Source organism: Parabacteroides sp. AF18-52 (genome assembly GCF_003479145.1).
Lineage (GTDB): Bacteria > Bacteroidota > Bacteroidia > Bacteroidales > Tannerellaceae > Parabacteroides > Parabacteroides faecis.
This window is the reverse complement of sequence record NZ_QUGR01000027.1, coordinates 1-57,671: the sequence shown is the minus strand read 5'-3', so window position 1 is coordinate 57,671 and position 57,671 is coordinate 1. Positions and strand designations below refer to the sequence as shown.

The window sequence follows — 57,671 nt, the reverse complement described above, 5'->3', positions numbered from 1 at the left end:
CATTCCAACCCTCTAGGGGCAATACTATCTGGATCAGCATCCGCTTTACGTTGATAATACTCATATAATGCTTGTAAAATCATCGGCGTACCTCCTCACTGTTTATTGCAGGAACCTCTAAAACTCCTTGTTTCAAAATTGCACGAAAGAACATTGGTTTGGGATTCTTTTCATTTGTGAAATCCATATCATATAACATATATCCTAAATCGCGATCTTCCTGTATACCATTTCCTTTTATCGGATTATCTATATATGTGAAGTTGGCGGAAAACTCTCTACAGCCTAAATAGGGTTGATTGAAGCATTGTCCTTTTTTAGCTCGGCGTTCAAACATGGCGTTATACTTACCCGGGTTTTCATCGGCTTGCACTGAGGTTTTTTTCTCTTTTTCTTCTGTATTCCTTTTTCTTGGTGGAATAAATTCTAGCTCTGCATATATCCTATAGCGAACATCTTTCAATAGTAAACTGGACTTTTGTTGTCGGTTGTCTTCTATGAATAAGTCGGAAGTACGTGGACTCATCAAACTCCCTACTTCATTTCTTTTAAAAGAAATCCATTTTATTGGTTTCAAAACTTCTATCCGTGTTATATTCCATCGAATGGCTGGTTTCCAGAATATGGCTTCAAAGATAGCACGTGCAGCAGAAGGTGTAATAACATCATAACTGACTCGCTCGATCTTCATTTCAGGACGGGTAAAACAGGCAAGCTTACCTTCAACATCTAAACAATATTCTTTATTATGATATTTCATAATTGTCAGATTAATAGTTGGTTAATTGAAATATGGGTGTCTGTGCTTTGAAAAACAGCACTTTATTAATTCCCCTATAAGTACAAAGCTACATTTTATTTTTCAATAAATAGTTATTTCCAGCCCTTAATTTTAAAAGTATGCTGGATTATTCATGCACCCGAAAGAGTTCAACATTCCGGCTTAATCTATTCAAACTATTATCTTAGTGTTTCAATCCACGCACCCGTAAAGGATGCGACTCACTGGATCAGTTGTAGCAACAGGGTATGTAGGGTTTCAATTCACGTACCTATATAAGGTACGACCCATCCGGTACTTGGCAAAATCTTGTCTCTCTTGAGTTTCAACCCACGTACCTATATAAGGTACGACTTGCCATATCGATCTCACGGGTGTCCCACTGTACGTTTCAACCCACGTACCTACATAAGGTACGACCCGGTATTAACCAGGGCATCATCGTATGAGTCCGTTTCAACTCACGTACCTACATAAGGTACGACCGTAAGTTAAAGTCCCCACCTGGTCAGTAGTTAAGTTTCAACTCACGTACCCGTAAAGGATACGACTGTAACCGGGGCCTTGTCCCTTTTTGCTTCCGAGTTTCAATTCACGTACCCGTAAAGGATACGACGGCTCATCATCATCCAATCCATCGCTATCCTCAGTTTCAATCCACGTACCCGTAAAGGATACGACAAGCTTTTTTGTTAAGACACCAGCTAAATTGGATGTTTCAATCCACGTACCCGTAAAGGATACGACCAATCCCACTCGCTGTTTGTATTTGCCTTGATTAGTTTCAATCCACGTACCCGTAAAGGATACGACCAAATCTATTCGTCTTTCTTTCAGTTCTTCTGATGTTTCAATCCACGTACCCGTAAAGGATACGACATACGGCTGACTTATTTTCCTGTACGTCTTATGAGTTTCAATCCACGTACCCGTAAAGGATACGACACAAACAGTACGCTTAACCAACTCCGGTGTTTCAATCCACGTACCCGTAAAGGATACGACGCTTTCGGAGACTTAAAGCTGCTTAACTCATCCAGTTTCAATCCACGTACCCGTAAAGGATACGACTTCTAAAGGACATTTATGTAGGTTCAATCTTCCGGTTTCAATCCACGTACCCGTAAAGGATACGACTTGGTTATTGATCGTTGGTAGATCCTCATTAGCTGGTTTCAATCCACGTACCCGTAAAGGATACGACAAGAAAATCAAGGTTTAATTATTTGTCGATAGTAGTTTCAATCCACGTACCCGTAAAGGATACGACATCGTTGTACCATTCCTCCCCTTCCTTCTAAGCTGTTTCAATCCACGTACCCGTAAAGGATACGACTTGAATTTATCTGCACCTTGCTGCAATTTAAGAAGGTTTCAATCCACGTACCCGTAAAGGATACGACGGTTCTTCTTTTAACAATCCTTCCAACCCTATTTTGTTTCAATCCACGTACCCGTAAAGGATACGACCGCCGCTCGGTTAATTTGATAATGCAAATATACGGTTTCAATCCACGTACCCGTAAAGGATACGACTCTTTACAAATGTTTTTCAATATCTTTAACTGGGTTTCAATCCACGTACCCGTAAAGGATACGACTAAAGGTTAAGCAACAAAACCAACTGATAACCAAGTTTCAATCCACGTACCCGTAAAGGATACGACTGCATGTTTATTAAAAGCTTTATTTATAACATTTTCGGCGAATGATTCTGCGAATAATGATATAAGACAATAAATAATGTCTGTATTATTATTAATAAAAATGTAAACATCTGTATTACAGGGAGTGCGAATGTCCTGTGTTTTTGATATCACTTATGGTTCGCGTTTTATCTGTTATTGGTACATTGTTGCATTATAATGTTATATATAAAGTAATACGTAACTTTGCTCACAAATTTAAGAATAAACTTTTGGATATAATAACATGAACAAAAAAATCCTGCAACTAGCAATACCTTCTATCGTTTCAAATATAACCGTTCCTCTATTGGGATTGATCGATGTCGCCATTGTGGGGCATTTGGGATCGGCTTCCTATATCGGAGCGATCGCAGTGGGAGGGATGCTGTTTAATATAATCTATTGGTTGTTTGGTTTCCTGCGGATGGGGACGAGTGGGATGACTTCGCAGGCTTTTGGTAAACGTGATCTGAACGAGGTGACCCGTGTTTTGTTGAGGGCGGTGGGAGTAGGACTTTTTATCGCTTTATGCCTGTTACTGCTTCAGTATCCGATTCGGAAAGTCGCTTTTCTTTTGATAGATGCTACTGCCGAGGTTCGCGAGTTGGCTACGGTTTATTTTAGTATCTGTGTATGGGGAGCACCCGCTGTACTGGGGTTGTATGGTTTTGCCGGGTGGTTTATCGGCATGCAGAATTCCCGTTTCCCGATGTTTATCGCGATTACACAAAATATAGTGAATATCGTGGCGAGTCTGGCTTTTGTCTATCTGTTGGATATGAAGATCGAAGGTGTGGCATTGGGTACGCTGATTGCCCAATATGCCGGACTATTTATGGCTTTACTGCTTTGGCTACGTTATTACGGAAGATTGAAAATTCCTTTTCGCTGGCGGGAGATCCTGGGCTGGACAGCTATGCATCGTTTCTTCCAGGTAAATAGCGATATCTTTTTCCGTACGTTGTGCCTGGTGGCTGTCACAACCTTTTTCACGTCGACAGGGGCGCGGCAGGGAGATGTCGTATTGGCTGTCAATACCTTATTAATGCAGTTATTCACCTTGTTTTCTTATATTATGGATGGCTTTGCCTATGCCGGCGAAGCGATGACAGGGCGTTATGTCGGTGCACAGAACCGGAATGGATTACAAAGGATGATCCGGCTATTATTCCGTTGGGGATGGGGTTTATCATTATCCTTTACAATTCTGTATATGATAGGCGGTCAAGGCTTTCTGGGCTTATTGACCAACGACACGACAGTCATAGAGGCTGCCGGAACTTATTATTACTGGGTGCTGGCTATCCCATTGGCCGGTTTTGCTGCTTTCCTTTGGGATGGCATCCTGATCGGGGCTACGGCTACCCGCCTGATGCTTTATTCGATGCTGGTGGCTTCAGGTACATTCTTCGTTGTCTATTATCTGTTTTACGGAATAATGGGAAACCATGCATTATGGATGGCATTCCTGATTTATTTATCGTTACGAGGATTTATGCAATGGATGTTATGGCATTACCATCGATAACACCTGCCTTTTTTGAAATAAAAAATCCGAATATCAAACGATACCCGGATTTTCTTTTTTATGAGATGGTTGTATTATGCTTGTCTGTAATACGCCAGATCTTCGCGGTTGAAGTTGTTGATGAAAGATTCGATCTTGTCAACTTCTGCCTGGCCGTAGTTGATATATACTTCGGCTGAACGGCGGTAACTGTCGTCTTTGTTGGCATCCTGCAGTAGCAGGTAACCGAAGACACAATGAGCGGCAGCTTCTACCATACGGCGTGCCTGGAAGTCGATGTATTCGTTGTCTTTGGTTTCTGTAACCGCGGCAACTACTTTTTCGTACTTGTCAGTCATTGCTTTCAGCTTGTTCTTCAGACCTTCCAGTTCCGGTTTGTATTCGATGGCTTCGTATTCACGGATCTGAGCCAGGTAAGTACCTGTGGTGACGTGGCGGATCGCTGCAACCACCTGCAACTGGGTAGTACCTTCGTAGATGTTTGTGATACGGGCATCACGGTAGATACGTTCGCAGGCATAGTCTTTCATAAAACCTGAACCACCGTGGATCTGGATCGCGTCATATGCATTCTGGTTGGCATATTCGGTGGTCATACCTTTACCCATGGGTGTATATGCGTCAGCCAGTTTGCTGTATTTCTTCATTTCCTGACGTTCTTCCGGAGTCAGCTTACGTTCTTTGGATATATCGTCCAACGCCTTATAAACGTCTACGAAACGAGCTGTTTCGTAAAGCATGGAACGGGAAGCGTCCGCTTTGGCACGCATCAGGGCTACCATTTCATATACAGCCGGGAATTCGATGATCGCTTTGCCGAACTGTTTACGTTCCGTTGCATAGGTATAACCTTCGCGGTAAGCCGCTTCGCTCAAACCTACGGCCTGTGCCATGATACCCAGACGGGCACCGTTCATCAATGCCATTACATATTTGATCAAACCTAGTTTGCGGTCACCGCAAAGTTCGGCTTTGGCATTCTTGAATACCAATTCGCAAGTAGGGGATCCTTTGATACCCATCTTGTTCTCGATACGGCGAACATTCACACCACCGTTGCGTTTGTCGTAGATGAACATGGACAAACCACGACCGTCGCGTGTGCCTTCTTCGGAACGTGCCAGTACCAGGTGAATATCGGCATCACCGTTGGTAATGAAACGTTTTACTCCGTTCAGATACCAACAATCGTCCTTTTCGCAGTAAGTAGCTTTCAGCATAACAGACTGCAGATCGGAACCTGCATCCGGCTCTGTCAGGTCCATCGACATCGTTTCTCCGGCACAAACGCGCGGGATATAACGCTGACGCTGGTCGTCGTTACCGAATTCGTATAATGTTTCCGCACAGTCCTGCAATCCCCAAAGGTTTTCAAAACCTGCATCGGCACGCGATACCATATCGGCTGCCATGATGTAAGGAACGATCGGGAAGTTCAGACCGTCGTAGCGGCGGGGCATTGCGATACCCATCAGGCCGGCTTTGCGTACGGCATCCAGGTTTTCCTGGGTACCTTTGGCATACGTCACACGTCCGTTGGCAACAGACGGGCCTTCATGGTCTACGCCCTCTGCATTGGGAGCGATGATCTCACCACAGATTTCACCTACAATTTCCAGTACCTTTTCGTAGCTGTCCATTGCATCTTCGAAATCCTGAGGAGCATAGTCATATTTATCCTTGTCGGCATAGCCGCGTTCTTTCAGCTCTACGATCCGCTGCATCAACGGGTGATGCAGGTGATGTTTCATGCTGGGATTATCTAAATAAAAGTTAGCCATATCTTATTTACTGTTCTGTTTGTAATACTTGATCATCTTCGGGATCACTTCTTCAACCGGACCGTTGATCACATAGTCAGCGATGGTGTTGATCGGAGCGTTCTCGTCGTTGTTGATAGAGATGATAATACCTGCGTCCTGCATACCGGCAATGTGCTGGATCTGTCCGGAAATACCGCAAGCGATATAGAGTTTCGGGCGAACGGTCAGACCGGTCTGTCCGATCTGGCGGTCGTGGTCACAGAAACCGGCGTCGACAGCAGCACGGCTGGCACCTACTTCTGCATGAAGTTCTTTAGCTAATTCGAACAGCAGGTTGAAGTTTTCTTTCGACCCTACGCCATAACCTCCGGCAACTACGATAGGAGCACCTTTCAGGTTGTGTTTCGCTTTTTCTACGTGACGGTCGATCACTTTTACTACATAATCAGCATCGGATACATATTTTGCTACGTCGTGTTTTACCACTTCGCCTTTATAATTGGCATCCAGGATCTCTTTCTTCATCACACCTTCGCGAACGGTAGCCATCTGAGGACGGTGTTCCGGGTTGATGATGGTTGCTACGATGTTACCACCGAAAGCTGGACGGATCTGATACAACAGGTTTTCATATGTGATACCTGCCCGTTTATCTTCGTGAGGACCGATCTCCAATGAAGTACAGTCTGCAGTCAGACCGCTGGTCAGTGCAGAAGATACACGAGGGCCCAGGTCGCGACCGATAACGGTAGCACCCATCAGGCAGATCTGAGGTTTTTCTTCCTTGAACAGGTTGATCAGGACAGAAGAGTGGGGTAGTGAAGTGTAGGGGAACAGGCCCGGAGCATCGAACACGTGTACTTTGTCGACGCCGTAAGGCAGTACCTGGCTTTCTATACCTTCGAGGCCGCTACCGGCAACAACTGCTTCCAGCTGGCAACCTAACTGATTCGCTAACTTACGACCTTTGGTCAGAAGTTCGAGACTTACATCGGCAATGGTTGTGCCTTCAATCTCACAATATACAAATACGTTATTCATAATCTTATCCGATGGTATGGTTAGCTAACAGTTCAACAATCATCTCTTCTATATCCTTATCCGCGCTGGTCAGCGTTTTACTTTCCTTTGCCTGGAACACGATATTCTGTATAGTCTTTACCTTTGTAGGTGAACCGGACAGACCGCACTGTGTCAGATCTCCGTTTACATCGTTCACGCTCCATTCCTGGATATTCAGATACGGACGTTTCTCGTAAAGGTCTGCATACGGCAGTTCGCTCGGAACGTCCGGATGGCAGGCTGTCGGGTGGACTGCTTTTTCCTGTGCACCCATGGCACGTTTGTATTTCTGTACCAGTCGGGCATTGCGCGGACGGCAGGGAGCTGCCGAGCCGTTTACTGTGATGACGATAGGCAGCGGACCTTCTACGGTTTCCACACCTCCGTCGATATGACGTTTAACGGTGATACGGCGTGCTGCTTCATCCACATTCAGGATTTCTTCAGCGTACGTGATCTGTGTCAATCCCAGCTTTTCTGCTACCTGGGGACCAACCTGTGCTGTATCTCCGTCGATAGCCTGACGGCCACCGATGATGATGTCATAATCATTAATTTTTTTGATAGCCGTAGCCAAAGCGTATGAAGTAGCCAGTGTATCGGCTCCGGCAAAGGCGCGGTCGGTTAACAAAAAGCCGCCGTCTGCTCCGCGGTATAAACCTTCACGGATAATTTCGGCGGCACGTCCCGGGCCCATAGTCAGTAATGTAACAGTTGATCCGGGGTAGGCATCTTTCAGGCGCAGAGCCTGTTCCAATGCGTTCAGGTCTTCCGGGTTAAAGATGGCGGGAAGTGCGGCACGGTTTACCGTTCCGTCTTCTTTCATCGCATCCTTTCCCACGTTGCGTGTGTCCGGAACCTGCTTCGCTAAAACAATAATTCTTAAACTCATATTAAATAGGAATATTAGATTTCTATTGTCTGAAAATTATTCGGTAATTAGTAAAAAAATTACCGATTGCAAAAGTAGTCAAACATTCTTTATATCAAACAACTTTAACCTGAAATGTGCACACTTTAGGGTTTTTTGAGCACTCTGACAGGTGCTTTTCCCCATGTTTAATTGGCTTTTGCTGCATCCAGTCGTTTTACCACCTGACCATAAATAATCAGGGCAAATGCCGATACTAAAGCGATTGCTCCAAAGTAGTACCAGATATAATGGGCGTTGGCACTGGCTGCTACCCATTCTTCATGCGTAGCGAACAGGGTTGGTTCCGGACAATATTTGCTTAGTAAGAAACCGGATAATCCGAATCCGAGAATGGACGACAGGAACGAGTGGAGATGACTGAAGCCTAGATATAACCCTTCTTCTCCTTTGGGGGCTTGTAATGAGAAATATTCGAGGAAACGGGGAGATATAAATGTCTCAGCCAATCCTTGGAAAACGATACCGACTACCATCATAAAGGCAACCGGATGCATACCCAGAATCGTTGTATTTCCATCGAGCATATTTCCCGAAGCCATACAAAGTGCGGATATCGGCATAATGAACATGCCGAATGTCATAGAGGTCAGTGCTGTCTTTTTACGCATTAACTGGGTGACCAGATTAACGGTCAGCACAACCACCAACGGGTTTACGTTGGCATACCAGGAGGGAGAAGCCCCTTCACCTGCCAGACGTAAAACATACTTAGGCATGGTTGCATACAACTGGTGCTGAACCATCCAGAATCCGGAGATGATGATGATTAGCGTGATCAGGCGTCCGTTTGTACATACTTTGATCAATGCTTTCCATATCTGTCCGAATGTCTTTCCTTCTCCCGAGTGCTGGCTGCTTTTATAGAAGAACCAGATCGCAAGTAAGGCGAGAAAAGTCATCGAAGCGGAGAAATAGTTGAGGGTGATCAATCCTTCGTTTCCTAATGCTTCGCGCAATGGTTTTACAATCGTTTTGCCGGAGAAAGCTCCGATATTTACCATTGCATAGAATATGGAGAAACCTTTGGCACGGGTTTCGGGAGTCGTTTCTTTGGCTACCGTTCCGGAGATCACACTCTTGATGAATGAGCCGCCGATAACGATCAGTATCATGATCGGGATAATCCCATAACGAAGATTACTTTCAAGCAATCCGGTAAATGTAGTCGTAGTCCCGTATTCGACCAGTCCGGCAGACTGAAGCCAGGTAGGATAAAGTCCTAAACCGGCATAACCGATAGTCAGTAAAGAAAAAGCCAGCAGCATGGAATTACGGAATCCGATCTTATCGGCCAATGCACCGGCAAAAGTTGGAAGAAAATAAAGAAATGCAGAGAATGTTCCGGCGATAGTTGCTGCCTGTATGTCGTTGAATCCGAGGATGCGGCTGAGATAAAGGGTTATTACGATAAATACGCCATAGTAGGCGGCACGCTCAAATAGTTCGACGGTATTGGCTACCCAAAACGCTTTACTGAATTTGATTTTCTCTTTCTTTGTCGTTGTGTTCATGTGATAGTTATTTGTTTTTAGAATATAGAATATAAAACGTAAAACGCAGGTATAGGCAGATGAGAAAATTAGAGCTGCGTATACCTGCGTGTATTTACATTTCGTGTAAGTCTTTTTTATTTCTTTACGGTGTAAGTTTGATGAATAGCCTTGTCGAAAGCCTTCCAGTGTTCGTCAGTCATGTTTCCCGGCGTGAACAGAGCTACACCGGCTGCACCGGCTTCCATCGATCCGCGAACGGCTTCTTCGATCTCCGACGGGATCAATCCGTGTCCTTCCGGGTCTTTGATGTTGGCTTTGTTTTGCCAGTCACGACAGATGAACAGACCGCTGTAAACAGGTTTTTCTCCCTTGACAGAGTTTACTTCTTCTTTGGTCACTTCGCCTACCCAGGCAGCATCTTCCAGATAGAAATCGTTGTAGTTCATCGGGAAGAATGCATCGATATTCCATTTGTTCCATTCCTGGCGAACCATCCATTTGGCATGAGAGTCAGGACCGGGGAATACGGCAGCACTAACCTTCTTACCTTTTGCGTGAACAGTATCGGCAATGCGGTCGACCAGTTTCGTGATCAGGTCGCAGCGGAATTGTGCCCATTCTTTGCATTTGGAAGGATCTTCAACCGATTTGATGTCAATGCCGGTAGCAGCTTTGAAGTCGGCTACACATTTATCGCAATAGCAATAGTCGGCAGTCGGATATTCTTCATCCATCACTAAGCCGTATTTTTCCCAAAGACCTTTTGCCAGGATCACGTCTACATAGCGGATGTAGTCCAGGTGGACATAATCCACTTCCGGGATATCAGCCACTTTGCCATACAGGTCAGTCAGGAATTCTGCCGTACCTTCATGGTTCGGGCAAAGACATTTGTAATAAGGAACATATGCCTGTACTTCGTAAGCAGGTTCACCTTTACGGTTTACGGCATAAAGGGTTGAATCCATATCCCCTTGCAGCATGGCAGGGATCCAGGCATGATACTCCATGCCGTTTGCATGAGCGACTTTCGCTGCACGCTGAATTTTCTGTAAGTCGTGTCCGGCATTATAGCACATACCGTCCAGGCCATGAGATTTCCATTTACTAAAATCGGCTTGTAAGGTTTCTTCGGTCGTGTTACCACCTTCGCCTTGCCAGCCGTACACTTTGATTTTTGATTCCGGTGCTTTTGTGCAAGCCGTTGCCAGAAGGGCAACGGCTGCTAAAGCGATAAATACTTTTTTCATTCAGATTTGTTTGTTATTAAATTTCACAAGCACAGAGAGTCGGGATCAGGTTACGGTCACCGTATGCATTGTCTACGCGTGCCACATTGATCCAGAATTTACTGTCATGCAACCATTCCAGCGGGAAAGCTGCTTTACTACGAGGGTATTCATGCTTCCATTCATCGGCTGTTACTTCGTATTCAGGATGCGGAGCATTTTTGAGCACATTATCTTCTTTGGATGCCTTACCTTCTTCTATTTCTTTGATCTCTTTCCAGATGCAGTCCATTACTTCGGCAAAGCGGTCGAGTTCGGCTTTGCTTTCGCTTTCGGTCGGTTCGACCATCAGGGTACCGTGTACCGGGAATGAGAGCGTAGGAGCATGGTAGCCGAAGTCCATCAGACGTTTGGCGATATCGCCTTCGTCGATACCGGATGCTTCTTTTACTCCGCGGCATTCGAGGATCAACTCATGGCCGACACGTCCTGTGGCACCTGTATAAACGATACCGTAAGTATCTTTGAATTTAGAAGCCAGATAGTTCGCATTCAAGATGGCTGTTTTTGTAACGGTTTCCAATCCTTCTGTGCCCAGCATGCGGATATAAGCGTATGTGATCGGCAGGATACCGGCACTTCCGTAGGGAGCGGCAGAAACCGTATTCAGATCGCTGCCCCAGACCACCGGATGAGAAGGCAGGAACGGAACCAGATGTTCGGCTACGCAGATCGGACCGACACCCGGGCCGCCACCACCGTGAGGCGATGCAAATGTCTTGTGCAGGTTGAGGTGACAAACGTCTGCGCCGATGGTTCCCGGATTTGTCAATCCTACCTGGGCGTTCATGTTGGCACCGTCCATATATAACTGACCGCCGCAAGCGTGAACGATGTCGCACATTTCTTTAATGTCGGCTTCAAAAATACCGTGTGTAGACGGATAAGTGATCATGCTGGCAGCCAGATTCTCCTTGTTAGCTTCCGCTTTGGCACGGAAGTCTTCCATGTCGATATTGCCGTTCTCGTCGCATTTAACGGTAACAGTCGTATAACCGCACTGGATGGCACTCGCTGGGTTTGTACCGTGAGCCGAAGCAGGCAGCAATACGATATTGCGATGTCCCTGTCCGATGCTTTCCAGGTAAGCGCGGATAACACGGAGACCTGTATATTCGCCGGCAGCACCTGAGTTCGGTTGTAAGGTAACACCTTTGAATCCGGTGATCTCAGCCAGGTAGCAGCATAGGTTCTCGATCAGCTCTTTGTAACCTTCTACCTGTTCTTCCGGGGCATATGGGTGAATATTCATAAACTCTGCACGGCTTAACGGAAGCATTTCAGAAGCAGCATTCAGCTTCATCGTACATGATCCCAGAGAGATCATTGACTGAGCCAGCGACACGTCTTTGCGTCCCAGGCGGGTGATGTAACGCATCAACTCGGTTTCCGTACGATATTTCTTGAATACATCTTCTTGTAGGAAGTCCGAAGTACGGGCGAATTTCGGATCAAAATAAGTCTTTTCCGGGATCGCTTCTTCCAGCATATAATCTTTTCCGGCAGCACCGGCGAAGATATACAACAATACGCCTATATCGGTAGGCTGTGTTGTTTCGTCGATACTGATGCCTACCTGACCGCCTTCGAAGTAGCGAAGGTTCACCTTGCATTCCAATGCGATCTCGCGGAGCGCGTTGATGGATACGTTGGCAGGTAATTCGATCTTCAAGGTATCGAAATAATCTTTATTCAGCTGTTTGTAGCCTAACTTTTCCAATTCGGCAGCCAGGAATCCGGCAGAAGCATGGATACGTCCGGCGATGTTGCGCAAACCATCTGCTCCATGATATACAGCGTAGAATCCGGCCATTGTTGCCAGTAAAGCCTGTGCGGTACAGATGTTGGAGGTCGCCTTTTCGCGTTTGATATGCTGTTCGCGTGTCTGTAAAGCCAGACGGTAAGCCGGGTGTCCGTAAGCATCTTTCGAGATACCGATGATACGTCCCGGGATAGCACGCTTGTATTCATCTTTCGTAGCGAAGAATGCAGCAGAAGGACCGCCGTAGAACATCGGTACACCGAAACGCTGGCTGCTACCGAATACGACATCGGCACCCCATTCTCCCGGAGGAGTCAGCAATACCAGGCTCATCAGGTCGGCAGCCACGGCAACACGGGTTTCGTTCGCATTGGCTTTCGCAATGAATTCTTTATAATCTTCAACCGAACCGTCTGCATTCGGGAACTGTACAATCGCACCGAATACTTCAGGAGTGAATGTAAATGTCTTGTAATTGCCGACCACAACATTGATTCCCTGCGGAACCATACGTGTTCGGATCACGGCCAATGTAGATTCAAAAACATTTTCATCTACAAATAAAGTGTTAGCTCCTGCCTTTGCCTGTGCGCGGCTGCGAGTTCCGTAAAACATCGTGGCAGCCTCTGCAGCTGCGGTAGCTTCGTCCAACAGAGAACAGTTGGTCAGGGGCAGAGCTGTCAGTTCACTGATGACAGTCTGGAAGTTCAGCAACGCTTCGAGGCGTCCCTGAGAAACTTCCGCCTGATACGGGGTATATGAAGTGTACCATACCGGATTTTCAAAAACATTGCGCTGGATAGGAGCAGGACAAACTGTGTCATACCATCCCATTCCGATGTAAGATGTGAAGACTTCGTTTTTGGAGGCAAGTTCTGCGATATGTTCTGCAAACTCCCTTTCAGTCATTGGCTCCGGAAGGTTCAGAGGTTCTTTCAGACGAATATTGGCCGGGATTGTCTGGTCAATCAGTTCGTCAACCGATTTAACACCGATAGCTTCAAGCATAGCCGGAATATCTTCCTTTGCAATGCCGACGTGGCGGTTTACAAATTTATTTGTGTCCATAGTATTTAATGTGTTTTATAAATAAGGATTGTTTAATTTTTCATCGATAACTCTCGTTTCCGGGCCATGTCCGGGGTAAATGACCGTTTCGTCCGGCAGTGACAACAACTTGTCGTTGATGGCAGCGATCAATACTTCCTGATTGCCGCCCCACAAGTCCGTACGCCCGATGCTTCCGGCAAATAAGGCATCTCCCACGATGGCGAAACCGTTCTTCTTATTATAGAAGGCAACGCTTCCGGGAGAATGACCGGGAACAGTCAGTACCAGCAGCTCTGAATGGCCGAACTTGACCACTTCATTGCCGACCAACAGTTTCTGGACCGGAATATGCTGATAATGTCCCGGCAATCCGAAAGCCTGCGCCTGCTTGTCGGGAGGTGGAAGCTGTTCCACATCGAGCCTGTGTGCCTGCGGCGACAGCCCATATGTTTTGAATACGAACGGATTACCAAAGATATGATCCAGATGTAAGTGAGTACATAACAGGTGCTTTACCGTCAGTTTGTTCTCTGCAATGAAATCACTTAATTCTTTTTCTTCCGACGGACGAAGGCATCCGCAATCGATAATAACCGCCTCTTTGGTATCATCATACAACACGAATGTGTTTTCCTGGAAGTAATTGAACTCAAACGCTTTTATTGTGATCATAATGGTACGTAAACTACTTTTTTAGTACTAAAAAATTCTTCTTTGAAATGGTCGCCTAACTCGACAACAATCGCTTGTTTCCGAAAAGCCTGTATTTCGTGTTCCAACTCACCACCTTTCAGACATATTAAACCATTCGGCAGTGCGTTCTGTTGTTCCTTCCGTATGTTTTTACGGGAAATTTTAACCAGATCGCCCAGCGGCATAACAGCCCGGCTGACAACAAAATCGAACAGTTGCTTTTCTTCTTCGGCGCGGCAATGGCGGAAAGTGACATTTTTCAAACCGATCGCTTCGGCAACGGCTTGCCCGACCTTGATCTTTTTTCCGATACTGTCTACCAGATGGAATTGTACTTCAGGAAAGAAGATAGCCAGCGGAATACCCGGAAATCCGCCTCCCGTACCGATATCCATTACGGTAGAACCGTTTTTGAATTTCATCATTTTGGTTAGCCCCAGCGAATGGAGCACATGATGCGGATAAAGATTCTCGATATCTTTGCGCGATATGACGTTAATCTTTGCATTCCAGTCTGTATATAAGTCGTACAGAGCTTCGTATTGTGCAAGTTGCGTTTCGTATAGCTCCGGAAAATAAGTTTTTATCAGTTCCATAAATTGTATTTAAAATGCCAGATGTGCGATCGGACTCTCTTTCTTGAGCAGGTACTGTATCTCTTCATAAGGGAGATGTACACTCGTTGCGCCGACCACATAGGCTGCTATCTCATATTCATTAAATGTATAGGTAATCCCATTCTCGTCGATCAGGAAGTTGTTGTTCGGGAAAATCTCGTCGATGCTGAAGAAACCGATGTTTTCCAGATCCTTGGCATTCTCCACACTGTTCTGTTTGGCGATCCGGTCTACAAGGATCTGCGCCAGGTCGTCCTGGAAATCTTCGATGAAAATATCGGATTCCGTAACCGGAGTACCGGTTTTCATGTTGATGACATGGTTGGCGGTCGCATGCGAGCCATGCGCCCCTCCGGTATAGTTTTCTACGTAGATTGAGTAACTGAGGATATCGTTCTGGTTATAGGCGATATCGTTGGTAGACATTTCGTAATAAGAGAACCAGGCTCCGACTGGCGTTTCGTCGGCTTTTGCCACTTCTTCTTTGTATTCGCCCTCCAGGTCCTTATAATTATTCAGATAATCCTCCGTGTACTTGGCTACCGCTTCTTCAGGAGATAGCTTTTCGTAACTGTCCCCGAAGTATGCAGACACAAATTGCTGCTGTATCTTTTTCAGGATCTCTTTGTCGTCGTATTTGGCCGGATAGGTAAAGTTTATCTGAAGGTTACAATTCGGATTCTCCGGGTTTTCCAGAAGATGATAGGTCTTGTCCACACTGATCGAATCAAATGTAATATCATTATCCGCCGTTTTTTTTGTCCCGGTGTTACAACCGCTGACAATTATACTTATGAGAAAAAGAGCTACAAGCTTTTGGCATAATTGCGTCTTCATTGTGATACAGATTTAATTGAATACTTTAAAATGCAAATGTACATGTTTATCTCCGAATTACCGAATAGATAAACGAAATTAGTTCGCGCTAAATCAGTTTTCAGCATCCTGAAAAACAGAAACGAGGGAGGCATAAAAAATTTCAATGTACCGCCAGACAAATCCCTTTGGGGATAACTAAATGAGGAGTAGGCATGAAGCCTGGTGCAGGATGGAAGATATGTATATATTTTTTAGCGAAAAATTGATTATTTGAATCTTCTGTGTATCTTTGTTCCGCACATGAAATGCAAGGTGTTGCAACATGGGCGATTTGTTAGTTAGACATAAGCGTTTTTAAATATTATTTGACATTGAAATCTCGACAATTTCATCCCAACAAATAATAGTACTGTAAATGCAAATGTTCTTTTCTATTTATACACACCGAGAGAATTGTAGAAATTGATTCGTGTATATGGATAAGAGCGTGGTACTGTTATATATATTGTTGGGGGGCCTGTCGAGAGCCTCAATGTCTATATATCAACAGTTTCCACGCTTCTTTTGTTTAGCAGGCAACCGATAGGTTTCCTGAATATGATTGGTTATCACCTTTCGTCAGGTACGAATTTATTCACGTAATTTCATTCAAAAATAAGATAATTCTTTATTTCCTGAAACTAAGCCTATCGGATGCTTCCATCAGCATTAACTTCCTGATATAAATGAACAAATTCAAGGCTTACTTGTTATATAAACGAAAGAGTAAAATTTTCGTCTACCATTAAGGTATAAAAATTAGCAGATAAATTTACGATTAAAAAGTCATTCCGGATTCACTGCGTGCGTCCGGAAGAGGAACTTTGCTTATCCGGCCAATATGAACCGGAGCACGACCCCTTGTATCATAAACCTAAATAATAATCGAGATATGGCAAAAATAGAAATAAAAAACTTATCCATCCTTTTCGGTCCCGAGAAGAGTCGGGCGAAAAAGATGATCCTGAAAGGAAAAAGCAAACAGGAAATACTAAAAGAAACAGGCTGTACCGTTGCCGTGCGTAACGCGAACCTGGAAATAGAAGAAGGCGAGATGTTCGTCATTATGGGCCTCTCCGGCAGCGGTAAATCGACTTTATTACGCTGTATCAACCGGCTGAACGAGCCGACAATGGGAGAGATCCGGGTGAACGGGATAGATATAACCCGTTCGTCGGACAAGGAACTGTTGCAGATCCGGCGAAAAGAGCTGGCGATGGTTTTCCAACACTTCGGGCTGCTACCTCACCGCACCGTTCTGAATAACGTATCCTTCGGCCTCGAACTGCAAGGCGTCCCTAAACAGGAGCGCGAAAAGAAAGCCCTGGAGAGTATCCTTCAGGTCGGTCTGAAAGGGTATGAAAACCAGCGGGTCGATGAATTATCAGGCGGAATGCAGCAGCGTGTCGGACTGGCACGTGCCCTAGCAAACAATCCCGAGGTCCTTTTGATGGATGAAGCCTTCTCTGCACTCGACCCGCTGATCCGCGAACAGATGCAGGACGAGTTGCTGCTCCTGCAGGAGAAGATGAAAAGGACGATCGTCTTTATCACCCACGACCTGGACGAGGCGATCAAGCTAGGCGACCGTATCGCCATTATGAAAGACGGCGTCATCGTGCAGGTGGGAACGCCGGAAGAGATACTGACCGACCCCGCCAATGATTACGTCACCCGTTTTACGGAAAGCGTGGACCGCGGCCGAATCGTAACAGCCTCGTCGATCATGCTCAGGCAACCCATCGTTGTCAGAGTCAAAAGAGACGGTCCGGAAACCATTCTCCGGAAGATGCGTGAAAGACGCCTCTACGCACTGCCCGTCATCGGCAATGACGACCAATTCATCGGAGAGATACACTATAAAGATGTACTGAACCTGCGGAAAGAAGGCGGGAAGGATATCGGTCCCATTATCAAAAAGGAAGTCCCGTCCGTCCTCGAAAACACCATTGTGGAAGATATGCTCCCTCTGCTGTCCAAAGTACGGCAGGCATTGCCGGTAGTCGATGAGAACAACCGCTTACTGGGCGTTATCCCCCCATCCGCCATTATCATTGAAATGACAGGAAAGGATGAAAAAGAAATAGAAGAAATAATTCAAAACGCAATAGATTTATGATCAATATCGGAAAATATATAGAAATCGCCATCAACTGGATGACGGAACACTGGGCGCATTTTTTTGATGTCGTCAACAATATAATCGGAGGCTTTATCGACGCCTTCCAGAACGGCCTGCTATGGATACCCTTTTATATAATGATCGCGGCCCTGACCGTATTGGCTTGGTATAAAGCCGGAAAAGGAACAGCCGCTCTGACACTGCTGGGTTTGTTCCTTATCTATGGAATGGGCTTCTGGGAACAGACTATGCAGACCGTCGCATTGGTCCTGTCCTCTACCGTGATTGCCCTGATCCTCGGCGTACCGCTGGGAATATGGACGGCGCGTAACCGGGTTGCTGCCAAGATAATCCGCCCCGTCATGGACCTGATGCAGACCATGCCCGCCTTCGTTTACCTGATCCCCGCAGTCTTGTTCTTCGGACTGGGTCCCGTCCCGGGCGCATTCGCGACCGTTATTTTTGCCATGCCGCCCGTCGTTCGTCTGACGGACCTCGGTATCCGGCAGGTTCCGGAAGATATCGTCGAGGCGACCCGTTCTTTTGGCGCCACCTCCGGACAGCTGCTATTCAAAGTACAGCTTCCTCTGGCATTGCCGACGATCATGACCGGCGTGAACCAGACAATCATGATGGCGCTCTCGATGGTAGTCATCGCCGCAATGATCTCGGCAGGCGGTTTGGGCGAGATAGTCCTCAAAGGAATCACACAGATGAAGATCGGCCTCGGTTTTGAAGGCGGTATTGCCGTTGTGATCCTTGCAATCATCCTCGACCGTATCACCCAGGGATTTGTCCGCAAGAAATAAGCGGAACTCAGTTATTCACTCCATAAAAGAATTTACATGAAAAGATTATTTATACTTATCAACCTGATCCTGCTGCTGGCTGTCCTGATGTTTCTGGTCAGCTGCAACCGTGCCAAAGACCCGAAAGAGATTTCGATCGGCTATGTGAACTGGTCGGAAGGCATCGCCATGAGTTATTTGGCCAAGGCGATGCTGGAGGAGCAGGGTTACAAAGTAACATTGAAAAATGCCGACATCGCCCCGATCTTCACCTCGGTAGCTTCCGGGAAAGTCGACCTCTTTCTGGATGCCTGGCTTCCGGATACTCACGTCGACTACATGAAGAAATACGGCGACCGCCTGGAAACGATCGGCATCCCTTTTGAGAACGCCCGTTTAGGTCTGGCCGTCCCGTCCTACGTGACGATCAATACGATCGAAGAACTGAATGCCAATAAGGAACGCTTCAAAGGCGAAATTATCGGTATCGATATCGGTGCCAGCCTGATGAACCTGACGGAAGACGCCGTAAACGATTACGGCCTGCAACTCAAATTAATGCCTTCCAGCGGCCCGACCATGACCGCCTTCCTCCAGAAGTCCGTGGAGCATAACGACTGGATCGTCGTCACAGGCTGGACCCCCCACTGGATGTTCGCCCGTTATGACCTCAAGTTCCTCGACGACGACAAAGGTGTTTATGGCGATACCGAGCATATTGCAGCCGTTGCCACCAAAGGCTTCTCCGAGACGCACCCATTTGTGGCGGCCTTCTTCAAAAACTTCAGATTCACCAACGAGCAGTTGAGTGAACTGATGAACATCATGGAAGACTATCCCTTACGCGAATTGGAAGGCGCAAAAGTTTGGTTGAAAAAGCACCCCGAAATAGTGGATTTATTTTTACCTTCGCAGGCAAATAATCTAACTCAACTGAACGGATATGAAACAGATCGCGAAAATAGCCTGCCTGCTGCTGGGACTGGCAATCAGTAACCCTTTTATGAAGGCGGAAAATAAAAAGAGTATGAACATCGTATTTATAGGAAACAGCATTACTGCCGGTGCATTGATCGCAGACCCTGCGCACGATGCCCCTCCGGTGAAAGCTGCCTTATACCTGACCAAACAACCCTCCGTCACCTCGGTCAAATACTCCAACCAGGGAGTAAGCGGCTGCACGACCACGGATTATCTTCCGGCTACGGAAACCCTGTTCCCGAAAGCGAGAGCCGCCGCCGACAAGTTTGCCGATGAAACCTGGGCGACCCTGATCTTCTCCATTATGCTGGGAACGAACGACAGCGCCATCACCGGTCCGAACGGTGCACCCGCTTCGCCGGAGAAATATGAGGAAAACATGAAAGCCATCATCAACCAGTTGCTCGCCTTGTACCCGAATTGCAAGATCGTCCTGAATCGTCCGGTATGGTACAGTCCGAACACGTACAACGGAGCGATGTATCTGAAGGAGGGGCTGAACCGTTTGCAGAGTTACTACCCGGTACTGCAATCACTCGTGGAAGAATATGCCAAACGTTTCCCCGGACAAGTGTTCATGGGCGACACGGAGGCATTCGATTATTTCAAGGAAAACTACCTGACAGACCTTTTCCCTGAAGACGGGAATGCCGGAACCTTCTATCTCCATCCCAACGAGAAAGGTGCAGCAGTGTTGGGCGAGTTCTGGGGAAAAGCTATCCTGAAGGCTGTCGAATAAACCGGATACTTATTGATAACAAAATAAAAACCCTCCCGGCTGAAATCATCTTTCACGTCCGGAAGGGTTTCTTATTTTTCCCGAATGCAGCTTAATGGCAGAAAAGCCGCATCCGGTCATTCAATGTAAAAGTCTGTTGTAAGTAATAGGACATTCTTTTATCTTTTGGCGAGATGGTGATCCATGATGGCCACATGATGTTCGCCGTATAATTTCAGTTTTTCGACAAGATTCTTGGCAGTCGCTTCTTCTTCCACCTGTTCGCGGACGAATCCCCAAAGGAAATCCTGCGTAGCCTTGTCGTTTTCAGCATGGGCGATGTCGACCAATTTGTCGATCAGTTCCGACACATGCACTTCATGCTGGTAGACATGCTCGAACACCTCCAGCGGCGTACCGAAAGCCGTCGGCACCACATTGATCTGCTCCAACTTCACCTGTCCGCCACGCTGAACGGAATAGTCGATCATTTTATATGCATGTTCCAGTTCTTCCTGCGATTGCTTCTTCATCCAGTGCGCACAGCCGTCGAGGCCGATCTGTGTAAAGTGGATATACATTGATAAATAGAGATTGGAAGACCACATCTCTGCCAATATCTGCTCGTTGAGAGCATCGGATAATTTTCTACTTAGTGTCATAGCTGTATTTTATGTTATGTTTATTAATAAAACAAACAGCTATCTGATTTGTTCCAAAAATAAGAAGTTCTTATCTTCGTTTCACGCTAATAAATAGAAGCTCATATGAAAAAGAAAATAAAAGCCCTCGTGAACCGCCTGCGTTCGGCAGTCAGGCAACATCCGGTAGAGGTCGCGATGTCCGTCGTTTTCAGTCTGGCAGGATGCGTCCACTACGAGAGCGGGTATGAATATAGTTTCCTCGTAGGCCCGCTAATCTATTTTCCGATGCTGTTCCTGGCGACCTATACGCTGAACGGGCTGATGCGGCAGGAGGGTACGAAGGGAGCTGTCGGGTTGCGGGTACTGTATTATCTTTCCGCATTCTTCTTCATACCGTTCCTCTGGATGGACGACAAGGCTATCTGGACACCTACCTATCTCGTTTCGCTGGTCGTGGTGCAACTCGTCTACCTGATAAGCGGATGGAAACGCGACAATGACGATTTTGTCCGTGTTGCCCTGCGCTATCTCAAAGCAGTGTTGTCGGCGGGGCTGCTTGCCGGGATCGCCTATCTGCTGGCGATATCCGTCAATGCATCCGTACGGTATATCTTTGAGATATGGGAAGACAGCTACAGATGGTTCTACACAGAGGCTGCCTATCTGATATTTATATGCGGGATGTCTTTGCTGTTCCTGATGTTCAACCAGGAGAAAGAGGAGAGGGACGAAGGAAGCAACCGGCTGTTTGAAGTCTTACTGAACTACGTGCTTTCGCCGGTGCTGCTGATCTATGCGGTGATATTGTACCTTTATTTTATAAAAGTAGCCGTACTATGGTCGCTGCCGAAAGGGGCGGTGGCTTATATCGTGGTCAGCTTTATATCCGCCACGTTCGTCTTGAAAGGGTGCCAGGTGTTCCTTTCCAAAAGGTATTACGACTGGTTTTATAAACAGGCGAGCTGGGTAGTATTGCCTGCGCTGGCGATGTATTGGATCGGGACTTATTACCGCATCAACCAGTACGGGTTCACGGAACCGCGTGTTTATCTGGTAGCCGTGGGAGGAATATTGACGGGACTGGTCGTGCTGTTCCTGACGAAGCGGTGGGGAAGGTATTTGTATGCGGCCTGCCTGGCGGTCGTCCTGCTGTCGGTGGTTACTTATATTCCGGGTATCACGGCGAAAGATATCGAAAGGATCTCTCAGGAAGGAAGGGAGAATGAGCCGGGGAACGAAAGAGGATACGACCGGAATTCGTATATGCAGATAGATAACAAATATCCGCTCGATTTGTCCGGCTACCGGACGTTGGTGCCTGTGACGGGATATAAGAATGACGATTGTATGTATGCGGTCAATAACAATGATACGTTGCAGCTATTCGGTAAAAACGACGAAGTTTTATATACCAAAGATATTCCATCCTTCTGGGAGGGGCAATTGAAGAATGCGGGAGTGAATCCGTCGGATACGATCCCCGAATCCGCCTATCCCGACCTGCTCGTGCTGGATATGGATTCGGCAAAGCTGGTCTTCCAGAGTATCCATCTGTATCGCCCTTCTGCCGATTCAGCCTATACCGTTTCTTATATGATACCGGCGTTCTATCTGGAGAAGAAAAAATAAATATAATTCGTGCAAATATATGTGGCAAATGTTTGATAATAATAAGAATGAGTCTACAAGACGATCTGCCAATGCATCAATTTAAAAAGATTTAAGCCTATTCGAACATAAGCCATCAGTCATAAATAAGACATGCTTAGTTGCAGGTTTATTTGCCGTCTGCTTCAGCTGACGGATTACAAGTTTTTTCTCTTTTTGGCTTTAGCCACATTTCTCTTAGCATAGAGAGTACGTTTAAAATGGGACTAAAGTTCAAAGAAGTAGATCATTTACCAAACCGTCAGCTGAAGCAGACGGCAAATGAACCTGTAATGGCGAAGTCTCTTTGATAAGGGAATAGCTCAAACTGACAATCTTTGAAACATTCAAATCTGATAATTTCCGCACCGGTTAATTTTAATTCGATAGCACTGCAACCGGATATTACAATCATCCTTCTTCCCAATCCCTTCATTTGTTAAATGAAAAACTTACCTTTGCAACCATTAAAATAAAAAGGTGAAAAAAACAATATCAAAATAATCCAATGGAAAAGAAAACTAAACAAAGCCTGTTCGCCGCTCCGAACGGCAAGTCGTATCTTGTCCCCTTCATCCTTATTACGAGCCTCTTCCTTTTATGGGGATTCGCTCACGGACTGCTGGACGTCCTCAACAAACATTTCCAGGGTGCTTTCACCATGACGAAAGCCGAGAGCGGCCTGGTGCAATTCTCCACCTATATCGCCTATTTCCTCATGGCACTGCCTGCAGGCATGTTCATGAAGCGCTACGGCTACAAAAAAGGAATCATCCTCGGCCTGCTACTTTTTGCAGCGGGCGCATTTGCTTTTATACCTGCCGCTTTCCTGCATTCGGCAACCCCTTTTCTGGTGGCATTGTTCGTCATCGCTTGCGGGTTATGCATTCTCGAGACGGCGGCAAATCCTTATTCGACCATCCTCGGCCCTGCGGAGTCGGGTGCACAGCGGTTGAACCTCTCGCAGTCGTTCAACGGGTTGGGATGGATATTAGGCCCGCTGGTAGGTGGCGCCCTGATATTCGGCGGTGCACAGGATGACCCGTTCACGTTGACCAAGCCTTATATTCTGGTCGGCGGAGTCGTGTTGCTGGTGGCTGTCCTGTTCTTTTTCACCCGTCTGCCGGAGGTGAAGGTAGAGGATCAGGAAGAAACAACCGCGTCTGCTGCCCTTCCTGCCACTTCCATGTGGCGGCACGGTCAGTTTGTGCGGGCAGTGCTGGCGCAGTTCTGTTATTGCGCGGCGCAGACGGGAATTTTCAGCTTCTTCATAAATTACGTGACCGAGGCTGATCCGCAAATGACAAACATCGAGGCTTCGCGGATACTGGCGTTCGGTGGGATGGCTTTGTTTATGATCGGCCGTCTTTCCGGCAGTTTCACAATGAAATGGATGTCGCCCGGAAAACTGTTGACATGGTTTGCACTGGCAGATGCGGTTTGTATGGCGTTGGTGATCGTTTCGGCCGGAGCGGTATCGTTGTATGCGTTGTATATTTCTTTCTTCTTCATGTCGATCATGTTCCCGACAATCTTTGCACTGGGACTGGAAGGGATGGGAGGTTATACCAAAAAGGCCTCTTCCTATATTGTGATGGGCGTTGCCGGAGGTGCTTTCAGTCCGATGCTGATGGGATATATCGGCGAGAACAATATGGCAATCGGGTTTGTCGTGCCGCTGGTAGCATTCCTATACATATTATATTTTGCAATTAAATGCAGGAAATAAAAATAAACAGACGGTTTCGTCCGTAGGGGCAGGTTTTAAACCTGCCCTTTTTTGTTTTATATATTGCTGCAAGGGTAGAGTTGAACCTGTTCCTACCGGTTGTAATGACTCAACTCCAGAGAGGATCTGGCAATTATAGAAGGAATATAAGACAAAATCAGCCAGGTTGTAAGAACATAACAACCTGGCTGATAAATTATTTATAGTCAATAGCGAAACTACAATTCGTCAATCTCTTTTACCGACAAACCGGTACAGAGGGCAATCGTTTCGATATCTACTCCCTGTTTCTTAAAATTCGCAGCAATAAGACGCTGTTCTTCCGCTTTACCTTCCTTCACGCCTTTTTTCAACCCTTTCTCTTCAGCCTCTTCCACTGCATACTCCAACGTATTGCGCCAATCGCGATAAATTTTCAGGTTTTCATCGTAGACGGCACGTTCGTGCGCTGTCATCGCTTCCAGATTCGCCACATCGAGCAGGCGTTTGAAGGCATCGTTTTTCTCCTTGAACGGAGACATATCAAATAAATTCATATTCTTCAATATATAAACCATATTCTCAAGAGGCGTCTTACATTCCTCTTCACTCAAATTGAACAGGTCGAACGACAGATAAATCTGCTTCAGTTTGACCTCGCCGAAAGTTTTTCCTGTCGCCTCGTTGGCCAACACCACGTCGGTACGCCAACTCTGAAGCTCTGGCAAACAGAAATTTAACAGATAGATGCCATATACCGGAAGCAAGCTGTACTTCCAGTTATCGCCGGTTTCTCCCTGACGGGAAACCATCCGACAAATGTAATAAAATCCGCGATTAAAGAAATAACGTTGCGGGCAATTCTGCATTTCGAGGATAAATTTACTTCCATCCACGTCTTCACACAGGAGATCGAAGATCACCGTTCGTTGTTCTATTACCTCAGGTTGGATTTCTTTATCGAGATAGGTCAGATCCTTGACCCGGTGCTCGCCTTCGAGGGTGGCATTGATAAAGTCGATTGCTACTTGCTTTTCACCGAAAACGGTTTTAAAAGCCCGGTCTAACATAATGTTAACGTACTTTTCCATATGTCAATGGTTTTAATGGTCTGCTGCCTACTAGCAGGCAACGGGACAAAGATAGTTGTTTTTCATTTACTTCAAAGGCAGAAGACGTTTTTTTTCATGGCTTCTGTGAGAAAAAGAACTTCAAACATAAGCGTTGCTAAACGGATATAGAAATAATTGAACTATCCGAGCAAGCGATCAGTCATACATAAAACATGCTTAGTTACAGGTTCATTTGCCGCTGGTTTTAACCAACGGATTAGTAAATGCTCTCTCTCTTTGGACTTTAGTCCCATTTAAGCAGTCTCTCTATTGAAGAGAAATCTGGCTGAAGCCAAAAAAGAGAGAAAACTTGTAAACCGTCAGTTAAAACTGACGGCAAATAGACCTGTAATAGCTAAGTCACTTTGATAAGGGGGATAGCTCGAAATTGATAATAATTGAAATAAATGAATTCTACCAGCAGGTTAATACATTATTATATCTTTTGCAGCTGATCTGCTCTATATCATTCAAAAGACTTTGTCTAATTGCTTTTTTTGTACTTTGCTTGTTAACTTTATGTATCTGAATTGTTTATGATGGGATTTTGATATTAACAATAGTCTGTATAGAGATAAAAAACTATTTCTACAAAGAAGGGGAAAGATATGTTAACAAAGGGTGTATTAATGGTATCTTGAAGTATGAAAAACAAGAGAATGAAACGTTAATTCCTATGACGAAAATAATCGGTCGTTTTTTCTAGTCATGGTTTTCATCAAATCCATTTTTTTAACTAACACGAAAAATCAACAAGTAAAAATCTGAATTTCAATGATATTTTTTTCAAAAAAGCCTTTGTTTATTAAAGATATTGACTAGCTTTGTAGTGACTAGAAAAAACGACCGTTTTAGCTAGTCATTCTTTTAACAGAATAATATTGATATATTAACAATCTGCTCTTTAGGAGTAACCTACATGGTCGATTTAAGAAAAACACAACAACCAATATTCCTTGCACTTGACGATTTAATCGCAATACAAAGAAACTTTCCGCCGCGGCACTACGACGAAAAACAATCGATTGGGGAAATTTCACCGACCAGATACGAAACGACAAAAACGATAAGAAAACAATCTCCGACCATGTACGGAGAAATAAAAATCACACTTTTATTCGTTCTTACGCACATTAATACTATCGCTAAGAATGTATTGTACTTCAAATGGCATATGAAACATGTTGAGAAACACTTTTTGCTGTTCCGTACATGGTCGGTAGATGTTTTCCTATTGTTTTCGTCATTCTGTAGTACTACGGAAAAACAAAACGATCCATTTTTATTAAACTTAAAAAGAATACCATTATGGCAAAGATTCAAACTTTCCCAAAATCGCGGTTAAGAAACGGTGAATTATTAGATGCTACAAAAGCAATCATCCAAAAAATGAATAGTCTTGACGGTGTCATTACTTCTGTCAAGTCTTGTTACGATGTTTTCTCAGATAACGTCGACAAATATGAATATAGTATTGTAAAACGTTCTAAAAACGAATTTGTCCTTGAGGTGAATCAGGTAAAAAATGAAAACCTTAATAACCGGAGTACGATTTTCAAAATTGTCGATGGATATAAAAAATCGCGGATCAAAGAAAAAAGATTGGCAGCGATTTCTTTGGTAGCCGCTATCAGCGGATTTAGGAAAGTCCGTAACCTGTCACTGGAAAACTTGATACAGGATACGGTCCAATTTATCAAATTGTTGGAATCCGATCTTTACAAAGACAAAATAACAACCCTCGGACTCACCGAACAGGTAGCTTCCATTAAAACGATCAATAACGAATGTATAGAATTGATCAATAAAAAACTGTCTGTCTATGTCAGCCGTAAACGCCCGGTGAATACAGAAAATGCACGTATATGGGTAAACAAGTCGTACGACGAACTGGTGGACGAACTGAACGCCTACACTCGCTACAACGGTAACGACAAGTACTTTGAATTATTCACCTGGTGGAACGCCATGATCGACGAATATCGCTCCAAGATTTCCGACCGTTATGGCAGCAAGGCTGGCGGTAAGTTGGATAACGGTGTCAGCAACACGCCCTTCCCGGATAGTGGCAGCGGCGGCGACCGTCCTGAAATTGAATAATAACCCGCAAAAACAGTGGGTATAATAACAAATAACAACTACTCTATGGATGACGAATTTTTACAACCCAGGATAGACCTTGAGTATAACATGCTTACAAAGCTTATGGGGGTCAGTATCAGCAAGCATTTGCTGGACGAACATTTAACGCTTCTTTGGGCAAACGATGCTTATTATGAACTGATCGAATATGAAAAAGAAGAATACGAGGCTCTTTTTCATAATCGACCGGATTTATATATGGCCTCCTGTCCTGAATCTGCACAAATGATAAATAATAAAATATATGAAGCTCTCGAAAATCAGCAGAACGGTTATGAGATAGTAGTCCAGATGCCTGTGAAAAGCGGTTTGAAATGGGTTAAGTTGGCGACTACATTTACCGACCAGCTGGTAGATGGGAGAAGTATCGCTTATACTGTTATGACCAATGTCGATGAAAGCATGCAGGAACAACTCGTTAAAAAGATTACCTATAAGCATTTTCCCGGCTTTGTCACGAAACAAAAGATCTGCCGGGACGGAAATTTCATCCTGTTGGAAGCCAATAAGAAATTTATAGAATTTACAGGTATCGATGAGAAGTCGTTTGTCAGCGGCTTGCAGTTTTTTTATCTGGATGAGGAAAACGAGGTCTTGTTCGATAAATACCTTCCTGCCATGCAGAAAGGTGATCCGATCCATTTAACTTTCCACACGAACGACAAGGATGGTAACGATACCTATATGCAGTTGAACGGTACGTGCATCAAATGGGAAAATGATGAACCGATCTATCTCTTTGTCTATATTGACATTACTGAACAATATGAATTACAGAAGCAACTGAAAAAGCAATCTGTCGAATTGCAGAAGGCTTTGCAATTAGCTGAAAAGGCAAATAATGCGAAATCTGATTTTCTTGCCAGTATGAGCCACGATATCCGTACGCCTATGAATGCGATCATAGGTATGAGTTTTCTCGCCAAAGCGAATATAGGTAATGACGAGAAGGTGCTCGATTGCATAAATAAAATCGAAAGCTCGTCAAATATGCTTCTGGGGTTGATCAACGAAGTTCTGGACATGTCGAAGATCGAAAGCGGCAAGCTGCTTTTATCGAAAGACGAGATCAACATAGGTGTCTTGCTGGAAGAACTGGTCTTGATGATGCAACCCGAAATAAAAAAGAAAAAGCATACTTTACATATTCATATCACGAAAATGCAACATGAGAATGTTGTAGGAGACGCACAACGTATCAAACAGGTTTTTATGAATCTGTTGTCCAATGCCATTAAATATACACCCGAAAAGGGTCAGATCAATGTCACGATAGAAGAAAAAGACATCCAGAACAATACAGGAATGTACAAGTTTGTATTTGAAGATAACGGGCGGGGTATGAAACCTGAATTTCTTGAAAAAATATTTCTCCCTTTTGAACGCGCCAAAGATACAGCAGTTTCAACGATTCAGGGAACCGGACTCGGCATGTCGATCAGTTACAAAATAATCGAAATGATGGGCGGTACGATCCGTGTGGAAAGCGAATACGGCAAGGGGTCGTGCTTCACGGTCATACTCCCGATGATATACAGGGAACAGGCTCCCGTTGAAGATATAGACACCAACGAACGTCCGATCCTGGTGGTAGATAACGATGAGCTTTCCTGCCTGAGCGTCTGCCATCATCTAACGGAACTGGGTATCGCCAATAAACATGTCCCTTCGGGGTATGAAGCCTTGAGGGAGGTACAAAAATACAAGAAGGAAGATAAATATTATTTTGCCATCATACTTGATTTGAAAATGCCGGGTATAGATGGATTAAGAACTGCCGACGGAATAAGAATGATCGTGGGCGAGGATATACCGATCATTATCTTATCGGCTTACGACATCGAAGAATATGAGGAAGAAGCCCGGAAAGCGAAAGTCGATGCTTGCATGACCAAGCCGGTGTACCGATCGAAACTGGTCAATACCCTGAAATCTTTTGTGAAAACGGAAGAAAAAGAGGTGAAGAAAGAGGTTCGGCCTAGTTTTTTTAACAACGATTATTCCGGCAAGCGCATCCTGGTGGTCGAAGACAACGAACTGAACCGTGAGATAGCCATCAGTATCCTAAGCATGAGCGGAGTTAGCGTAGAAGCTGCCGTTGATGGGCAGGATGCGATAAATATTGTGTCATGTTCGGAGGAAGGTTATTATGATTTGATCCTGATGGATGTTCAGATGCCTGTGCTGAACGGGTATGATGCGACGCGAAGGATCAGGTTGCTCCCGCGTTTGGATGTGTTGCGAATGCCGATTATTGCGATGACGGCAAATGCTTTTACAGAAGATATAAAGCTTGCGCTTCAGTCGGGGATGAACGCGCATCTGGCTAAACCGATCGATATTAAGGCATTGTCCGGTGTTTTAAATAAATATTTACGTCAATAGATCGGTATCGGGGGTGTACCGTCAGTCCGTTTTGTCATGTCGGACGCGGTGCACCCTTTTGCGTTTTCTGCAAGCCTTGTTCCGTGGTGGGTTGGGGCGTTATTGAAGAAACTGATCCGTTAGTTGTAAATATTGCTCATTATCAGCACTTTTAAGTATAAATATATTAAGATGGCGCCTTATTTATTAATGTATGCCAACGAATGAAAATCGTATTGTTAAGTTTCTTATATTTGTATCATATTTAACGCTGATTAATAGCGGATAATCGTTTTAATTACACAAAAAAATAATGATATGAATACACTCCAATTCCAACAAAAATTAGTAGGCTTGCAAGAGAACATGCTGAACTTTGCACTTATGCTTACTGCCGACCGGGACGATGCCCAGGATTTGTTGCAGGATACAACACTGAAAGTGTTGAATAATCAGGAAAAGTTCGTTGATAACGTCAACTTCAAGGGGTGGGTTTTAACTGTAATGCGCAATATTTTCATCAATAACTACCACAAAGTTGTACGTACGCAGACAATCGTCGATTCGAGTGCCGACCTGTATAATTTGAATGTAACAAGCGATTCAGGTTTCGACTCTCCCGATTCTTCCTACCAGATACAGGAAATATCCAAGGCGATCGAGCAACTGAACGATGATTTAAGAGTTCCGTTCTCTATGTTCGTAAGCGGTTACAAGTACCACGAAATAGCTGAAAAACTGAATCTCCCGTTAGGCACTATCAAGAGCCGTATCTTTTTTGCCCGCCAGGAGTTACAGAAGGTTCTGAAAGATTTCAGATTTATGTAAACGACTGTCTCTTCCATGACAATAAAGCCGTCGCAGGCTTCCGTAACAGGAAACGCAGACGGCGCAAAGTACGCAGGGTCTTACAGATTTATTCTTTTAATGAGTAATATGGTCTGGATTTCCCTGCGTATTTTGTGTTGTCTGCGTTCTTTTTTGCAGACTTTCGCGGCTGCCTTATTTTTTTATATTTATATATATTATTGTAACATCTGGTACAGCTTGTCCAGCTTCGGAGCCATGATGATTTCCGTACGGCGGTTCTTGCTGCGTCCTTCGGCCGATTCGTTGTCGGCTACCGGCATATATTCGCCGCGTCCGCTGGGCTGGATCTGCAACGGGTTCACGCCATAATCTTTGGTCAGGATGCGGACTACCGATGTAGCACGTATCACGCTCAAATCCCAGTTGTCCTTGAACTGTGCCGTATTGATCGGCTTGCTGTCGGTGTGCCCTTCGATATATACGTCTATATCCGACTGTTTGTTGAGGACTTCCGCCAGCTTTGCCAACGCTTCTTTTCCTCGTTTGTCCACGCGCGCGCTGCCCGATTCGAATAACAGCTTGTCGGACATGGCGACATACACTTTGCCGTCTTTTTCAGTCACCGTCAGTTCGTCGCTGCTGAAGCCCAGCAGGGCATCCTTCACGCTGTTCAGCAGGTTGCGGACTTTCTCGTTCTGGGCGTTGATCATGTCCTGCAGTTCGTTGATCGTCCGTTCACGTTCGTTCAGCTCTTCCATCTTCTGGCTGAGGAGGCTGTTCAGTTTCTCCTGTTGTGTCATGTTCGAACTGAGCATCGTCTGGTAATTGCGGATATTGCTGCCCATGCGTGTCGTGTCGCGCTGGAGGGCGGCGAGGCGCTCGTTCAGCTTGTCGCCGGTATCCCGGCAATCTACCAGTTGTTCCTGTAGCGCGTTGCCACGGCCGATGGCTTCGAGACGCCCGTTTTCAGCTTCCAGGTATTTCTTTTTCGTTACACATGAAGTGCACATCAGCAGTGCGGAGACTGCTATGAATAAAACTTTTCTCATTTCTTCTATAATTTTCGTGCAATGTAATATTTATTACATTTTACTTGTATCCGAATTAAGATATTTGTAATCAATTAAACTTTAATTAAGGCTGTATGAAGATAAAAGAGATCATAAACACGATTCTGCCTACCCGGCGCAGCAAGTTATTTGCGCTTGTGGCGAGTGGGGCGATCTGTGGTCTGGGCTTTTATACATTTTATGTATCGAGGGCCTGGAGTTACTTGTCGGATGAGCCGTCGACCTGTGTGAACTGCCATATCATGGGGCCTTATTATGCCACCTGGAAACATAGTTCGCACAGCAGGAACGCCACCTGCAACGACTGCCATGTGCCACACGAAAACGCCGCGAAGAAATGGTTCTTCAAAGGAATGGACGGCATGCGTCATGCCACTGTATTTATGATGCGCGGGGAGCCGCAGGTGATCCAGGCTATCGACGAGAGTGCCGAAGTCATTATGAACAACTGTATCCGCTGCCATACGCAATTGAATACGGAATTTGTCAATGCGGGCCGGATCGACCACGAAATGGCTATGGCAGGAGAGGGGAAGGCCTGCTGGGACTGCCATCGCGAAGTGCCTCACGGAGGATCGAACAGCCTTTCGTCGACACCGTCGGCCATCGTTCCTTACCCGAAAACCAATACGCCTGATTGGCTGAAAGAGATGCTTAAGTAAAACGAATAAAATAAAAATCAACGAATATGGAAAAGAAACTTAAATCATGGCAGGGCTGGTTGTTGTTTATCGGAACAATGGCTGTCGTTTTTGTACTGGGTGTACTGGCCGCTTCTATCAACGAGAGACGGGCTGAAATTGCCAGCGTTATGAATAACAAGAAGGTCGAAATCAAAGGGATTGAAGCGGTGAACGAAAAGTTCGCCCCGAACTATCCGCGCGAATATGAAACATGGACGCAGACTGCCGATACCAGCTTCCGGAGCCAGTTCAACGGCAACCAGATGGTCGATGTACTCGAAGCGCGTCCCGAAATGGTGATCCTTTGGGCGGGATATGCTTTCTCGAAAGATTATTCAACTCCGCGTGGTCACATGCATGCGATCGAGGATATGCGCCATACCTTGCGTGTCGGTTCCCCGATGACACCGGACGAAGGCCCGCAACCGGCAACTTGCTGGACTTGTAAAAGTCCGGATGTCCCGCGTATGATGCAGGCTATCGGTGTCGATAATTTCTATAAAGGAAAATGGGCTTCTATGGGCACGGAGATCGTGAACCCCATCGGTTGTGCCGATTGCCATGAGTCGGAGAATATGAATCTTCATATCAGCCGTCCGGCTTTGATAGAAGCCTTCCAGCGCCAGGGACGCGATATCAATAAAGCGACCCAACAGGAGATGCGCTCGCTGGTCTGCGCACAATGCCATGTGGAATACTATTTCAAAGGGGACGGCAAATATCTGACTTTCCCCTGGGATAAAGGTTTTACGGTTGAGGATATGGAGGCTTACTACGATGAGGAAGGTTTTGCAGATTATACGCATAAATTAAGCCGCACACCGATACTGAAAGCGCAGCATCCGGACTATGAACTCTCCATGATGGGTATCCACGCACAGCGCGGTGTTTCGTGTGCCGACTGCCACATGCCTTACAAGAGCGAAGGCGGTGTGAAATATAGCGACCATCATATTATGAGTCCGCTGGCTATGATCGACCGTACCTGCCAGGTTTGCCACCGCGAAAGCGAAGAGACGCTCCGCAACAACGTTTATGAACGCCAGAATAAGGCGAACGAAATGCGTAACCGCCTCGAAACGGAACTGGCAAAGGCTCATATAGAAGCTAAATTTGCCTGGGATAAGGGCGCTACGGAAGATCAGATGGCTCCGATATTGAAACTGCTTCGTCAGGCACAATGGCGCTGGGACTTCGGTGTTGCTTCCCACGGCGGTGCATTCCATGCTCCCCAGGAGATACAGCGTATTTTGGGCAATGGTCTGGATAAGACTATGCAGGCTCGCCTGGCGGTATCGAAGGTGTTGTCGAAATTAGGTTACACGGACGATGTGCCGATGCCGGATATCTCTACAAAAGACAAAGCACAACAATATATCGGCCTGGATATGGCTGCCGAACGTCAGGCTAAGGAAAAGTTCATGAACACGATCGTTCCGGAATGGATCAAAGAGGCGAAGGCAAACAAACGTCTGGCTGATAAGATTTAAAGATATGTGGAGACAACCCTGGGGATATAAGGAAGGATGGGCAATCTGTATCGGCCTGTTCATTACCGGAGCGGTTCTGCAACTGACGGCCGGAAAGGTTGATCCGACGCTTTTCCGGTATCCCCTGAATGCTATAACGGGAGGTTTGTTCCTGTTTTTCTTGATAATGGTATATATCGCGAGCCGTAAAGCTGCTGCTTTGCAGTGGTTTTACAGCCTCACGGCGAGTATTACGTCTTTAACTGCATGGATGGTTTTGGTTATCATCATGGGACTGACCCGACAGGTGGCTCCCTCCGTAACGGTTACTCACGGAGGACTACTGTCTGGGTTGGGTTTCATGCAGATGACGCTCTCGTGGCCTTTTATGTTGTTGTTCCTTTACTTTCTTTCGGTATTAGGATTAGTGACTATTCGTAAAGTAGCTCATTTCAGAAAAAAAGATATCCCTTTTATCCTGAATCATGCAGGATTGTTCATCACTCTGCTGGCGGCTATCCTGGGAAACGGCGATTTGCAGCGCATGCGTATGACGGTTCCTTTAGAGCAACCCGAATGGCGGGCGACGGATGAGACCGGGGAAATGAAAGAACTACCTTTGGCGATTGAATTGAAATCTTTTACGATTGATGAATATCCTCCGAAACTGCTGGTTATCGATAACACGACTGGAAATGCGTTACCGGAAAATAATCCTGAAAACATGTTGGTGGAAGAGACGCCTTTATCAGGTTCTTTATTGGATTGGGAGGTGGAAGTGATCCGCTCGCTTCCGATGGCTGCCTGTGTTCATGGGAAAGATACGGTAAACTTTGTCGAGTTTCATTCCGAAGGTGCCACTTCCGCTGTCTTTGTCAGGGTACGCAATAAGAAAGATGGTGTGGAGAAGAGCGGTTGGGTGAGTTGCGGCAGTTTCATGTTCCCGTACGTCTCCTTGCAACTGAACGACGAGATCAGCCTGGTGATGCCGGGTCGGGAGCCGAAACGCTTTGCTTCTGAAGTTTCCGTCTATACGCAGGACAAGAAGCAGGCCGATGCGCTTATCGAAGTCAACAAGCCTTTCAGCATAGCCGGATGGAAAATTTATCAGCTGAGCTATGACGAGACGAAGGGGAAGTGGAGCACTGTCAGCGTCTTTGAATTGGTTCGCGATCCGTGGCTTCCGGTGGTATACGCCGGCATCCTGATGCTGTTGCTCGGCTCTGTATGCCTGTTCATTCAGGCTCCGGGAAATAAGGAGGAGGAAGCGGCCGCTAACGACACAAAAACAGAATAATATGGATTGGAGTCATTTTATATATTTCGCTTTGCCGTCCGTTATCTGCTGGACGATAGGTGCGGCGATGGCCTACCGGACGAATAAGCCGGGGCAGGTCATCGGGTGGACGGTTGCCGGACTGGCGATATTCATGGCTTTCATTGTGGGCATGTGGATGTCGTTGGAACGTCCGCCGCTCCGGACGATGGGCGAGACGCGCTTGTGGTACTCGTTCTTCCTGCCGGTTGCGGGGATCATTACTTATATCCGCTGGCGGTATAAATGGATATTGTCGTTCAGTACGGTGCTGTCTTTTGTCTTTATCTGCATTAATCTGTTCAAGCCGGAGATACATAATAAAACGCTGATGCCTGCCTTGCAGAGTCCGTGGTTTGCACCGCATGTGATAGTATATATGTTTGCTTACGCGATGCTGGGAGCGGCGGCGATCGTGGCTGTCTATCTGTTGATCCGCTCGTGGAAGAGGCCGATAGACCGGAAGGTGATGAGCCTTTGCGACAACCTGGTCTATGTAGGGACTGCCTTTCTGACGATCGGCATGCTGTTCGGTGCACTTTGGGCGAAAGAGGCCTGGGGGCATTATTGGAGTTGGGACCCGAAAGAGACCTGGGCGGCTGCGACCTGGCTGGGCAACCTGCTGTACATTCATTTCAGGCTTCACAGGTACAAACAATATAAGGTTGCTCTCGGATTATTGGTGTTCGCTTTTGTCCTGCTACAGGTTTGCTGGTTCGGCGTGAATTACCTGCCTTCAGCACAGGGAAACAGCGTGCACGTATATAACATGGAATAAAAAGCAAATAGAAATATTAACTTTAAATAGAAACGATATGAAAAAACGGGTGATTGTTTTTTCCGGGCTTCTGTTACTAGGCTCGGTGTGGATGAAAGCAGATGAAAATGAAACATCCAAAGATAAGGAGAATACCTTCTCTATGAGTGCGCAGATACGCCCCAGGGCGGAATACCGCAACGGTGTATTAAATCCCCGTAGTGAAGGGCAGGGACCGGCAGGCTTTATCAACAACCGTGCCCGTCTTTCTATGAATTACAAGCGGCAGAATCTCTCGCTGGGCCTTTCCGCACAGCATGTCGGTGTCTGGGGACAGGACCCGCAGATAGATAAGAACGGTCGCTTCATCCTGAACGAGGCATGGGCACAACTGGACTTCGGTTACGGCCTGTTTGCCAAACTCGGACGCCAGTCCCTGATCTACGATGACGAACGCATCCTTGGCGGGCTTGACTGGAACATTGCCGGTCGTTACCACGACGCTCTCAAACTCGGTTACGAAAACAAAAAGAATAAACTCCACCTGATCCTCGCCTTCAACCAGAACGACGAAACTAAAATCGATGGCACCTTCTACGCCGACGGTGCGCAGCCCTACAAAAACATGCAGACACTATGGTACCAGCACGTCGCCAGCAAAGAGTTTAAAGCTTCGTTCTTATTTATGAATCTCGGACTGGAAGCCGGTGAGCAGAAAGAACAAAAGTCCGACACGAAGTTCATGCAGACGATGGGTGCGAATCTGTACTATCAGCCGGGCGACTGGACTTTCGGCGGTACTTTCTATTACCAGTCAGGAAAGAATAAGAACAAGCGTGACGTTTCCGCTTTTCTATGGGCGTTGAATGCCGCCTATAAATTCAATTCGCAGTGGAGCATGGGGATCGGTAGCGATTACCTGAGCGGTGCAGGCACAGCGGACGGTCCTGATGCCAAATACAAGGCTTTCGATCCGTTATACGGAACGCATCATAAGTTCTACGGTGCTATGGATTATTACTATGCCACACCGTTCAAGGACAACTTAAATCCGGGCTTGTGGGACAACCAGATAAAGGTCGCTTACAACGCTTCTTCAAAGGTAAACCTCGCCCTGACTTATCATTACTTCTCGATCACCAGCGATCTCACTGTAAACGGCAAGGATCTCGATCGCGGCCTGGGTTCCGAACTCGATCTTCAGGTCGACTGGCAGATCATGAAAGACGTGAAGCTCTCCGCAGGCTATTCCACCATGTTCGGAACATCGACGATGGAAGCCGTCAAGGGAGGCAGCAAAGACAGCTGGCAGGATTGGGGATGGTTGTCAATCAACATTAATCCAAGAATATTTACTGCCAAGTGGTAGTTTGTAGTATCGGAAATGTTCTTATCTTTGTATGGAACATTTCCGACACTAAATCGATGCCGAATGAATATAACTGATATCTTTAAAATACCACTGTTCCGGAATTTTACGCAGAAGATGCAGGACGAGTTTCTGGAGAATATAGAATATACTATTGAAGAACATTCGAAAGGAAAAATCATTATCCACCAGGGTTCCCCCTGTCATGCCATACATGTATTGCTGGAAGGTAAGCTGAACGTAGATGTAGTCGACGTTTCAGGAGGCGAAGTACGGGTAGAGGTCATCAAGGCGCCCCGCACGTTTGCCACTCCGCATGTGTTTGCTGAAAAGAATCAGTTCCCTGCCACTTTCTCCGTCGAAGAAGATGTCGTTCTGATGAAGATACCCAAAGAATCATTCTTTAAGGTCATGCATACGACTCCCCTTTTACTCCATAATTTCCTTTGCGTCAGTACGAGTTGCAACAAATGCACGATGACCCGCCTGCGTGTTTTGTCTTTTCGTGGCATCCGTAGCCGTTACATCTATTATTTGCTCGACCATCTGAAGGAAGGTGAAGATATCGTAGAGATGGAACATAACCAGGTGCAGCTCGCCGAATACTTCGGAGTCACGCGCCCCGCCCTTTCCAAGGAAATCGGCAAGCTCGTAGACAGCAGCTTCATCAGCCTGGGTAGAGGAAAGGTGAAGATCCTGAACAAGCAAGCCCTGATAAACCTGTTATAGCCTTGAATATATTCTTTTGCATCCCCTTGTGGAAAAAAATAATCATTGTACATTTGCGACGGTTATCAGAAACCGGACAACATGGGAAAAGTACTGATTATTGACGACGAAAAACAAATTTTAGGTTTATTATCACGGATCATCGGACTGGAAGGATACGATGTTCTCCAGGCAGCCACCTGCAAAGCAGGCCTGAAGCAACTGGAGCAGCATACACCCGAAGTTATCCTGTGCGACGTCTGCTTGCCCGACGGCAGCGGTGTGGAACTTGTCAGCGAACTAAAGAAACTGCGTCCCTTCTCCGAAGTTATTTTACTGACGGCGCACGGTAATATCCCTGACGGTGTACAAGCGATCAAGAATGGTGCTTTCGACTACATTACCAAAGGCGATGATAACAATAAAATACTCCCCTTGATCGCAAAGGCGATGGAAAAAGCCTCTGCCGCCTACCAGCAGAGCAAGCTATCCACTTCGCCGGTCGGCAGACAATACTCGTTCGATACCATCGTAGGCAAATCGCCAGCCATTCAGGAAGCGATTGCCCTGGCCCGCAAGGTTGCCCAGACCGATGTACCTGTCCTCCTGACCGGCGAAACCGGGACGGGCAAGGAAGTCTTCGCCCAATCCATCCATCAACACAGTACCCGGAGCGGAAAAGCCTTTGTTGCGATCAATTGTTCTTCTTTCAGCCGCGATCTGTTGGAGAGCGATATGTTCGGACACAAAGCCGGGGCTTTTACAGGCGCATTGAAAGAGACGAAAGGTCTTTTTGAAGAGGCCGACAACGGTACGATCTTCCTCGATGAGATCGGAGAAATGGCCTTCGACCTGCAAGCCAAGCTGCTCCGTATCCTTGAAACCGGCGAGTTCATCAAGATCGGCGATACCCGCCCCGTCAAGGTGAATGTCCGCGTCATAGCGGCTACAAACCGTGACCTGTCGAAAGAGATTGCCGAAGGACATTTCCGGGAGGATTTATTCTACCGCCTGTCCGTCTTCCAGATCCATCTGCCGGCATTACGGGAGAGGGTGGAGGATATTCCGCTGCATGTGAAGGCTTTTGTTTCCACCTTGTCTGCCAAGATGGGAAAAGACATCAAGGCGATCTCTCCGGATTATATTGATTTATTGAAAAAAAATCCCTGGAAAGGGAATGTGCGTGAGCTTCGCAATGTGGTAGAACGCAGCCTGATCATAGCCGATGACGATACACTGACCCCGGATTCATTGCCGTTAAATATACAGCGTACAGATGCAGTAGAAACAGATGCTTATGCCGGATTTGACCTAAGCGGCGTTGAGAAAATGCATATTCAGAAGGTACTTAAATATACGAAAGGAAATAAAACAGAGACTTCGCGCCTACTGGGGATCGGCTTGACTACGCTTTACAGGAAGATTGAAGAATATGGGTTGTGATTGGCTCTGACACACTCCTTTGCCCCTTCCCAAGAGCAAAGGGAGGTATTTTCGTCACTATAAGAAAAGGGAATATGAAGGACATTCGCTTATCGTAAATAGGCTTCTACTTTCTGATAGAATGTTGCCAGATGCGCACCATCTACAAAACCATGATGCACATTGATCGCAACAGGCATCACCAGTTTTCCTTCCCTCACGACGGCCTTTCCGACGTTCAGCAACGGGTAACTGCTTCCGCTCGGTCGCTCCTGCGTGTGCGTCATCGATGTAAAATACAGGTCTGGCGTTGCGCTCACCAGGATAACACTATACCGCTGGTCTTCGGTGGAGTCATTTTCGGTTCCGTACGGGTTTCCGTCTTCCGGAATAGAATCGATTATATGACGCGCTTCCCGATAGAAGGCCACAAAGTCCTCTTTCCACGGAATCCTCACCGTATAGAACTTCCCATTTGCTTGCATCCGGATAGGACACAACACATCGACAGTCTCAAAACATAGGATCTGCCCCTCATTATCCACTCTGAACCGCAACTCTTCTATCTCATTTGCCGCCCGCAGGATCGCGTATAAATAATGCAGGAAAAAGGACTCCTCATTCTGTTTCGCTTTCTCTTTTGCCCCCGAGCATTCAACCTCTGACGTAATAGTTATACACGGATTCAGGAAATTTCTGAAGAAGTTAAAGTTATCTTTACGTTCCCACGATTCAAAATCTACCATTCGCTTTTTAGGAAAAGTCGTTTGCTTGTCCATTCGATACTAAGTTTAATTGATTGCCTGCAAAGATAGCGATTTCATATGAACGGAATGAGTTTCTAAATTGGATAGGTTTATATTTTGAATAAATTCAGAGATATTACAGTCTCTTTTGTATCATCGAAAATATTCATTCACTTTTGCTGCAACTGATTGACGATATTATCGATCTGGGTTCTATACTCATTGTTCGTCCGGTCGGAGATAAATTAAAACATGCTTGATAGGATTTTGACAATGGAGATACTTATTGTAAAATAATATTTATTAAATAAATGCTTTTCGTGGAGAATAATACTGTTAAATGTGTGTTGCTTATAGTGTTTGTAGAACTTGAAAAATAGTCAATAAAAGTGTTAAATATGAATGACTAAAATAAACGAACGTTTTTTTCATTCATTTGCAAATGTATGATTTTATCTTAATTAAAAAAACAATTTCAAAGAAAAAAAATACAGAAGCATTGAATTTCCACAACTTCAAAAAAGCTAGGCAACAAAAACACAATATGTAAAGAGGTCTTAAAAAATGACTAGATAAAACGTTCGTTTTTTCTAGTCATTTAATCATTAACTATTAAATACAATAAACAAACAAACTCCCTTATCGGGTCATAACTAATATTAGAATAGTATGGAACAACAGCAATACGATCATCCTCCGGTTATTCATTTATCATTTGATAATCAATAAATATAAAGAATTTCTGTTTTTTATATCATATCAGTTGGTTTGAATTAGTATTGAATAAAGATCCGGTTTGTCGAAAGAGAAATCCTGCTGAAAAGTTTTTCTGAAAATTGTTCGGCTTTGGCAATTTAATACAAAGAGTCACTCAAAGACGATTTTTGAGGACTTTGAAGGAAAATACGGCTTTTTTAGTAATTGTATTAATTTGCTTGTAATCGACAGGATTATTCGACCGGCCTGAGATAGAATAAAAATAAAACGAAGATAAACCGTATTATCCGATTGTATAGATAATTGAATATATGAATGATAGCACTAAAGTTCAGTCGGAGATAGGGATATATATTAGTTTTAGGGTTTAGAGCTTTTTTGCCTGCTTTGCGGGTAAATTAGTTATAAGTAGGACGAAACCGTGAGGTTTTATGGAAATTCCCTGTCGTGATGACACGGAACATTAATACTAGACTAGGTGTATCAGATGGTTTGCGAGTCAGAAAATATGCTATACGCACTTAACATATTATTTTCTACTCATCATCCTTAAGCAAACTTATCTGGTACACCATTTTTTTGTAAAGAGTTTTTTTACTTCCCCGACGCTGTTTTCATCTTTCCGTTTTAATATGTTTTTCCGTTTTGGTAGGCTGACCCTTTCAAAATGGTAGGGTTGTATTCTCGTCTCCTAATCTTTGTTTTTAGGATAAGTGTTTATGTATCAAATCCTCATGTGTGTGTCTTCCTTTTCTGGCACGCCTTTGGCATATAGTAGGGCGAAACGATTAGTATTAACGATTAAATAACAAAGGTATGTTAGAAAATGAGATTGTATCATTGATTTTTGTATGCGGAGTAGGGAGTCTCTGCTATTGGTTCTTTTTCAAGTGTGTAGATTGGTTCGAAAAGATTTAAAGAAAGGAGAGAAGATATGTTTATCGCATTGTTTATACTCTGTCTCGTGATCTTCGGGTATCTGATGTATGTATTGGTGAAGCCCGAAAAGTTTTAAACAAATAATGAGGATGAAAAGATGAATACGGAATTAGTAGGTAGCATCACGCAAATAGTATTGATGATCGTCCTGGCGTATCCGCTGGGAATGTACATCGCAAAAGTATATAAAGGAGAGAAGACCTGGCTGGACTTCATGGCTCCGGTGGAACGTTTTATTTTCAGGCTGTGCGGCATCGACCCGAATGTGGAGATGAGTTGGAAAAGTTTCCTGAAAGCACTTCTGACAATCAATCTCTTCTGGTTTTTCTGGGGAGTCCTGCTCTTGTATTTCCAGCAGTATCTACCGCTGAACCCCGATGGCAACGCAGGACAGTCGTCGCATCTGTCGTTCAACACCTGCATCAGCTTCATGGTGAACTGTAACTTGCAGCATTACAGCGGTGAGAGCGGATTGACCTATTTTACACAGTTGTTCGTGATTATGCTGTTCCAGTTTATTACGGCGGCAACCGGTATGGCTGCGCTGGCGGGTGTCTTCAAGGCGATGGCATCGAAAACGACACAGACGATCGGTAACTTCTGGAACCTGTTGATGAAAAGCTGTACCCGTATCCTATTACCGCTTGCCCTGATCGTTGGCTGTATCCTGATCGTGGAAGGTACGCCGATGGGATTTGACGGAAAGATGAAGTTGACGACACTGGAAGGTACCGAACAAATGGTTTCGCAGGGTCCGGCTGCCGCTATCATCCCGATCAAACAGTTGGGGACGAACGGAGGCGGTTACTTCGGAGTCAATTCATCGCATCCGCTGGAAAATCCGACATATCTGACCAATATGGTCGAATGCTGGGCAATCCTTGTCTTGCCGATGGCGATGGTCTTTGCATTGGGATTCTACCTGAAACGGAAGAAACTGGCTTATTCGATCTTCGGAGTGATGTTGTTTGCCTATCTGGCGAGCGTTGCGATTAATACGCACTATGAGACGAAGGGAAACCCGATGATCTCGGAGATGGGAATCGACCAGCGTGCGGGAGCGATGGAAGGAAAAGAGACGCGGCTCGGAGCGGCAGCCACTGCACTGTGGAGTTGTACGACGACGGTGACCTCCAACGGGTCGGTGAACGGTATGCACGACAGCACGATGCCTCTGTCGGGAATGATGGAGATGCTGAACATGCAGATCAATACCTGGTTTGGCGGCGTGGGCGTAGGATTCATGAATTATTACGCATTCCTGATCATTGCCGTCTTTATCAGCGGTTTAATGGTAGGGCGTACGCCGGAATTCCTGGGTAAAAAAGTAGAGGCGCGCGAAATGAAGATAGCAACGATCGTGGCGCTGGCACATCCGTTCGTGATATTAATCGGTACGGCGGTGGCTTGCTACTATTGGGTATATAACCCGGCTTTTGTGGAGGCGGAAGGTGGTTGGCTGAACAATCCGGGGTTCCACGGTTTCAGTGAGATGCTTTACGAATATACGTCGTCTTCAGCGAATAACGGTTCCGGTTTTGAAGGACTGGGCGATAATACTTACTTCTGGAACTTTACGACCGGTCTGGCTCTGATCATCAGCCGTTATCTTCCGATCGTGGGGCAGGTTGCCATTGCAGGACTGCTGGCTCAGAAGAAATATATACCGGAAAGTGCAGGGACATTAAAGACGGATACGGCGACATTTGCCGTGATGACATTCAGTGTGATCTTTATCGTAGCCGCTTTGTCTTTCTTCCCTGCACTGACGCTGGGACCGATTGCGGAGTATTTCTCGATTTACAGATAACAATTGATAGGTGTAATATTCATATCGATATACGAAAAGAATAAATAATATGAAAGATAAAAAAGCTGCTTCCTTATTTCCTAAGGAGCTTGTTATAGAAAGTTTTAAACAATCGTTCGTGAAGCTTGACCCGCGTACGATGTTCCGGAATCCGATCATGTTCATCGTAGAGATCGTGACGTTCGTAATGCTTCTTGTTACCCTTTGGGCCGCTGTGACAGGCGATCATACACAAGGTTCGTTCGGATATAACATATTGGTATTCATTGTGCTGTTTGTAACCTTGCTCTTTGCCAACTTCGCCGAAGCCATCGCCGAAGCCCGTGGCAAAGCGCAGGCAGACAGTTTACGGAAGACCCGTGAGGAAACACCAGCTAAGCTGGTTGGTGCGAATGAAAGCATTACGACGGTAAGCAGTTCGCAACTGAAGAAAGGCGATATCTTTATCTGCGAGGCAGGCGATACGATCCCGTCCGACGGTGAGATCATCGAAGGGCTGGCATCCATCGACGAGAGTGCCATTACAGGCGAGTCCGCTCCGGTGATCCGGGAAGCGGGCGGCGATAAAAGTTCGGTAACAGGCGGTACGAAAGTTTTGTCCGACCAGATACGGGTGAGAGTGACCACGCAGCCGGGAGAGAGCTTCCTGGATAAGATGATTGCCCTTGTCGAGGGTGCATCCCGCAAGAAAACACCGAATGAGATTGCATTGACGATCCTGTTGGCAGGTTTTACACTGGTGTTTGTAGTGGTTTGCGGCACCTTGAAACCGATGGCGGATTATTCGAATACACAGATCACGATCGCAGCCTTCATCTCTTTGTTCGTTTGTCTGATACCGACTACGATCGGGGGACTGCTTTCAGCGATCGGTATCGCTGGTATGGACCGGGCGTTGCGTGCAAATGTGATCACCAAGTCGGGTAAGGCTGTGGAGACGGCAGGCGATATCGATACCTTGCTGCTCGACAAGACGGGAACGATCACGATTGGTAACCGGAAGGCTACGCAGTTTTATCCGGTGACATGGATCGACGAACATTCATTTGTGCAGGCTTGCCTGCTGGCGTCCTTGTCCGACGAAACTCCGGAAGGTAAATCGATTGTAGAGTTGGGACGCGAAAAGGGTGTCCGCATCCGCGACCTGAGTACTTCGGGTTCACGCATGATCAAATTTACGGCGGAGACAAAATGTTCGGGTGTCGACCTGAAAGATGGTACGCGTATCCGTAAAGGTGCTTTCGATGCTATCCGTAAGATGAGTGAGGCGGCAGGAAACAAGTATCCGCAGGAAGTAGCCGAGCTGGTGGAGAAGATATCGGGTAACGGAGGTACGCCGCTGGTCGTTTCGCAGGATGATTTCATTATCGGTGTGATCGAATTGCAGGATATCATCAAGCCGGGTATCCAGGAACGTTTTGAACGCCTGCGCAAGATGGGGGTAAAAACGGTTATGGTAACGGGTGATAACCCTTTGACAGCTAAATATATTGCGGAAAAGGCAGGTGTGGACGATTATATCGCCGAAGCAAAGCCGGAAGATAAGATGAACTACATCAAGAAGGAGCAGGAAGCCGGAAAACTGGTCGCCATGATGGGTGACGGTACGAATGACGCTCCCGCACTGGCACAGGCGAATGTCGGCGTTGCGATGAACAGTGGTACGCAGGCAGCGAAGGAGGCTGGCAACATGGTGGATCTTGATAATGACCCAACAAAGCTGATCGAGATCGTGGAAATCGGTAAGCAGTTGCTGATGACACGCGGTACGTTGACTACATTCAGTATCGCAAACGATGTCGCCAAGTATTTTGCGATCGTACCGGCTTTGTTCATGGTAGCGATCCCGCAGTTGGCTGCACTGAACATTATGCATCTGCATAGTCCGGAGAGTGCCATCCTGAGCGCGGTTATTTTCAACGCGATCATCATCCCTATCCTGATACCGCTGGCTTTGCGCGGGGTCGCTTACAAGCCGATCGGTGCTTCTGCTTTGCTTCGTCGCAACCTGTTGATATATGGGGTGGGAGGTATAGTCGCTCCCTTCGTAGGCATCAAGCTGATCGATATGGTAGTCAGTCTTTTTATGTAATGCAGTAATAATTTTAAAATAACGAATAATATGATATCGACTCTTTTTAAATCATTTAAACTGACCGTAGCATTCTGTATTTTATTCAGTGTGTGCTACATCTTCATCCTGTGGATTTTTGCACAGGTCGCTGGTCCAAACAAAGGAAATGCAGATGTTGTCGAATTGAACGGAAAGATCGTGGGTGCCGCAAACGTCGGCCAGACCTTCACGCAGGACATTTACTTCTGGGGGCGTCCCTCCTGTGCGGGCGACGGCTATGATGCTTCCTCTTCCGGCGGCAGTAACAAAGGCCCTTCCAACGAAGAATACCTTGCCGAAGTAGAATCCCGCATCGACACTTTCCTGGTGCACCATCCTTATCTGAAACGTGGGGAAGTCCCTGCCGAGATGGTCACCGCCAGCGGTTCCGGACTCGATCCCGATATCTCTCCGAAAGCCGCATACGTGCAGGTACAACGGGTAGCGGCAGCACGCGGCCTCTCTCCTGAAAAAGTGATGGCCCTGGTGAGTGCTAATACGGAAGGACCCCTGTTAGGTTTGTTCGGTCCCGAAAAGGTCAATGTCCTGAAACTGAATGTCGCTTTGGAGAAAGCGGCAATGAATAAATAACCGGAATAAAACAGATGACAATAACAACTTGAATATATAAGAATATGAAATCTATCGTTAAAAGTATCACATTAGCCTCCCTGATCTTCTCTTTATCTTCCTTTACTGCCTTGAAAGCGGAGGAAAACGAAAGCCCCGTAAACTTCACTGTCCAGGGTGACCTCGTGAGTTCCTATATCTGGAGAGGCTTCTACCAAACGGGAGCAAGTTTCCAACCGACACTGGCATTCAGCGCCGGAGGCTTCTCCCTGACGGCATGGGGATCGACCGATTTCGACGGTTACAAATCCTCGGAGGGTGCCGCCAATAAAGAGATCGACCTCACCGCCGCCTATACCTTTGGAAACTCCGGTCTGACCCTCTCCATCGCCGACCTCTGGTGGGCAGGTCAAGGTGCGAACAAGTACTTCAACTTCAAAAGCCATGAAACGGCACATCATTTTGAAGCGGGCGTAGCCTATACACTCCCGGTTGAGAAACTTCCCCTCTCGATCGCCTGGTACACTATGTTCGCCGGACAGGATAAGGATGCCGACGGCAATCAAAATTATTCATCTTATGTCGAATTGAACTATCCTTTCTCTGTAAAAATGGTCGATTTGAATCTGACCTGCGGTTTCCTTCCCTATACCTCTTACGGCGTATATACCGGCACGAAGACCAATGACGGATTTGCTGTTACCAACGTCGCGCTCAAAGGAAGTACGGCAATAAAGTTCAGCGATTCATTCTCTTTGCCTATATTTGCGCAGGCTATTTGGAATCCTCGTATGGAAGACGCTCATTTAGTGTTTGGAATATCGTTAAGACCGTGGTAATCTGAAACAGGCAACTCATGGACAGAGAACAAAGCGTACAACACTTTTTAGATTTGCTGAAAAAGTCCCGTCGCGGCAATTTCAAGATCTACATCGGTATGATCGCCGGTGTAGGCAAGACATACCGCATGCTGCAGGAGGCGCACGAATTGCTTCGCAGCGGAATAGACGTGCAGGTCGGCTATGTGGAAACCCACGGCAGGACTGAAACGGAGGCGTTGGTAGAAGGTTTACCTTTGATACCGCGCCGCCGGTCGTTTTACAAGGGGAAGGAAGTGGAGGAGATGGATTTGCAGGCAATCCTGAATATCCATCCGGAGGTCGTGATCGTGGACGAACTGGCACATACCAATATCGATGGAAGCAAGAACGAAAAGCGTTGGCAGGATGTGACGGATATTTTAGAAGCAGGTATCAGCGTGATTACGGCAGTAAATATCCAGCATCTGGAAGGTCTGAACGAAGATGTGCAGGATATCACCGGCATCGAGATCAAAGAACGCATCCCCGACAGTGTCCTGGAGCAGGCGGATGAGGTCGTGAATATCGACCTGACAGCCGATGAACTGGTGAAACGCTTGAAAGCGGGCAAGATATACAAGCCGGAAAAGATTCCGACGGCACTGAATAACTTCTTTAAATCCGAAAACATTCTCCAGCTACGCGAACTGGCCTTGAAGGAGGTTGCCCTCCGTGTCGAGAAGAAGGTGGAGAGCGCTGTCCCGGTCAATACCGGTGTCCGCCACGAGAAGTTCCTGGCCTGCATCAGCAGTAATGAAAAGACGCCGAGGAAAGTGATCCGCAAGGCGGCGCGGCTGGCTACCCGCTACAACACGAAGTTCTTTGTCCTTTACGTGCAAACGCCGCGCGAAAGTATCGAGCGCATTCCGCTGGCAAACCAGCGTTATCTGTCCAACCATTTCAAACTGGCGGCAGAGTTGGGAGGCGAGGTGATGCAGGTCCAGTCGAAAAGTATCCCCGACAGCATTATCGCGGTATGCCGCGAAAAGCAGATCACGACCGTCTGTATCGGAAAGCCTGTTTTTACGCTCACTTCCGTCCTTCGTGCTTGTTTCCAGTACCGGAAATTGCTGAATAGCTTGTCACAAATGAATATTGACCTGATAATATTGGCATAACATGTTACAGTCCATTAGTTTAAAGATTAAAACGAAGCTCACCTACGGAATAGGTCTGCTGTTTGCAATGATCGTTCTGTTGGGCGGTCTGTCGGTAAAGAATATCTACCGTATGTCGGCAGATACGCAGAATATCCTTGCGGATAATTACAACACATTGCTGTATTCTCGCCGTATGTTGGATGCACTCGAACGCATCAAGACCGACCCGGTGGCACGGAATGAATTTGAAAAGAACCTGGGCCTGCAAAAGGAGAATATAACAGAGGTGGACGAGAATGCAGCGACCACTCATCTGGTCACACAATATGAATCGATGAAGAAAGACATGAACGATGCTTCCATCCAACGTGTCCGCATCGCCCTGAACGAGGTGATGAGCCTGAACATGGCTTCTATCTACCGAAAAAGCCAGGTAGCGGAACATACCGCGCATGAAGCGTTGCTATGGATCTGTATCATCGGTATCACCTGTATTCTGATTGCCTTTGCTTTCCTGATACGTCTCCCGCGATCCATCAATACTCCGATTCGTAAGCTGACAGACGGTATCATGGAAATTGCCAACCATAATTATGAGAAGCGTCTCGACCTGGGAAAATATGAGGAATTTACCGAAGTCGCCCAATCGTTCAACCGGATGGCGGAGCGTCTGACCGAATACCGTAAAAGTACGCTTTCCGATATTATCCAGGGCAAGAAATACATCGAAGCCATCGTAAACAGCATTACCGAACCGATCATCGGCCTGGACGGTAACCGTATCATTCTTTTTGCCAACGACGTGGCATTGACCATCCTCAATCTGAAACGTGAAAATGTGATCGGTAAGTCCGCCGCCGAACTTGCTTTAAAGAACGATCTGTTGCGCCGCCTCGTCCGTGAATTGGTTCAGCCGAACGAAAAGGAAGAACCGCTCAAGATTTATGCCGATAATAAAGAAAGTTATTTCAAAGTCCAGTATATCCCTATTCATGTAACGGACGACCAGAAAAACGGCAGCCAGTATGTCGGCGACGTAATTCTTCTGAAGAATATCACAGAGTTCAAGGAGCTCGATTCAGCAAAGACAACCTTCATCTCGACCATCTCCCATGAGCTGAAAACACCTATCTCTGCCATTATGATGAGCCTCAAGCTCCTGGAAGATAACCGTGTCGGCAATATGAACGACGAGCAAAAGGCGTTGGCTGAAAGTATCAAGGAAAGCAGCGACCGCCTTCTGGAAATAACCGGCGAACTGCTTAAAATGACGCAGGTGGAAACCGGTAAACTACAGTTGAACCCGAAGATCACCAAGCCGATCGAACTGATCGACTACGCGATCAAGGCAAACCGTGTGCAAGCGGAGCGGTTCGGCTGCCATATCGAAGTCGAGTATCCGGAGAAGATCTCCAAGCTATTTGTCGATAGCGAAAAGATTGCCTGGGTATTGACCAACCTATTGTCGAACGCTATCCATTACACGCCGGAGAACGGTCGTATCATCATTGGAGCCCGTCAGGAGGGCAAATCCCTGGAGATATTCGTCCGCGATTTCGGTAAAGGCATCGATCCTCGTTACCATCAAAGCATCTTCGACCGTTACTTCCGTGTCCCCGGAACCAAAGTGCAGGGTAGCGGCCTCGGACTGGCGATCAGCAAAGACTTTGTTGAAGCGCATGGCGGTACGATCCGTGTGGAAAGCGAAGTCGGTAAAGGGAGTACGTTCATTATAAAATTTGAAGTCTGATAGTAATTTAGATAACACAGTAAACAATCATGAAAGTATTGAAATTTGGCGGTACATCTGTTGGCTCAGCCCAACGGATGAAGAACGTCGTATCTATAATCCGTAATGGAGAACCTAAAATTGTCGTCTTATCAGCTATGTCCGGAACGACCAATTCGCTGGTCGACATCACCCGCTGTTTCTACCGTAAGGAGGCTGATGAAGCAAATAAGATCATCACCCGTCTGGAACAGACCTATGCCGGACATATCGAGGATTTATATTCTTCTGTCACCTATAAGGAAAAGGCGCTGGAACTGGTCATGGAGCGCTTCAACGTAATCTGGGCGTTCGCCGATACACCTTTTACCATATTTGATGAGAAAGTGGTCCTGGCACAGGGTGAATTGATCTCGACCGGAATGATGCACTTATACTTGCAGGAGCAGGGAATAAAATCCGCTTTGCTTCCGGCTCTCGATTTTATGCGGATCAATGCTGATGGAGAACCGGATATGGCATATATCTCAGAGCATCTCAATAACCAGCTTTCTCGCTTCCCCGGTACCGGAATCTTCATCACACAGGGTTTCATTTGCCGGAATGCATACGGAGAGACGGACAATCTGCAACGTGGGGGAAGTGACTATTCCGCTTCCCTGATCGGAGCTGCCATCCATGCTGAAGAAATACAGATATGGACGGATATTGACGGTATGCATAACAACGATCCCCGCGTAGTGGATCACACGGCACCTGTCCGCCAATTGAATTTTGAAGAGGCAGCGAAGCTCGCATATTTTGGCGCGAAAATACTCCATCCTTTCTGTATCCGCCCGGCAAAGGATAACAATATCCCCGTCCGCCTGCTAAGCTCTTTGCAGCCGGAGGTTCCCGGAACACTGATCTCCAATACGGCAGAGAAGGGAAGGATCAAGGCGGTAGCGGCGAAAGATAATATCGTGTTCATTAAGATGAAGTCGTTGAATATTTTACCACCTCATAAGTTCCTGAATGTGGTTTTTGAAACGTTTGCTCTTTATAAAACGGCTGTCGATATGGTGACGACATCGGATATCGGTGTCTCTGTGACCATAGATAATCCCGAACATTTGCAGGAAATAGTTACAAACCTGGAAAAGTATGCAACGATCTATGTGGAAAGGGATATGGTGATCGTATGTGTTGTCGGAGATCTTGAATGGCAGAATGTCGGCTTTGAAGCCCGTATCATAGATGCGTTAAAAGATATCCCTGTGCGGATGATCTCTTACGGAGGAAGTAGCAGTAACGTCTCGCTGGTTATGAAGTCTGCCGATAAAGCTCGGGCGCTGCAAGCATTAAGCTCTCGCCTGTTCCCGAAACCGGATGTACCGGAACCTGTCGGTGCATAGAAAATAAAAGCGTGTCAAAAGAGGTAGACCTCTGTTTTGACACGCTTCCCTATCTTTGTGGAAACCTTATTCGTAAGGCTTTTGCTTATTTCTTTTCTTTCAGTAAGTCACGTATTTCAGTCAGCAACTGAACATCAGCCGGTGGAGCGGGAGGGGCGGCGGGAGTTTCCTCTGCCTTCTTCTTGTTGAGGGCATTCATCCCTTTTATCATCAGAAAGATTGCAAACGCAATGATGATAAAGTCCAATGTCACCTGTAAAAAGTTCCCGTAATTGATGGATACGGCAGGAGTGATTACTTTGTCACCTTCCATTACCGCGTGCTTCAATACGATTTTCAAATCCGTAAAGTTCACACCACCCACCAGTAACCCTACTGCTGGCATAATAATATCTCCAACGACAGAAGATACGATCTTTCCGAAAGCACCACCGATGATGATACCGACAGCCATGTCAACGACGTTGCCGCGCATGGCGAACTGCTTAAATTCTTGTAAAAACTTCCCCATATATATTCGCCTTTTTTATGATATAACCATTCTTATCCGGATTTGGTTGCGAATATACAAAGTTTCGTTAAAATATCAGGCAAGAATCAGTTTTTCAATATCCTCGTCTACAGTGCTGATCGTCCCGATACCGAAGTTCTCAACCAGAACCTTTGCCACGTTGGGAGAAAGGAAAGCCGGAAGCGTCGGACCCAAGTGAATGTTTTTGACTCCAAGACTCAGCAGGGCGAGCAGGACGATCACCGCCTTTTGTTCGTACCAGGCGATATTATAGACGATCGGTAGCTGGTTGATATCTTCCAGTCCGAAAGCCTCCTGCAGCTTCATGGCTATAACGGCAAGTGAATAACTGTCGTTACATTGTCCGGCATCCAATACGCGGGGAATACCTCCTATATCTCCCAATGGCAATTTGTTGTAACGGTATTTGGCACAACCGGCAGTCAGGATCACACAGTCGGAGGGTAATTCGCTGGCGAATTCCGTATAATAGTTACGGCTCTTCATACGTCCGTCGCATCCGGCCATCACCACGAACTTACGGATTGCACCGCTTTTAACGGCATCGATCACTTTATCAGCCAAAGCCATTACCTGGTTATGGGCAAAACCTCCGGTGATCTGTCCATGTTCGATCTCTTTCGGTGCTGCACAACGTTTGGCATGTGCTATGATCTCTGAAAAGTCTTTTGTTTTACCATCTTCTCTGGAAGGTATATGTTTCCATCCCGGGAAACCGGTCGAGTTGGTTGTATAGACACGGTCTTTGTAGGAAGCTCCTTCCAGCGGCGGTACGATACAGTTTGTTGTGAACAGGATCGGTCCGTTAAAGCTCTCGAACTCTTCCCGTTGCTGCCACCAGGCATTTCCGTAGTTGCCGACAAAATGTTTGTACTTCTTGAAAGCCGGATAATAATTGGCCGGTAACATTTCACTATGTGTATAAACATCGACTCCGGTTCCTTCTGTCTGTGCAAGCAGTTCTTCCATATCCTTCAGATCATGACCGCTGATAAGGATTGCCGGATTATTGCGGACACCGATGTTCACCTGTGTGATTTCCGGGTTACCGTAACTGCTGGTGTTTGCCTTGTCTAATAAAGCCATGGCCTTCACACCATAACTTCCGGTTTTCAGAACCAATGCTGTTAATTGCTCTGCGGAAAGGTCTTTTCTTAAAATTTCCGCCAGGGCATATTGGATAAATCGGTGCAGGTCTTTATCCTCGAATCCCAGGTTTCCGGCATGTTCCACATAAGCTGCCATGCCTTTCAATCCGTAGATGGTTAGTTCTTTCAACGAACGGATGTCCGGGTTAGCTTCGCGTAAAACACCGACGGTCAGTGCTTTCCCTTCAAAACTGCTTTCATCGCCTATCCATACCAGTTCGTCGATGACCGGAAGTTCGATTGCCTGTTTGCGGGCTTCTTCCTTTAACCGGTCTCTTAAAGTGATACCTTCGACAATTCGTTTAGTAATACTTTCTATGTCAAAGTTCGCATTCGTGATTGTAGAGAAAAGGGCATCGACAACGAAGTGGTCGATATGTGAGGGAATTTCAACTCCGGCGTTCCGTAATAGAGTAGCTACAACGGAAACACCTTTAGTAACAAATAAAAGCAGGTCCATCCGGTTGGCTGTTTCATTATCTTTTCCACAGACACCTTTGATTGTACAACCTGTACCTTTTGCGGCTTCCTGACACTGAAAACAAAACATTTTTGCATCCATACTATTCTATAATTTATTGGTTTATATTATTCTGGAAACAAAAGTAAGGTGGTAAGGTTTCTTATATTGTACCAAATGTTACAAACGTGGATATTTTTTAGATAGACACGGTAAAACTTTTAGCAGGATAGGAATGAAAGCAGTATGGGACCTTATGTAACTTTGTTTAGTTGCCGATGAAAGTTGTTGCCGACAGTGTTAACAATATTGTCGACACTGTCGAAAGCTTTGCCGACGCTGTCGATTATTTTGCCGACACTGTCGGCAACAACTTTCCCTTGCAGAAAAAGAAGCTTTCCTCCATATCTTTTGTTATATTTGCCTGTATATATAATTGAATATGATAGCTATTCTTTCTAAATCCATCCTATTCCGGGATATCCCGGAATCTGAGATTTCCGCTTTGTTGGAAACGGCGGCTTACCGGGTTGTTACTTACCGGACAAAAGATGTCGTTGCTTTACAGGGAACGCCCTGTAATCATCTGATGATCGTTTTGAACGGACTTTTACAAGGGCAAATGGTGAATGATGCAGGTAAACTCGTTGTTATTGAGGAGTTGGAAGCCGCTCAATTATTAGCCCCTGCATTTTTATATGCTCCGAAAAATAATCTGCCGGTAAACATTATTGCTATGGAATCGTCGGAGATCTTATTTATTCATCGGGATGATTTTACCGTTTGGATGCAACAGAACAGGCAACTTCTTCAGAACTTCCTGATGTTGATATCCGGAAGAAGCCATTTCCTGAGCGATAAGATCATGTTCCTGTCCCTGAAGAACATAAAGAATAAGATTGCGGATTATTTGTTGCGTAAGTTACCGGATGCATTGTCGACTGTGATTCATTTAACAGAAACACAGCAGGAGATAGCCGATTCGTTCGGTGTTACCCGGCCGTCATTGGCACGGGCGCTGGCAGAGATGGAGCAGGAGGGAATCATCTCTATAGACAGGAAAGTGGTAAAAGTATGTAACATGCCTGCATTGAAGCAGATGGCACAATAAAAAATAAACCCACAGCTTTCTATTGAAAGGAGCGGGTTTATTTTTCAGTAATTTATACCGGACCAGGTATTACTTTAAGAAAGAACTTTTCATTCTGGCAATATCTGTCAAGTAGTCTTGCAAATCCTGTTCATGATCTTCTTCCATACCCAGGATATGTTTGGCGATTTCGCAGGTAGTAAAGTCCTTACCGTCTGTGAATTCGGCGATTTGCTGATATCTGACGATAGCGCAACGTTCAGAAGCGATGTTTTGGTTCAGCAGGCTGACAACGTCAAAATCATTTGGTACGTCATATTTACATCTTGCCAGTTCAAACCATTGTTTCGGATCGAGAACAGGAACGCCTTCCAGTTCGATGATACGGTCAGCCAACAGTTTTGCGTGACCAAATTCTGAGATGGCGTGTTTTTCAAATTCAGCCTGTACGTTTGCACGCATAGCACCTTCTGCAACCAAAGCGCCTACCCAATATTGATAGTATGCTAACCATTCTTCTGATAATGCAGCGTTAAGCTGTGATAATAAACTTTCTACGTCTAGTTTCTGCTGTAGAATCTTAACACTTTCTTTTGCCATAACTGTAAAATTTAGTTTAGTATAATGCTCGTTTGTCTTGTTCAAACAATGCTGCCGGGCGTTTGTTCATACTAAACTAAATTGAAACAGTAATTTATTATTTTTTCTATTCTGTTAGATATAAGCTTTCCGATATAGGGTTAAAAGATCTTCAACGGTGATATCTCTGGGGTTACCAGGTGTACAAACGTCTGCATAAGCAGATTGTGCCAATTGCTCCAGGTCTTCTTCTTTGACGCCTATTTCGCTTAGTTTTTGAGGAATACCGATTTTGAGGGATAATTCTTTGACTGCTTTTACGGCTGCAACAGCTGCCTCGTTGTCATTCATCCCTTGTACGTTGCATCCCATTGCCTCAGCTATTTTTTTGTATTTCTCTATGGAAGACGGCATATTATATTCCATAACGTAAGGCAACAAAAGTGCGTTGGCAACCCCGTGAGGTATATTATAGAATGCTCCCAGCGGATGAGCCATTCCATGTACGGCGCCTAATCCGACATTGCTGAATCCCATACCTGCTATATACTGGGCAACGGCCATACCGTTCCGTGCTTCCAGATCATGACCGTTTTCTACGACGGCTGGCAGGTAACGGGCTATCATTTCAATGGCTTTTAATTCAAACATGTCCGACATTTCCCAGGCTCCTTTTGTAATATATCCCTCGATCGCATGGGTAAGGGCATCCATTCCGGTTGCTGCGGTTAATGATTTAGGCATGGAACTCATTAGTTCTGCATCGACAATAGCTAGAACAGGAATATCGTTAGGATCTACACAGACCATCTTTTTGACATTCTCTTCGTCTGTAATGACATAGTTGATAGTGACTTCTGCTGCTGTTCCGGCTGTTGTTGGCAATGCAATAACGGGTACGGATTTGTTTTTTGTGTTGGCTACACCTTCCAAAGAAACGACGTCTGCGAATTCCGGATTATTGGTGATAATACCTATTGCCTTTGCTGTATCTGTGGGAGAACCTCCGCCTATGGCAATAATGAAATCGGCACCGGAAGCGGCATAAGCTTTAACTCCGCTCTTTACATTAGTTACTGTCGGGTTTTGTTTAACTTCCGGGAAAATGGAGTAGGGAATAGCTGCCTGATCCAATACGTCGGTAATTAATTTTACAACCCCAAATTTTACAAGATCATTGTCTGTAACGATAAATGCTTTCTTCAGATTCCTTCTTTTAACTTCTTCGGGAATAATAGCTCTTGCCCCCGGGCCAAAGTAAGAAGTTTCATTTAATATGATTCTGTTCATGCTCATATAGTTTTTCTTTAGGTTATAACTGTAACAGGGGGGCAAAAGTAAAGCATTGTCTGTTCCTGAAACTTATAAATATGATATTTATGGTTTCAAAACTGACAATGCTTTTATGTTGGGTTATAATGGCTTAATCTTCCAGTTTACCGAACTTACCGGCTGCCAGGTCGATATAGGCTTGTTTCAATTCTGCCACATTATTCATGACAAACGGACCGTAAGCGGCAATGGCTTCTTTGATAGGTTCTCCGCTCAGGACTAGGATGGTCGCTTTGTTTACAGCCTGGAGGTTGAAACTTTCTCCTTTATTTTCAAATAAGGCAAAATAGTCGGTTGGAACCAGTTCGTTATTATTGATTTTGACAGAACCTTCAATAACCAGTATTGCTGTATTGTAATTTGCCGGAAACGAAAAATCGGCATTTCCACCCTTATTCAGTTTTACATTAAGTAAATGCATGGGAGTAAAAGTGGATGCTATTCCATTTGTTTCCTGATAGCTTCCGGCAATGACTTCGACCAGCCCGGCATTGTCGGGTAATTCAACTTTCGGTATCTGGCTGTTGACGATAGACTGGTATTTGGGATCAGCCTTTTTATCTTTAGCCGGGAGATTGATCCATAGTTGTACGACATGAAATTCTCCTCCTTTCTGGCTGAATTGTTCTTCATGGTATTCTTTGTGAAGAACACCAGATGCTGCTGTCATCCACTGGATATCGCCCGGACCGATCACACCGCTGTTTCCTCTGCTGTCATGGTGGGCAACCTTACCTTTATATACGATCGTGACGGTTTCAAACCCACGATGTGGATGAACTCCGACTCCTCTTGGCTCTTTTCGTGGTGAAAATTCCATTTTTGCATTATAGTCGAGTAGGATAAAAGGATTCATACGTTCTCTACTTAATTCTTCCAGATGAGGTATGAAGTTATGTACTCTGAATCCGTCTCCGACCATGTGCGGTGCTGGAGGTGCTATGATACTTTCTACTTTTTTTATTGTCATAAATAATCTCCTTCTTTTTTAGTAAAACAAAAAAGAAGGAGGCTTTGTTGTATCTGCCGACTTCTCACATATTATAATGTATAGTAATGCCGGACTTTTGGGTAAAGAATGGTCATAAGCACTGAATTTTGAAGGAACGTTGTTGGTGTGTCCAATGTTGAATTTATTTTCGTTTGTAATAGTCAGTCCTTCAGAATTATAGTGTTATGATAACGTTATTATCTAAAAAATAGTT

Annotated in this window: 48 protein-coding genes (1 of these 48 running past the window's edge); 27 read left to right on the top strand and 21 right to left on the bottom strand. The window is 45.7% G+C overall.

Going from position 1 to position 57,671, the window contains the following annotated elements; genetic code table 11:
* The 3 genes from cas8c to DWX23_RS23955 all read right to left on the bottom strand — a co-directional run.
* Positions 1–83, bottom strand: the start of a protein-coding gene (cas8c, locus tag DWX23_RS23965; protein ID WP_122376361.1) for a type I-C CRISPR-associated protein Cas8c/Csd1. 1,672 nt of this gene lie to the left of the window's left edge; only the first 83 of its 1,755 coding nucleotides appear in the window; its start codon is at positions 81–83; its stop codon lies off the left edge, out of view.
* A complete protein-coding gene (gene cas5c, locus DWX23_RS23960; protein WP_122376360.1) occupies positions 80–760 on the bottom strand; it encodes a type I-C CRISPR-associated protein Cas5c in 681 nt (226 codons plus the stop codon). Before cas5c ends, cas8c begins: the two co-directional genes overlap by 4 nt.
* Before the next feature lie 543 nt (positions 761–1,303).
* Positions 1,304–1,597, bottom strand: a complete 294-nt coding sequence (locus DWX23_RS23955) for a hypothetical protein (protein WP_147382565.1) — start codon at positions 1,595–1,597, stop codon at positions 1,304–1,306.
* Positions 1,598–1,690: 93 nt separating this feature from the next.
* Between DWX23_RS23955 and DWX23_RS24920 the strand changes: the two genes are divergently transcribed.
* Positions 1,691–1,858 (top strand): hypothetical protein, encoded by a 168-nt coding sequence (locus DWX23_RS24920; protein ID WP_158607119.1) that lies wholly within the window; start codon positions 1,691–1,693, stop codon positions 1,856–1,858.
* An 855-nt stretch (positions 1,859–2,713) separates the two neighbouring features.
* Positions 2,714–3,997 carry an MATE family efflux transporter gene (locus DWX23_RS23950; protein WP_122376358.1) on the top strand — a complete coding sequence of 428 codons (1,284 nt, stop codon included), beginning with the start codon at positions 2,714–2,716 and terminating at the stop codon, positions 3,995–3,997.
* A gap of 74 nt (positions 3,998–4,071) precedes the next feature.
* Here the strand turns inward: DWX23_RS23950 and DWX23_RS23945 are convergent, their stop codons facing one another.
* The 9 genes from DWX23_RS23945 to DWX23_RS23905 form a co-directional block, all read right to left on the bottom strand.
* Positions 4,072–5,778 (bottom strand): acyl-CoA dehydrogenase family protein, encoded by a 1,707-nt coding sequence (locus DWX23_RS23945; protein ID WP_122376357.1) that lies wholly within the window; start codon positions 5,776–5,778, stop codon positions 4,072–4,074.
* 3 nt (positions 5,779–5,781) lie between these two features.
* Positions 5,782–6,801, bottom strand: a complete 1,020-nt coding sequence (locus tag DWX23_RS23940; RefSeq protein WP_122376356.1) for an electron transfer flavoprotein subunit alpha/FixB family protein — start codon at positions 6,799–6,801, stop codon at positions 5,782–5,784.
* Between the two features lie 4 nt (positions 6,802–6,805).
* The gene (locus DWX23_RS23935; RefSeq protein ID WP_122376355.1) at positions 6,806–7,714 is read right to left on the bottom strand and encodes an electron transfer flavoprotein subunit beta/FixA family protein; all 909 of its coding nucleotides are present in this window, start codon (positions 7,712–7,714) and stop codon (positions 6,806–6,808) included.
* Positions 7,715–7,881: 167 nt separating this feature from the next.
* Positions 7,882–9,267 (bottom strand): MFS transporter, encoded by a 1,386-nt coding sequence (locus tag DWX23_RS23930; RefSeq protein WP_122376354.1) that lies wholly within the window; start codon positions 9,265–9,267, stop codon positions 7,882–7,884.
* 116 nt (positions 9,268–9,383) lie between these two features.
* Positions 9,384–10,499 carry a hypothetical protein gene (locus DWX23_RS23925; RefSeq protein ID WP_122376353.1) on the bottom strand — a complete coding sequence of 372 codons (1,116 nt, stop codon included), beginning with the start codon at positions 10,497–10,499 and terminating at the stop codon, positions 9,384–9,386.
* 16 nt (positions 10,500–10,515) lie between these two features.
* Entirely contained in the window at positions 10,516–13,368 is a 2,853-nt protein-coding gene (gcvP, locus tag DWX23_RS23920; protein WP_122376352.1) for an aminomethyl-transferring glycine dehydrogenase, read from the bottom strand.
* Between the two features lie 15 nt (positions 13,369–13,383).
* The gene (locus DWX23_RS23915) at positions 13,384–14,022 is read right to left on the bottom strand and encodes an MBL fold metallo-hydrolase (RefSeq protein ID WP_122376351.1); all 639 of its coding nucleotides are present in this window, start codon (positions 14,020–14,022) and stop codon (positions 13,384–13,386) included.
* Entirely contained in the window at positions 14,019–14,639 is a 621-nt protein-coding gene (gene rsmG, locus DWX23_RS23910) for a 16S rRNA (guanine(527)-N(7))-methyltransferase RsmG (RefSeq protein WP_122376350.1), read from the bottom strand. Before rsmG ends, DWX23_RS23915 begins: the two co-directional genes overlap by 4 nt.
* Positions 14,640–14,648: 9 nt before the next feature.
* A complete protein-coding gene (locus DWX23_RS23905; protein WP_122376349.1) occupies positions 14,649–15,497 on the bottom strand; it encodes a DUF3298 and DUF4163 domain-containing protein in 849 nt (282 codons plus the stop codon).
* Between the two features lie 913 nt (positions 15,498–16,410).
* Here DWX23_RS23905 and DWX23_RS23900 point away from each other — a divergent pair.
* Genes DWX23_RS23900 through DWX23_RS23885 form a run of 4 tightly spaced genes read left to right on the top strand, consistent with a single transcriptional unit; the run spans position 16,411 to position 20,148 of the window.
* The gene (locus DWX23_RS23900; RefSeq protein WP_122352340.1) at positions 16,411–17,637 is read left to right on the top strand and encodes a glycine betaine/L-proline ABC transporter ATP-binding protein; all 1,227 of its coding nucleotides are present in this window, start codon (positions 16,411–16,413) and stop codon (positions 17,635–17,637) included.
* A complete protein-coding gene (locus DWX23_RS23895) occupies positions 17,634–18,449 on the top strand; it encodes a proline/glycine betaine ABC transporter permease (RefSeq protein WP_122352341.1) in 816 nt (271 codons plus the stop codon). The genes DWX23_RS23900 and DWX23_RS23895 overlap by 4 nt, the downstream gene beginning before the upstream one ends.
* 36 nt (positions 18,450–18,485) lie before the next feature.
* On the top strand, positions 18,486–19,424 hold the full coding sequence (locus tag DWX23_RS23890) for a glycine betaine ABC transporter substrate-binding protein (protein WP_122376348.1): 939 nt from the start codon (positions 18,486–18,488) through the stop codon (positions 19,422–19,424).
* A complete protein-coding gene (locus DWX23_RS23885) occupies positions 19,372–20,148 on the top strand; it encodes a GDSL-type esterase/lipase family protein (protein WP_233587764.1) in 777 nt (258 codons plus the stop codon). The genes DWX23_RS23890 and DWX23_RS23885 overlap by 53 nt, the downstream gene beginning before the upstream one ends.
* A gap of 158 nt (positions 20,149–20,306) precedes the next feature.
* Here the strand turns inward: DWX23_RS23885 and DWX23_RS23880 are convergent, their stop codons facing one another.
* The gene (locus tag DWX23_RS23880) at positions 20,307–20,789 is read right to left on the bottom strand and encodes a ferritin (protein WP_122376347.1); all 483 of its coding nucleotides are present in this window, start codon (positions 20,787–20,789) and stop codon (positions 20,307–20,309) included.
* A gap of 105 nt (positions 20,790–20,894) precedes the next feature.
* On the opposite strand from DWX23_RS23880, the gene DWX23_RS23875 reads away from it, so the two are divergent.
* Together DWX23_RS23875 and DWX23_RS23865 are read left to right on the top strand one after the other, a co-directional pair.
* The gene (locus tag DWX23_RS23875; protein ID WP_122376346.1) at positions 20,895–22,400 is read left to right on the top strand and encodes a DUF4153 domain-containing protein; all 1,506 of its coding nucleotides are present in this window, start codon (positions 20,895–20,897) and stop codon (positions 22,398–22,400) included.
* A gap of 526 nt (positions 22,401–22,926) precedes the next feature.
* Entirely contained in the window at positions 22,927–24,147 is a 1,221-nt protein-coding gene (locus tag DWX23_RS23865) for a sugar MFS transporter (RefSeq protein WP_122352346.1), read from the top strand.
* Between the two features lie 218 nt (positions 24,148–24,365).
* Here the strand turns inward: DWX23_RS23865 and DWX23_RS23860 are convergent, their stop codons facing one another.
* Positions 24,366–25,217 carry an Rpn family recombination-promoting nuclease/putative transposase gene (locus tag DWX23_RS23860; RefSeq protein ID WP_122376344.1) on the bottom strand — a complete coding sequence of 284 codons (852 nt, stop codon included), beginning with the start codon at positions 25,215–25,217 and terminating at the stop codon, positions 24,366–24,368.
* 1,329 nt (positions 25,218–26,546) lie between these two features.
* Here DWX23_RS23860 and DWX23_RS23850 point away from each other — a divergent pair.
* From DWX23_RS23850 to DWX23_RS23840, 3 genes are all read left to right on the top strand, one after another.
* The gene (locus DWX23_RS23850; RefSeq protein ID WP_122376342.1) at positions 26,547–27,338 is read left to right on the top strand and encodes a DUF6261 family protein; all 792 of its coding nucleotides are present in this window, start codon (positions 26,547–26,549) and stop codon (positions 27,336–27,338) included.
* 45 nt (positions 27,339–27,383) lie between these two features.
* On the top strand, positions 27,384–29,765 hold the full coding sequence (locus DWX23_RS23845) for a response regulator (RefSeq protein ID WP_122376341.1): 2,382 nt from the start codon (positions 27,384–27,386) through the stop codon (positions 29,763–29,765).
* Positions 29,766–30,062: 297 nt separating this feature from the next.
* A complete protein-coding gene (locus tag DWX23_RS23840; RefSeq protein ID WP_122376340.1) occupies positions 30,063–30,572 on the top strand; it encodes an RNA polymerase sigma factor in 510 nt (169 codons plus the stop codon).
* 197 nt (positions 30,573–30,769) lie between these two features.
* On the opposite strand, the gene DWX23_RS23835 is transcribed toward DWX23_RS23840, so the two are convergent.
* On the bottom strand, positions 30,770–31,603 hold the full coding sequence (locus tag DWX23_RS23835; protein WP_122357286.1) for an OmpA family protein: 834 nt from the start codon (positions 31,601–31,603) through the stop codon (positions 30,770–30,772).
* A gap of 95 nt (positions 31,604–31,698) precedes the next feature.
* Between DWX23_RS23835 and nrfH the strand changes: the two genes are divergently transcribed.
* The 7 genes from nrfH to DWX23_RS23800 all read left to right on the top strand — a co-directional run bounded on the left by nrfH (position 31,699) and on the right by DWX23_RS23800 (position 39,368).
* On the top strand, positions 31,699–32,286 hold the full coding sequence (gene nrfH, locus DWX23_RS23830; protein ID WP_122376339.1) for a cytochrome c nitrite reductase small subunit: 588 nt from the start codon (positions 31,699–31,701) through the stop codon (positions 32,284–32,286).
* Between the two features lie 26 nt (positions 32,287–32,312).
* Positions 32,313–33,797 (top strand): ammonia-forming cytochrome c nitrite reductase, encoded by a 1,485-nt coding sequence (gene nrfA / locus DWX23_RS23825; RefSeq protein ID WP_122376338.1) that lies wholly within the window; start codon positions 32,313–32,315, stop codon positions 33,795–33,797.
* Positions 33,798–33,801: 4 nt separating this feature from the next.
* Positions 33,802–35,073 carry a cytochrome c biogenesis protein ResB gene (locus tag DWX23_RS23820; RefSeq protein ID WP_122376337.1) on the top strand — a complete coding sequence of 424 codons (1,272 nt, stop codon included), beginning with the start codon at positions 33,802–33,804 and terminating at the stop codon, positions 35,071–35,073.
* 1 nt (position 35,074) lies between these two features.
* Positions 35,075–35,869: a cytochrome c biogenesis protein CcsA gene (ccsA, locus tag DWX23_RS23815; RefSeq protein WP_122376336.1), complete on the top strand. Its 795-nt coding sequence runs from the start codon at positions 35,075–35,077 to the stop codon at positions 35,867–35,869.
* Positions 35,870–35,906: 37 nt separating this feature from the next.
* The gene (locus tag DWX23_RS23810) at positions 35,907–37,217 is read left to right on the top strand and encodes an alginate export family protein (protein ID WP_122376335.1); all 1,311 of its coding nucleotides are present in this window, start codon (positions 35,907–35,909) and stop codon (positions 37,215–37,217) included.
* Positions 37,218–37,280: 63 nt separating this feature from the next.
* Positions 37,281–37,946 carry a Crp/Fnr family transcriptional regulator gene (locus DWX23_RS23805; RefSeq protein WP_122376334.1) on the top strand — a complete coding sequence of 222 codons (666 nt, stop codon included), beginning with the start codon at positions 37,281–37,283 and terminating at the stop codon, positions 37,944–37,946.
* 81 nt (positions 37,947–38,027) lie between these two features.
* A complete protein-coding gene (locus tag DWX23_RS23800; RefSeq protein WP_122376365.1) occupies positions 38,028–39,368 on the top strand; it encodes a sigma-54 dependent transcriptional regulator in 1,341 nt (446 codons plus the stop codon).
* 89 nt (positions 39,369–39,457) lie between these two features.
* Here DWX23_RS23800 and DWX23_RS23795 read toward each other — a convergent pair whose 3' ends face one another.
* A complete protein-coding gene (locus DWX23_RS23795; RefSeq protein WP_122376333.1) occupies positions 39,458–40,126 on the bottom strand; it encodes a CatA-like O-acetyltransferase in 669 nt (222 codons plus the stop codon).
* A gap of 1,618 nt (positions 40,127–41,744) precedes the next feature.
* On the opposite strand from DWX23_RS23795, the gene DWX23_RS25340 reads away from it, so the two are divergent.
* From DWX23_RS25340 to DWX23_RS23755, 8 genes are read left to right on the top strand one after another with little or no spacing between them, the layout of a single operon-like run.
* Positions 41,745–41,825 carry a potassium-transporting ATPase subunit F gene (locus DWX23_RS25340; protein ID WP_122357294.1) on the top strand — a complete coding sequence of 27 codons (81 nt, stop codon included), beginning with the start codon at positions 41,745–41,747 and terminating at the stop codon, positions 41,823–41,825.
* 21 nt (positions 41,826–41,846) lie between these two features.
* Positions 41,847–43,559, top strand: a complete 1,713-nt coding sequence (kdpA, locus tag DWX23_RS23785; protein ID WP_122357295.1) for a potassium-transporting ATPase subunit KdpA — start codon at positions 41,847–41,849, stop codon at positions 43,557–43,559.
* A gap of 49 nt (positions 43,560–43,608) precedes the next feature.
* Positions 43,609–45,651 (top strand): potassium-transporting ATPase subunit KdpB, encoded by a 2,043-nt coding sequence (kdpB, locus tag DWX23_RS23780; RefSeq protein ID WP_122376332.1) that lies wholly within the window; start codon positions 43,609–43,611, stop codon positions 45,649–45,651.
* A gap of 30 nt (positions 45,652–45,681) precedes the next feature.
* On the top strand, positions 45,682–46,263 hold the full coding sequence (locus DWX23_RS23775) for a K(+)-transporting ATPase subunit C (protein WP_122357297.1): 582 nt from the start codon (positions 45,682–45,684) through the stop codon (positions 46,261–46,263).
* 44 nt (positions 46,264–46,307) lie between these two features.
* Positions 46,308–47,081, top strand: a complete 774-nt coding sequence (locus DWX23_RS23770; protein ID WP_122376331.1) for a TorF family putative porin — start codon at positions 46,308–46,310, stop codon at positions 47,079–47,081.
* Positions 47,082–47,098: 17 nt separating this feature from the next.
* Positions 47,099–48,220, top strand: coding sequence for a sensor protein KdpD (locus tag DWX23_RS23765; protein ID WP_122376330.1), 1,122 nt, complete (start codon positions 47,099–47,101; stop codon positions 48,218–48,220).
* A 13-nt stretch (positions 48,221–48,233) separates the two neighbouring features.
* Positions 48,234–49,952, top strand: a complete 1,719-nt coding sequence (locus DWX23_RS23760) for an ATP-binding protein (RefSeq protein ID WP_199673379.1) — start codon at positions 48,234–48,236, stop codon at positions 49,950–49,952.
* Positions 49,953–49,981: 29 nt separating this feature from the next.
* Positions 49,982–51,325, top strand: a complete 1,344-nt coding sequence (locus DWX23_RS23755) for an aspartate kinase (RefSeq protein WP_122376329.1) — start codon at positions 49,982–49,984, stop codon at positions 51,323–51,325.
* A gap of 85 nt (positions 51,326–51,410) precedes the next feature.
* Here the strand turns inward: DWX23_RS23755 and mscL are convergent, their stop codons facing one another.
* Together mscL and hcp are read right to left on the bottom strand one after the other, a co-directional pair.
* The gene (gene mscL, locus DWX23_RS23750) at positions 51,411–51,836 is read right to left on the bottom strand and encodes a large-conductance mechanosensitive channel protein MscL (protein WP_122357302.1); all 426 of its coding nucleotides are present in this window, start codon (positions 51,834–51,836) and stop codon (positions 51,411–51,413) included.
* Positions 51,837–51,911: 75 nt separating this feature from the next.
* Positions 51,912–53,567 carry a hydroxylamine reductase gene (gene hcp, locus DWX23_RS23745; protein ID WP_122376328.1) on the bottom strand — a complete coding sequence of 552 codons (1,656 nt, stop codon included), beginning with the start codon at positions 53,565–53,567 and terminating at the stop codon, positions 51,912–51,914.
* A gap of 340 nt (positions 53,568–53,907) precedes the next feature.
* Between hcp and DWX23_RS23740 the strand changes: the two genes are divergently transcribed.
* Positions 53,908–54,576, top strand: coding sequence for a Crp/Fnr family transcriptional regulator (locus DWX23_RS23740; RefSeq protein ID WP_122357304.1), 669 nt, complete (start codon positions 53,908–53,910; stop codon positions 54,574–54,576).
* 69 nt (positions 54,577–54,645) lie between these two features.
* On the opposite strand, the gene DWX23_RS23735 is transcribed toward DWX23_RS23740, so the two are convergent.
* The 3 genes from DWX23_RS23735 to DWX23_RS23725 form a co-directional block, all read right to left on the bottom strand.
* Positions 54,646–55,155: a ferritin-like domain-containing protein gene (locus DWX23_RS23735; protein WP_122376327.1), complete on the bottom strand. Its 510-nt coding sequence runs from the start codon at positions 55,153–55,155 to the stop codon at positions 54,646–54,648.
* A gap of 114 nt (positions 55,156–55,269) precedes the next feature.
* Positions 55,270–56,430 carry a lactaldehyde reductase gene (gene fucO, locus DWX23_RS23730; protein ID WP_122376326.1) on the bottom strand — a complete coding sequence of 387 codons (1,161 nt, stop codon included), beginning with the start codon at positions 56,428–56,430 and terminating at the stop codon, positions 55,270–55,272.
* A gap of 127 nt (positions 56,431–56,557) precedes the next feature.
* Complete coding sequence (locus DWX23_RS23725; protein WP_122357307.1) at positions 56,558–57,436, bottom strand: pirin family protein; 879 nt, start codon at positions 57,434–57,436, stop codon at positions 56,558–56,560.
* Between the last annotated feature and the right edge of the window lie 235 nt (positions 57,437–57,671).

Bases quoted from the DNA above. Each gene is read 5' to 3' on its own strand.
- DWX23_RS23865 (WP_122352346.1), top strand. From the start codon at position 22,927: ATGGAAAAGAAAACTAAACAAAGCCTGTTCGCCGCTCCGAACGGCAAG.
- DWX23_RS23950 (WP_122376358.1), top strand. From the start codon at position 2,714: ATGAACAAAAAAATCCTGCAACTAGCAATACCTTCTATCGTTTCAAAT.
- rsmG (WP_122376350.1), bottom strand. From the start codon at position 14,639: ATGGAACTGATAAAAACTTATTTTCCGGAGCTATACGAAACGCAACTT.
- DWX23_RS23940 (WP_122376356.1), bottom strand. From the start codon at position 6,801: ATGAATAACGTATTTGTATATTGTGAGATTGAAGGCACAACCATTGCC.
- DWX23_RS23845 (WP_122376341.1), top strand. From the start codon at position 27,384: ATGGATGACGAATTTTTACAACCCAGGATAGACCTTGAGTATAACATG.
- DWX23_RS23810 (WP_122376335.1), top strand. From the start codon at position 35,907: ATGAAAAAACGGGTGATTGTTTTTTCCGGGCTTCTGTTACTAGGCTCG.
- cas5c (WP_122376360.1), bottom strand. From the start codon at position 760: ATGAAATATCATAATAAAGAATATTGTTTAGATGTTGAAGGTAAGCTT.
- kdpA (WP_122357295.1), top strand. From the start codon at position 41,847: ATGAATACGGAATTAGTAGGTAGCATCACGCAAATAGTATTGATGATC.
- DWX23_RS23775 (WP_122357297.1), top strand. From the start codon at position 45,682: ATGATATCGACTCTTTTTAAATCATTTAAACTGACCGTAGCATTCTGT.
- DWX23_RS23840 (WP_122376340.1), top strand. From the start codon at position 30,063: ATGAATACACTCCAATTCCAACAAAAATTAGTAGGCTTGCAAGAGAAC.
- hcp (WP_122376328.1), bottom strand. From the start codon at position 53,567: ATGGATGCAAAAATGTTTTGTTTTCAGTGTCAGGAAGCCGCAAAAGGT.
- DWX23_RS23795 (WP_122376333.1), bottom strand. From the start codon at position 40,126: ATGGACAAGCAAACGACTTTTCCTAAAAAGCGAATGGTAGATTTTGAA.
- DWX23_RS23805 (WP_122376334.1), top strand. From the start codon at position 37,281: ATGAATATAACTGATATCTTTAAAATACCACTGTTCCGGAATTTTACG.
- DWX23_RS23755 (WP_122376329.1), top strand. From the start codon at position 49,982: ATGAAAGTATTGAAATTTGGCGGTACATCTGTTGGCTCAGCCCAACGG.
- nrfA (WP_122376338.1), top strand. From the start codon at position 32,313: ATGGAAAAGAAACTTAAATCATGGCAGGGCTGGTTGTTGTTTATCGGA.
- kdpB (WP_122376332.1), top strand. From the start codon at position 43,609: ATGAAAGATAAAAAAGCTGCTTCCTTATTTCCTAAGGAGCTTGTTATA.
- DWX23_RS23935 (WP_122376355.1), bottom strand. From the start codon at position 7,714: ATGAGTTTAAGAATTATTGTTTTAGCGAAGCAGGTTCCGGACACACGC.
- DWX23_RS23905 (WP_122376349.1), bottom strand. From the start codon at position 15,497: ATGAAGACGCAATTATGCCAAAAGCTTGTAGCTCTTTTTCTCATAAGT.
- DWX23_RS23770 (WP_122376331.1), top strand. From the start codon at position 46,308: ATGAAATCTATCGTTAAAAGTATCACATTAGCCTCCCTGATCTTCTCT.
- DWX23_RS23880 (WP_122376347.1), bottom strand. From the start codon at position 20,789: ATGACACTAAGTAGAAAATTATCCGATGCTCTCAACGAGCAGATATTG.
- mscL (WP_122357302.1), bottom strand. From the start codon at position 51,836: ATGGGGAAGTTTTTACAAGAATTTAAGCAGTTCGCCATGCGCGGCAAC.
- DWX23_RS23930 (WP_122376354.1), bottom strand. From the start codon at position 9,267: ATGAACACAACGACAAAGAAAGAGAAAATCAAATTCAGTAAAGCGTTT.
- DWX23_RS23945 (WP_122376357.1), bottom strand. From the start codon at position 5,778: ATGGCTAACTTTTATTTAGATAATCCCAGCATGAAACATCACCTGCAT.
- DWX23_RS23895 (WP_122352341.1), top strand. From the start codon at position 17,634: ATGATCAATATCGGAAAATATATAGAAATCGCCATCAACTGGATGACG.
- DWX23_RS23900 (WP_122352340.1), top strand. From the start codon at position 16,411: ATGGCAAAAATAGAAATAAAAAACTTATCCATCCTTTTCGGTCCCGAG.
- gcvP (WP_122376352.1), bottom strand. From the start codon at position 13,368: ATGGACACAAATAAATTTGTAAACCGCCACGTCGGCATTGCAAAGGAA.
- DWX23_RS25340 (WP_122357294.1), top strand. From the start codon at position 41,745: ATGTTTATCGCATTGTTTATACTCTGTCTCGTGATCTTCGGGTATCTG.
- DWX23_RS23925 (WP_122376353.1), bottom strand. From the start codon at position 10,499: ATGAAAAAAGTATTTATCGCTTTAGCAGCCGTTGCCCTTCTGGCAACG.
- DWX23_RS23765 (WP_122376330.1), top strand. From the start codon at position 47,099: ATGGACAGAGAACAAAGCGTACAACACTTTTTAGATTTGCTGAAAAAG.
- DWX23_RS23820 (WP_122376337.1), top strand. From the start codon at position 33,802: ATGTGGAGACAACCCTGGGGATATAAGGAAGGATGGGCAATCTGTATC.
- DWX23_RS23835 (WP_122357286.1), bottom strand. From the start codon at position 31,603: ATGAGAAAAGTTTTATTCATAGCAGTCTCCGCACTGCTGATGTGCACT.
- DWX23_RS23890 (WP_122376348.1), top strand. From the start codon at position 18,486: ATGAAAAGATTATTTATACTTATCAACCTGATCCTGCTGCTGGCTGTC.
- ccsA (WP_122376336.1), top strand. From the start codon at position 35,075: ATGGATTGGAGTCATTTTATATATTTCGCTTTGCCGTCCGTTATCTGC.
- DWX23_RS23850 (WP_122376342.1), top strand. From the start codon at position 26,547: ATGGCAAAGATTCAAACTTTCCCAAAATCGCGGTTAAGAAACGGTGAA.
- DWX23_RS23740 (WP_122357304.1), top strand. From the start codon at position 53,908: ATGATAGCTATTCTTTCTAAATCCATCCTATTCCGGGATATCCCGGAA.
- DWX23_RS23860 (WP_122376344.1), bottom strand. From the start codon at position 25,217: ATGGAAAAGTACGTTAACATTATGTTAGACCGGGCTTTTAAAACCGTT.
- DWX23_RS23735 (WP_122376327.1), bottom strand. From the start codon at position 55,155: ATGGCAAAAGAAAGTGTTAAGATTCTACAGCAGAAACTAGACGTAGAA.
- DWX23_RS24920 (WP_158607119.1), top strand. From the start codon at position 1,691: ATGAGTTTCAATCCACGTACCCGTAAAGGATACGACACAAACAGTACG.
- DWX23_RS23800 (WP_122376365.1), top strand. From the start codon at position 38,028: ATGGGAAAAGTACTGATTATTGACGACGAAAAACAAATTTTAGGTTTA.
- fucO (WP_122376326.1), bottom strand. From the start codon at position 56,430: ATGAGCATGAACAGAATCATATTAAATGAAACTTCTTACTTTGGCCCG.
- DWX23_RS23885 (WP_233587764.1), top strand. From the start codon at position 19,372: ATGAAACAGATCGCGAAAATAGCCTGCCTGCTGCTGGGACTGGCAATC.
- nrfH (WP_122376339.1), top strand. From the start codon at position 31,699: ATGAAGATAAAAGAGATCATAAACACGATTCTGCCTACCCGGCGCAGC.
- DWX23_RS23875 (WP_122376346.1), top strand. From the start codon at position 20,895: ATGAAAAAGAAAATAAAAGCCCTCGTGAACCGCCTGCGTTCGGCAGTC.
- DWX23_RS23915 (WP_122376351.1), bottom strand. From the start codon at position 14,022: ATGATCACAATAAAAGCGTTTGAGTTCAATTACTTCCAGGAAAACACA.
- DWX23_RS23725 (WP_122357307.1), bottom strand. From the start codon at position 57,436: ATGACAATAAAAAAAGTAGAAAGTATCATAGCACCTCCAGCACCGCAC.